A 57,671-nucleotide genomic window follows, 5' to 3' on the forward strand; every position below is an offset into this window, starting at 1 on the left:
TTTGCGTATACCGCCATCGGGTTTGTCGATCTCAACACGCCTTACTGCTGAGGGCTTATACTCACCTCGCTCTAATTGAGATTTACACTGTTGCCAGCCGCCTTGTTGCATCCAAAGCGGGAAAGCTTCGATGGTCATGCCATCGATGCCTGGTGCGCCTTTATTGGCTTTAACTTGCCGCCACGCTCGGTGTAAATTCTCAGGTTCGAGTAGTTGCTGGAATAGATCGCTGTTGAAGGCCGGTTGCAGGTCAATACGCTGCTGATAGTAATCGTCTGGCGACGTAGTGAGTATCGACAAGTTTGACAAGACTCCTCCTTCTTCTGAATGTTCAGGCCTTCACCATATCCCATCCATTACGATGGGCGTTGGGCTACTCGGCAACTGCTCCTGCGTTGCTCTACCTCCTGCATCCATGCAGTCGTATGCCGTCTGCTGAAATCTCCATGGAAGGAGTGAATGCCAATAAATGTCGGGAACATTTTAGGTCTTCTGCTTAATCACATGCCGAGTTACCCCGTCATGCGCTATCGGTTTCCATCTGATTCGCTCTTTTCAGTCGATGAAGTTGAAAAGCCAAGGCACTTATAAACCAAAGTCTTACTGGTTAGCTTGTACAAAAACTTCGCGATCGCGAGTTAAGCAGATCTCCCCACTCTTTATTGGTAGATAAGAGCATGAACTTTCTTTGCACTGCTGCATCATTTACGGTGGCCATTAGATCACGTGATTTCGTCGTCTTGTACCCTTGCTTCGCGGGGCAGACCCTGCCAACTCACCTTTAGCCTACGCCTCATATGATGTTCTTATTCATCAGCTCGCCTGTTGCCGATAAAAAAGTGCTAGCGGCTTCCTCCAGACCAATCCTCACGGATAAGCCCTTGCCATTCGCTAGTAGTTAACGTTTAATAACAGTATGTTATTCTCTTTTAGAAAGAGTAACGGTGATCTTCCTACAGAGGACTTTCACCTCATTAGTTCATGCCCATGCTGGGCGTACACAAGTCACTGCACTCGGAAATTTTACTCGCTTCGCTCCCCAAATTCCGGTGAGTGAGGCGTTAGAGGACCTTTTAAATGAAATGGATGTATTTACTTACTTTGGTTATTTCTTTGAATGCTCACGCAATTGTTATAAGGCATGACGTACCAGATCAAAAATATCAAGACGCCGCAAAAAGCGATAATTCAACTGTTACATTTTATGGGATTTATCAGGGTGAGGAAATCGTCGAAGGTACGGGTGCACTTATCGCTAGAGATTGGGTTGTTACAGCGGCGCACGTTGCTAAATACTTAAAGAAAGATGGAAAAGTACTGTTCAAAAACTCTCAACATAAAATTGAACAAGTAGTAAGCCATCCGTTGTGGGAGGATAAAAAATTCCCAAACGATATAGCTCTTGTCAAATTGACCAAGCCAATCGAGTCTGCAACGATTGCTAGTCTGTATACGTCTAGCAACGAAATTGGAAAAACAGCAACTTTTATTGGTCGTGGGGATCATGGCAATGGTCTCACTGGAGTAACTGGTGCAGACGGCAAAATCAGACTGGCAAAGAACCAAGTTGATAGTGCGGAAGATCAATGGATAAGGTTTATTTTCGAACAAGGAGATACAGCTCTGCCTTTGGAAGGAATAAGCGGCCCCGGAGACTCGGGAGGGCCTGCTTATGTGAATTTGGACGGGCAATTATACATTATTGGTGTTAGTTCATGGCAGAACGCGGAACCCACTGAGTGGAGAGAGGCCAGATATGGAGTTATCGAAAACTATTCAAGAATTTCACACTTTAAAGAGTGGATTAAAAAAACAGTGGCGGGCGGGGTCCTCTAACAAAACGCTTAACTCGCTCACTTCGTTCACTGGGACAGTAACGCAGCGGCGCTCCGCGATTATGCCGCTACGTCACTGCCCGTTAGCTTAGCGTTATATTTCTAGGAGAACATGTGCTCAATCGTGCAGCCTTAATATTAAAATATAAACAACCCGCAGTTGATTGGGTTAATAAAGCAGATCCATATAACTCCCCAGGGTTGACACTAGATTCAGCTAACGAAGATTTAAATGTTTATCTTATCTCAAACGAAGACTCTGATGATCCCGAGTCATTACAACGATGGATTAAGTTAAACTTAGATTTACTATTCATTGACGAATTAAGTGGGTGGTATACTGATGAATCTCTGTGGCCAAAAACTAGAAATATGAAACTTTTTAATAGTTGGTTCTCTGTGGAGTGTCATACAGTTCTCAATGACACAGTAGGTACACCGTTCGTTGACGACGAAATATAACAAGAATTTAAAGCGGGACTGCTAACAGTTTGCTCGGTTTCGCTTCGCTACACATTTTAGCAAACAAATTTTTAGCCCCTTAACGTGGGCGTTAATTCATCGAAATTTTAATCTGAAACTCACAGATAGAGTTAAATGTCTAACGCGTTTCTATCCAGAAATGAGTTAGCAATACTCTCCACACAAGTCCCATCCAATAAAAAGGCGACCATTTGGTCGCCTTTTTGCTGTTAACTCAATCTAGGTTAAGTGAAGCTTAACCTAACTTAACCCGTGCATTGCGGAACATACGCATCCATGGGCTGTCTTCGCCCCATTCATCTGGATGCCAAGAGTTGGCAACGGTTCTGAATACTCGTTCTGGATGCGGCATCATAATCGTCACTCGGCCATCAGTGGTAGTTAATGCGGTAATCGCATTTGGCGAACCATTGGGGTTTTGTGGGTATTGGGTTGCTATAGCGCCATTACCGTCAACGTAACGCAGTGCCACTGTGCCTGTCGCTTCAGCGGCGGCTAAGGCTTCAACTGACCTAAACTCAGCGCGGCCTTCACCGTGTGATACTGCGATTGGCATACGTGAACCTTGCATACCTTCAAAGAAGATTGATGGGCTCTTTTGTACTTCAACCAAACTCGCACGTGCTTCAAAACGCTCCGAACGGTTACGGACAAAGTGTGGCCAATGCTCACTTCCTGGAATGATTTCTTTCAGGTTAGATAACATCTGACAACCGTTACATACACCTAATGCTAGCGTGCCATCACGTTCAAAGAACTGTGAGAACTCACTGCGAGCACGGTCGTTAAATAAGATTGACTTAGCCCAACCTTCACCTGCGCCCAGTACATCACCGTAAGAGAATCCACCACAAGCCACTAGGCCTTGGAATTCTTCTAGGTTGATGCGACCCGATAAAATGTCAGACATATGCACGTCGCGGCTTTCGAAACCTGCGCGATCAAAGGCTGCTGCCATTTCAACGTGGGAGTTAACCCCTTGCTCACGGATAATCGCCATCTTAGGTGCGACACCTTTTAAGATAAATGGCGCGGCAACGTCTTCGCTTGGGTTAAAGCGTAAATCAACTGTAAGACCTGGGTCTTTGGCTTGCTGCTTAAGTTCAAACTCTTCTTTAGCACATTCAGGGTTGTCACGTAGTGACTGCATGCGATAAGTGGTTTCAGACCACATGGTGCGCAGTGCTACGCGGCTGTCACTAAATACTGGCGTCTGGCCATCAACGATAGTGATTTGATCATCTTGGGTTAGCTTGGCAATATATTGGCAAGACACGCCCACGGCAGCGAACTGAGCTTGAATGTTAGCTGAATCAGCTTTAGACACCTGAATAACCGCGCCTAACTCTTCATTAAACAAGCGCTCAAGGTCTGTGCCTTTAAGTGCTGCTAAATCAATATTAAGGCCGGTATTACCCGCAAATGCCATTTCCACTAGTGTCGTGAATAAACCGCCGTCACTGCGGTCATGATAAGCAATGACTTTTTGAGCAGCGACTAATGGCTGAATCACTTCAAAGAAGCTACGTAAGCTTGCTGCATCATCTAAGTCTGGCGCCACATCACCTAACTGGCTGTAAACTTGCGCTAAACAAGAACCGCCTAAACGGTTTTGACCATTAGCCAAATCAATCAGTAACAGTTCTGTATCGCCTTTATCAGTGCGAAGCTCTGGAGTCACAGTGTTGCGAATGTCTTTGACCACACCGAATGCAGTGATAACCAGTGACATTGGTGAAGTAACAGCTTTATCTTCACCGGCTTCGTTCCACGCAGTTTTCATCGACATTGAGTCTTTACCCACTGGGATAGTTAACTCAAGTTCAGGACAAAGCTCTTCACCCACTGCTTTTACTGCTTCATAAAGACCGGCATCTTCACCTGGGTGACCTGCTGCCGACATCCAGTTAGCTGATAATTTAATATGCTTGAATGAACCAATATCAGTACCCGCAATGTTTAAGATTGACTCGGCGACGGCCATACGAGCTGAAGCGCCAAAATCAAGTAATGCTAATGGAGTACGTTCACCAATAGACATGGCTTCACCGGCGTAGCTGTCATAACTTGCTGCAGTTACGGCACAATCAGCAACAGGAACCTGCCAAGGTCCAACCATTTGGTCACGGTTAACTAAACCTGTTACCGAGCGGTCACCAATGGTGATAAGGAAAGACTTATCGGCCACAGTTGGTAAATGCAAGATGCGCGATACCGCTTCTTTAAGGTCAATATTAGCGGTTTCGAGCGCTGAAAACTCAGCATTGGCAGTGACCACATCGCGGCTCATTTTAGGTGCTTTACCTAATAAAACCTCAAGGGGTAAATCAATTGGCTTGTTGTCAAAGTGGCTATCTTCAAGGGTGAGGTGCTGCTCTTCAGTTGCATCACCTACCACAGAAAACGGCGCACGTTCACGCTCACAAATTTTCTTGAAGGTTTCTAAATTCTCAGGTGCCACAGACAGAACATAACGTTCTTGAGATTCGTTACACCAGATCTCAAGTGGGCTCATGCCCGGCTCATCAGATGGTACGTTACGTAAATTAAACAATGCGCCTCTGTCGGCATCATTCACCAGCTCAGGGAAGGCATTTGATAAACCGCCCGCGCCCACATCGTGAATAAATTGAATTGGGTTATCGTCACCCATCTGCCAGCAACGGTCGATCACTTCCTGACAACGACGTTCCATTTCTGGGTTTTCACGTTGTACAGAAGCAAAATCTAAGTCTTCGCTTGATTGACCAGAGGCCATTGATGACGCAGCGCCGCCGCCTAAACCAATGTTCATTGCAGGGCCGCCAAGTACAATCAGCTTAGCGCCAACAGTAATTTCGCCTTTTTGAACATGATCTTCACGAATATTACCTAAACCACCAGCAAGCATGATTGGCTTGTGGTAACCGCGTACTTCAACACCGTTATGGCTGGCAACTTCTTGCTCGTAAGTACGGAAGTAACCCACAAGGGCTGGACGACCAAATTCGTTATTAAATGCTGCGCCGCCTAATGGGCCTTCAGTCATGATTTCAAGTGGCGTTACAATACGGCTAGGTTTGCCGTAGTCGCCTTCCCATGGCTGCACAAAGCCTGGGATTTTAAGGTTTGATACGCTAAAGCCTGTTAAACCTGCTTTAGGTTTTGAACCGCGACCGGTTGCGCCTTCATCACGGATCTCACCGCCTGATCCTGTGGCAGCGCCCGGATAGGGGCTAATTGCTGTTGGGTGATTGTGGGTTTCAACCTTCATCAACACGTGCATTGGCTCGGTGTGATAGTTATAAACGCCATCTTGATCAGGGAAGAATCGACCGGCAACAGAGCCTGTCATGACAGCGGCATTATCTTTATAAGCTGATAACACGTTGTCTGGGGTGACTTCGAAGGTGTTTTTAATCATTTTGAATAATGATTTAGGCTGAACTTCACCATCGATAGTCCAGTCTGCATTGAAAATCTTGTGACGACAATGCTCTGAGTTTGCTTGAGCAAACATCATTAGCTCGATGTCGTTAGGATTACGGTTTAAGCGCACAAAGTTATCAACTAAGTAGTCGATTTCATCTTCTGCTAGCGCTAAGCCTAATTGCACGTTTGCCACTTCAAGGGCGCGGCGACCTTCAGCTAAAATATTGATGCTTTTGAAGGGCAATGGCTCAGTGCGTTCAAACAATACTGATGCTGCGGCAAACTCAGGTAAAATCACTTCAACCATACGGTCGTGGATTAAGCCTTTCACTTGCTCTAACTGCTGCGCTGTTAATGATGCTCCTGCAACATAGTAGGCAATACCGCGTTCTAGGCGTTTTACTTTGCCTAAACCACAATTTTGGGCGATGTCAGTTGCTTTAGATGACCAAGGAGAAATCGTTCCAGGGCGAGGTGTTACAAATATCAATGATCCTTCTGGAGTATGAGATTCAATTGCAGGTCCGTAGGTTAGAATGGTTTCAAGTTGCTGATATTCTTTATCATCAAGCTTGTCACTTAAATCGGCTAAATGGACATACTCAGCATAGATTTGCTCAACAGGAAGCGCTGCTGTTTCACAGGCCTCCATAAGCTTTTGAACTCTAAAAGCTGAAAGTGCTGGGGCTCCGCGAATGATCTCAATCACGTCAATTCACCTTATTAATTATAATGGCAGGGTAAGAATTGGCGCTATTATAGGGAATCACACCCTATAAATCACCCACCAAGGCGCGTGAGAACAGTGTTTCCCGTTAACGAAAACAATCAATTTAAATAACACATAAAAGCGCTTAAAATTTAAGCGTTAATTCGCGATTAAAAGCCAATTGTCATTTGGTTTTCTTTAATCAATTCAAACGTATATTTTACTCAGCTTGAGCCGGTTTCTAGGTGAAATAGCAAACTACTGCTAAAATATCTAAAGCGCTGACATTTTTTAAAACGGTATTATATTTTCAGGCTCAACATTGAATAGTGCACAGTGCCTAATACCAATAGCTTACAGATGGATATGACCAAACTTTTAACGATTATTTCATTCAGCTTTTTACTGGTGGCCTGTGAGCCACCTAGGTTTGAAGTCACTGAATTTGTTGAAACCTCCCCCAAACGTACCGTCTTAAAGGTAGGGACGCTTTACGGCTCGCAAACCTACCTCAACTCAGATCTTGGCGAGAGTGGTTTTGATTATGAAATGGCGGCAAAGTTTGCAGCGTATCTTGATGTGCCATTAGAAATGGTGCCTTACACCCACAGGCAGCAGTTATTCGCCGCTCTGCGAAATGATGAAATCGATATTGTTGCCGCCGCAATTACCACTACCCAAAACCGTCGTGAACAATTTTTACTGGGGCCAGCTTTATATGAGGTCAATCAAGTATTGATTTATAAAACCGGCACTCAAAAGCCAAGAAATCTTGATAATCTGAGCGGTGATATTTATGTCATCTCTGAGTCTGCGGCGGTGGATACATTAACCAGCTTGCAGCAATCACACCCAAACCTTAAATGGCAGCAAGTGTATGACAAAGACAACGAAGAATTGTTTTCTTTGGTGGCGAAAGGCGAGTTGCTTTATACGGTGGCAGACTCTAAAAGTCTACGAATAAATCAACGCTATTTACCTGAGTTACGGGGCAGTATCGTCCTAGATGATAAAACTGACGTTGTATGGTTATTGCGCCCCAATGGCAGCGACCGCTTAATGGGCTCGTTATTGTCGTTTTGGCATCAGCAAAAACGGAATGGCACCCTTGAGCATTTAAATGAAAAGTATTTTGGCCATGTTAAGCGCTTTGACTATGTTGATACTCGCGCGTTTATTCGCGCTATTGATAATGTGCTACCTGAATACCAAGCCTTATTTGAAAAACATGCTGGCGATCTCGACTGGCGTAAAGTGGCCGCCGCCGGTTATCAAGAGTCCCATTGGAACCCTAAAGCGCGCTCACCCACTGGCGTTCGCGGCATGATGATGCTCACCCAGCCAACGGCAAGCTCTGTGGGGGTGGATAACCGCCTCGATGCAGAACAAAGCATTCGCGGTGGCGCAATTTATTTGCAAAAAATGATCGATCGTTTACCAGCATCAATCCCTGGCAGTCAGCGTATTTGGTTTGCCCTTGCCTCCTATAATGTGGGTTTAGGTCATGTGGAGGATGCCCGCAAAATAGCCCAAGGGATGGGTAAAGATCCCAGTGCATGGCGAGATGTCAAAGAGGTCTTGCCACTGCTGCAACAACGCAAATATTATCAACATACTCGTTATGGTTATGCTCGTGGTAATGAAGCGGTTCACTATGTGGAAAACATCCGCCGATATTACGACACCTTAGTGTGGGTCGATAGTCAAAATAAACAGCTTGAACTTATGCAGCAACAAGCAGAAAATGACACCACAGGCCAAGCTAAGACTTCAGCCAATGATGATAAAAATCCAGAAGATATTGTAAAATCAGCGGCGCAATAAAAACGTCACTTACTGGCTTTACACTGTCTAGGGTAACTTTTTAACCATCACCTTTATGCTAGTGAATGCAAGTAAGGGATACGAATTAGCAAATGGGGATTGTGAGCTAACCCAGTTTTAGATTTACAGCGAACCGGGCAGCGATGGTTTGTTTTCGAAAGTGATTTATGCTCGCTTTAACTAATATAAAACCTCACCAATGTAGTAAGGCTTAACATGAGAAGAAACACTAATAACAGCGCTCGTCGCCGTAATGCTATCAAGCTTAAACAACGTAAAATGCTTAACCGCCAGAAATTATTTTTCGCCTTTTTGCAGCAACAAGTCTGATTGCTGTTTCAGTAACTTTTTAAGTGCTTTTTTTTCTTCTCTGCGACGTTTAAAAAAAGCACTTAATTGCCCTGCACACTCGCTCGCTAATACCCCAGACGTCACCTCTAGCTGATGATTAAAATCAGCATGTTGAACTAAATTAACCACACTGCCAGCGGCGCCGGTTTTTAAATCATCTGCGCCAAATACCACTCGTTTTATTCGGCTATGCACCATAGCGCCAGCGCACATGGAACAAGGCTCTAGGGTGACATACAAGCTAGTGTCTAACATGCGGTAGTTTTCAAGCACCTGCCCTGCGGCGCGAATACATTCAATTTCAGCATGGGCTGTGGGGTTATGCTCGCAAATACTTAAATTAAAGCCACTAGCAAGCAACTCATCATCTTTAACCAAGACTGCGCCCACGGGCACCTCTCCTTTGGCTTCTGCTAACCTGGCTTGCGCCATTGCTACTCGCATCCACTTTTCATCAATAGCTGTTTGTTCAGCGGTCAGCTCGGTTTCAACTAATTGACCGAGTTGATTGATCTGCTTATTAACCAGTTTATTCACTGGCTCAGAGCTAGGCTCAGTTTCAGGCTTGGTTTCAAGATCGGCATCAATGATAGGATCTGCAATGTCAGTAGATGTTGGCATGGGGGCTCGATAATTCATAACGCTTTAGTTGTAAAAAATAGCTGTAAAACAGTTAGATTGAATTAGATAGTTTAAAACAAAAAAGACGCCGAAGCGCCTTTTTGTTTATTCAGCAATATCTAAATGGGTTATTCCCATTCAATGGTTGCCGGTGGCTTACCTGAAATATCGTAAACCACACGTGAAATACCATCGATTTCATTAATAATGCGGTTAGATACACGACCTAAGAAGTCATAAGGTAAATGTGCCCAGTGGGCTGTCATAAAGTCGATAGTTTCAACTGCGCGCAGCGATACTACCCAATCATATTTACGACCATCGCCCATAACGCCGACAGAACGAACAGGTAGGAATACGGTAAATGCTTGGCTGACTTTGTTGTAAAGGTCAGCTTTGTGCAGCTCTTCAATGAAGATAGCATCCGCTAAACGCAGTAAGTCACAGTACTCTTTTTTCACCTCACCTAAAACGCGCACACCCAGACCCGGTCCTGGGAACGGATGACGGTAAAGCATGTCGTATGGCAGACCAAGCTCTAAACCAATTTTACGCACTTCATCTTTAAATAACTCACGTAATGGCTCAACTAGTCCCATTTCCATATCATCTGGCAAACCGCCAACGTTATGGTGCGACTTAATCACATGGGCTTTGCCTGTGGCGCTGCCTGCAGATTCAATTACATCAGGGTAAATCGTGCCTTGTGCTAACCATTTTGCATTAACGCATTTCTTTGACTCTTCATCGAAAATCTCAACGAAAACGCGGCCAATGATTTTACGTTTAGCTTCTGGCTCTGCTTCGCCAGCCATTTGCTCTAAGAAACGGTGCTCAGCATTAACGTGAACAATATTCAGTCCGAAGTGATCGCCAAACATTTCCATGACTTGGTTGGCTTCGTTTAAACGTAGCAGACCGTTATCAACAAATACACAGGTCAGTTTGTCGCCTATTGCGCGGTGCAATAGCATGGCCACAACCGATGAATCTACACCACCTGACAAACCTAAAATTACTTCATCGTTACCGATTTGTTTTTTCAGTTTTTCAATAGCATCTTCAATAATTGATGATGGTTTCCAGTTAGCAGGACAGCCACAGATCTCTAGCGCGAAGTGCTCAAGCATGCGCTTACCTTGACGAGTGTGGGTCACTTCTGGGTGAAATTGCACCCCGTAGAAATGCTTATCTTCATTGGCCATTGCAGCGTATGGGCAAGTGTCAGTTTTAGCGACAGTAACAAAACCTTCTGGGATTTCAGATACTTTATCGCCGTGGCTCATCCATACATCCAGTAATGGCTTGCCTGTTTCACTGATGGCATCTTCAATGCTTTTGAATAAGGCTGATTCCGTTTGCAGTTCAACCTGCGCGTAACCGAACTCGCCTTCGCCAACGCCTTGGATCACTTTGCCGCCAAGCTGCTCAGACATGGTTTGCATGCCGTAACAAATACCTAAAACAGGTACGCCAGCATTGAACACATATTCTGGTGCTCGTGGTGAGTTAGCAGCGGTAACGCTTTCAGGGCCACCAGCTAAAATGATGCCGTTAGGAGCAAAACCTTTAATTTGCTCTTCAGATACATCCCAAGCCCAAAGCTCACAATAAACACCGATTTCACGAATACGGCGGGCGATTAACTGCGTGTATTGCGATCCAAAATCTAGGATCAGGATTTTATGCTCATGAATGTTGCTCATGGGTTACCTTATATCTGGTTTGATCTAGTAGGTTTGCTTCAATCTCAAATGCATAATTTCAAATGCATAATTTCAAATACATAATGAAATTGAAAAAAGGCGCTCAAATAAATGAGCGCCTTATTAATTATTAAGTGCCGCTACGATAGTTCGGCGCTTCTTTACTGATGGTGACATCGTGCACATGAGACTCGCCCATGCCTGCTGAAGTAATTTTAACGAACTCAGCTTTTTCATTTAATTCTTTAATGGTGGCACAACCGGTAAGACCCATACATGAACGTAAGCCGCCCATGTGCTGGTGAATAATCTCTTTTAATTTACCTTTGTAAGCAACGCGGCCTTCAATACCTTCTGGTACTAATTTGTCAGCAGCATTGTCACTTTGAAAATAGCGATCTGATGAACCTTGAGTTTGAGTCATCGCACCTAAAGAGCCCATACCGCGGTATGACTTATAAGCACGACCATTGTATAGCTCAGTTTCGCCCGGCGCTTCATCAGTACCAGCAAACATTGAACCTGCCATGATGCAAGATGCACCCGCTGCCAATGCTTTAGCTAAATCACCTGAAAAACGAATACCGCCATCGGCAATAACCGGAATATCAAGATGCTTAACTGCCGCTGCTGCGTCAGATACTGCAGTAATTTGCGGCACGCCAACACCGGTTACGATACGCGTAGTACAGATTGACCCTGGGCCAATACCCACTTTAACCGCATCAACGCCAGCTTCAACTAGGGCTAATGCGCCTTCAGCTGTTGCAACGTTACCGCCAACAATTTGTAAGTCAGGGAATGATGCGCGAGTATCACGAATACGTTGCAATACGCCTTCTGAGTGACCATGAGATGAGTCAATCAATAATACGTCAACACCGGCTTTAACCAATGCAGCAATACGCTCTTCGTTACCTGCACCAGCGCCAACGGCTGCACCTACACGTAAACGACCTAACTCGTCTTTACATGCATTTGGTTTACGTTCAGCTTTTTGGAAATCTTTAACTGTGATAAGGCCTTTAAGCTTGAAGTTAACGTCAACCACTAGCACTTTCTCAACGCGGTGAGAATGCATTAATGTTTGTACTTCATCTAATTTAGTGCCTTCTTGAACCGTCACAAGACGATCTTTTGGGGTCATAACTTGTTCAACAGTCATGGTCCAGTCAGTGACAAAGCGCACATCACGGCCAGTGATAATACCCACAAGTTCACTTGCGTCATTAACCACTGGGTAACCAGCAAAACCATTGCGCTCAGTTAATTGCTTAACGTCAGCTAAGGTTGTTGATGGATTAACTGTAACAGGTTGCTGAACAATACCCGCTTCGTAAATTTTAACTTTACGAACTTCTTCAGCTTGCTGCTCAATGGTCATATTTTTATGAATAAAACCTAAACCACCTTCTTGTGCCATCGCGATCGCTAAGCGAGCTTCAGTTACGGTATCCATAGCTGCAGAAACAATTGGGGTGTTTAATTCTATTTTTCTAGTCAGACGTGTTTTTAGAACAGCGGTATTTGGGAGGACGGTTGAGTGAGCAGGCACCAGTAGTACATCATCAAATGTTAGTGCGTCATTTCTTAATCTTAACATGCAACATCTCCCAGAAAGTGTAGGGTTTAGAAAGGGTAAATATTGCGGCGGGATTATACCTTGCATATTGGGGTTGGTAAATGGAAAATAGTCAAAAGTTCCGATTGGGTGGCCTAAATTGATGAAAAGCTCAAAAAATAATGTTTACTCCGTTTCGCGATTAAACGGTGAAGTCCGCCAGCTGCTTGAAGGAGAGCTTGGTAAGGTCTGGCTAGAGGCCGAAATCTCGAACTTTGTTTCCCCAAATTCAGGTCATTGGTATATGACTTTAAAGGACAGTCGCTCACAAATTCGTTGTGCGATGTTTAAAGGTCGTAATCAATCAGTCGCCTTTAGACCGGTTAATGGACAACAGGTTTTAGTTAAAGGCGCCATCAGTGTTTACGAGCCCCGCGGCGATTATCAATTACTATTAGAGTCGATGTTGCCTGCGGGTGATGGATTGCTAGCACAGCAATATGAGGCGCTTAAGCTAAAATTAGCCGCAGAAGGCTTATTTGCAACAGAAACTAAGCGACCTATTCCACAAAATATCCAACGAATAGGTGTGATTACCTCAGCTACTGGTGCAGCCATTCGCGATGTAGTGCATGTGTTATCGCGACGCGATCCGTCCATTGAAGTGGTGGTTTACCCCACTCAAGTACAAGGTGCTACTGCCAGTAAATTAATTATCGATGCCATCACTACCGCCAACAAACGTCTTGAGGTTGATGTGCTGCTACTCACCCGTGGTGGCGGTTCACTGGAAGATCTATGGTGCTTTAACGATGAAGACTTAGCCCACGCGATTTATAACAGTGCATTGCCCGTAGTGAGCGCTGTGGGCCATGAAATTGATACCACCATCAGTGACTATGTTGCTGATGTAAGAGCGCCGACGCCATCGGCAGGGGCTGAGTTGTTATCTGATGATAAAGGCAATAAAAGCCAAAAATTGACTGCGACTTTCGCGCGTTTAAGGCAAGCCTATCGTCATTACATATTGCATCAAAGCACCCAACTTGCTGAATTAAGCCACCAGCTGCAAAGACAAGATCCTAAAAGGCAACTACAACAGCTTGAACAACGTTTTGATGAAATGCAGTTAAAGCTTGAGTCGGCGTTGCAGCACAAACTGGCCCGCGCCCAAATGAGGCAACAACAATTAAAAAGCCGTTTGCAGCAGCAATCGCCAGTGCACAAACTCACCCTTGAGCAAAACAAAATGACTTATCTAAGTAATCGCTTAAATGAAGCGATGAAAAGCCGAGTTGATAACGCCAGTAAGCAACTCAGTTACAGCGCTCATAAGCTGGAAACCGTAAGCCCGTTAGCCACCTTAAGCCGTGGTTACAGTATTACTAAAGACAGTGATGGCAAGGTAGTTGAACAGGCGAACCAAGTAAGCTCAGGTGACTTACTGGTTACTCAGCTACATCATGGTGAGATTGAGTCCCTAGTTAAATAAATAGTGAAGTAACAGTGAAGTAGAAATGAATAACCACCGCGACGCTGTTAATTAATAAGAGTCACGGTGGTGAGTTAATAAGCTCATGACGTCATACTTTTTCGTCTCATTATTAGCAAACCTACAGCTAAGATTAACATGACACCTGAGGTACTACCGCCACTGACTATCACTTCAGTTTCAATGATTTCTTCTTCAATATAAACCGTATCTCTATCGCTACTTTCTAACGGCAAGGCATATAAGCTATCAGCCTCTTCACTACTGATGGTGGCAACAATATCCTCATAACCCACCTCATATAAATCAATCAGTACGTCATAGTAATCGGTTTTATACCCTTGGGCTAAGGTGGTTAGCACCTCATAACTGTCATCTTCAGCTTCGCCATAAATGGTAAAAATATCGGTGGAGTAATAATGCTGCCACGGGCCGCCATTTCGGCTTAAATACAATTCAGCATAAACATTAGCAGGCTCGCCGACACTAAAGCCGTAAACATCAGCATCAAAGGTCACGGTAAAAGTTTGATAAAAACCATCTTCATCAAAATCATCATATAAATGACTGTAGGCCTGATAAATCGTAAAATCCCTAAGCCCCGGCTGCACATACATCATAGAGGCAGTATTGGTTATGGCATTATTGGTTAAGGTATTTTTAGGCGCTACTTGTGATGTGGTTTGTTTAGATAACTGCGATAACTGCTTGATGCGCACTGAACGCTCAACGGCTAGCGCAGGCTCAAGCTGCTTGGCATTATTTACCAATGCGTTAATGCGCTGCGGGTCAACCTTCACTTGGATTGGCTTTTCTGAGGCAGTTAATTGTCGCCCTTCACTACTCACTAATACTTTTGCCTGCACTTGATTTGATAAAGCAGCCACATTTGACAAAGCAGCCGCTTCAGAGGCGACAGCAGTGTGTACAAAACCGCTCATCGATAAAAGCACTACTGCCGTCAGCGACCATTTTGAAATAGATAAAGTCATCATAATCAATCCTTGTTTTCAATGCGCTTGGTGAAACCTGCTTTCTATTTAAGTGCATTGAAAATGAATATAAGCTGAACACGTTCAGCTAGAATTCATCAAAGCCATTAGATAATGATTAAAACTACTGCTGTGAGATAGGCAGTTTTGATAGCGAAGCGCTATTTCTATATTGCAGCAGATCTTTTACACTGATGACTGATTTCAAAGATAAATATTCAATTGGACTTGGCAAATGAGCAAAGTAACAACGAAATTACGCATTCCCCTGACTATCTTAATATTGAGTTTTCTCAGTATCGGATTAGTTCAGGCTGCGCCAGTTTCAGGCAATTGGAGTCAACAAGGCATCCATCAGCGTGCCCATCAATCGCACAATCAGCATGCGCCCAATCAAAAAAAAACCAACCAGTCGAAAAAGTTAGCCGTTAATAGCTCACAGCAGGCAGCGCAACTGGCTAAAAGGCAATACTCGGCTAAAGTGCTGTCGGTGCAATCAACCTCAGTGAACGGCTCTCCTGGCTATCGGGTTAAACTACTGTCAAATAAAGGCATGGTGTTTTACGCCACCGTCAATGCACGTTCAGGTTCAGTTTCAAGAAACTAATCTTTAACCGCCATCGTTGCCAAAGCTTAATTTTTAGCAACTAAATTCAAGAGGCTAGGCATGAGAATATTATTAGTTGAAGATGATTTAGGCTTACAACACAATCTCACTGAGCACCTTCAAGGGGCAAATTACAGCGTTGATATTTCATCTGATGGCGAAGACGGATTGTTTCAAGCCTCTGAGTATCAATATGATGCAGCTATCATCGATGTGGGGTTACCTAAAATAGATGGCCTGAGCTTAATTACCCAGCTGCGTGAAAAACAAATCGATTATCCGATTTTGATTTTAACCGCTAGAGATGGCTGGCAAGACAAGGTGCTAGGGCTAGATTCTGGCGCAGATGATTACCTCACTAAACCATTTCAGCCTGAAGAGTTAGTCGCCCGTCTCAATGCATTAATCCGCCGCTCAGCTGGGCAAGCAAGTCCGGTGATCAGTAATGGCCCTTTTAGTCTTAATACCCGCACCTTAGCGTTAACGCATTTACAGCAGTCGGTTATTTTAAGTAGCTCCGAATTCAAACTGTTTGAATATTTTATGATGCATCAGGGTGAAGTGATTTCTAAACCCACCTTAATTGAACATATTTACGATCAGGATTTTGACTTGGACTCCAACGTCATTGAAGTGTTTATCCGCCGCTTACGTAAAAAGCTCGACCCTGATAACCAATATAAATTAATTGAAACTTTGCGTGGCCAAGGTTATCGCCTACGCCAGCTAAGTAAATAACCTTCTGATGAAAAAGCCATTAACTTTGCCTCGACTCGCACTCTTTAACTCCTTAAAAGTAAGGTTGATGCTCAGTGGCTTAGTGTTAATTGTGGTGTTACTGCCTCTCATTGGCGCGGCGGTTAATAATGCCTTTAAACATCAAATCGCCCAATCGATTAATAACCAGTTAAAAGCCTATGTGTATTCGGTGCTGGCAGTGGCAGAAGTCAAAGACAATAAGGTGGTGATGCCCAATTACTTATTGGAAAATCAATTTAATATTGTCGGCTCGGGTTTGTATGCACTTATCACTTCAAATTCTCCCTCTGGCGTTAATGAAGTATGGTCATCAGAATCATTTTTAGGCTTAACCCTGCCTCAATTGCCAATACCGGCCATGGGCGAAGGCAAGCTCACTCAAATCATCTTTGATGATGACATTAGTAATGAACCCAATAATCATGTGGTATATAACTTCACCGTTTCTTTTGAAACAGATAAAAAACCGCTACAAATAACGGTTCATATCATTAAAGATGACGCAGATTTTCAAAGGCAAATTAGTGAGTTTAGCAACACTCTATGGACATGGTTAGCAGTGTTAATGGTGGTACTAGCCTTGATACAGGCCATATGGTTGCTGTGGACATTAAAACCGTTAAACCGTTTTACTCAAGAGCTCACGTTAGTCGAGCAAGGTGAGCAAACTCGCATTGAGCAAAACTACCCTATAGAGCTCAACGCGGTGGCAAAACAGCTCAATGTGCTATTAAAAACCGAGCAACAGCAAAGGCAGCGTTATAAAAATGCCTTAGCCGATCTAGCCCATAGTTTAAAAACCCCCTTAGCTGTGCTGCAAAGCCAAAAAGACTTAAGTGCCGACTCCAAAGAGCAAGCCAGCAATATCAATAACATCATTAGCTATCAGCTCAATAAAGCCAAAACTAGCGGTAATAAGCCTTGGCATTTAGGGGTTAAAGTGGATGATGTCGCCAGCAAGTTAATCAGAACCTTAAGTAAAATATACCAACAGCAACACCTTGATATCGATTACCAAGCCCAAGCCAACATACTATTTAAAGGTGAAGAAGCTGACTTAAGTGAAATGCTTGGCAACCTGTTAGACAACGCCTGTAAAGCCGCTAAGGCCCAAGTTTGCCTTAGCGTAGTTCAAACCGATAACCAATTACACTTTATCATTGAAGATGACGGCAAAGGCCTAAGCCCTGAGCAGCAGCAAGGGATTTTTGAACGTGGCATCAGAGCCGATACCTACCAACAAGGTCACGGTATTGGCTTAGCCATAGTGCGTGATATTGTCGAAAGTTATCAGGGGCAATTAAGCGTCGGTGCATCTGACACTTATGGCGGCGCTAAATTCACCATCACATTTAATGACTAGCTTTTACCATTAGCCGCTTAATTCACTCAAAATAAATTCCCTGCTTTCATCTTGTGTTCATTTTCACTTCGTTATCCTATATCTAACATTCAAAAACTGCCTTTATCAAAAAGGAGTTGGAGACGATATGATATTAATGAATACGACTTTTAATCGCATCAGAACAAGCCTAGTTGCCATGTGCATTATGCTTTCTCCTGCGGTATTAGCGGCCACAGACAACGGCGCACAAACACTGGCGAGCGATCAAGCCTACAGTCAAGATACTGAACAGCAGCTGTCTGAAGCGCAGCTGGCACAAATGCTTGCTCCTATTGCCTTATATCCAGATAGTTTGTTAACCCATATTCTGATTGCGTCTACCTACCCTCTAGAGGTAGTACAAGCGCATCGCTGGCAGCAAGAAAATAGTCAGCTTGATAGCGAACAAAAAATGCAGCAAGCCGAGCAACAGGATTGGGACCCTAGCGTCATGGCATTAGTGGCCTTTCCCACTGTGCTTGAAAAGCTTAATGAAGATCTTGATTGGACTCAGGAGTTAGGTGAAGCATTTCTGCAAGATGAAAAAACGGTATTAGCCAGCATTCAAACATTGCGCCATCAAGCCGATGAAGCCAATAGTTTTGATGATATGGAAAACATGACCATCACCCGTGAAGAAAAGCAGATCATTATTGAGCCTGCCCGTACGGAAGTGGTTTATGTTCCCTATTACGACCCAAGAATTGTTTACGGTAGCTGGCGCTGGAATGCATACCCACCAGTATATTGGCGTTATCCATCTTATGTGCATTACCGCCCGAACCGCCCGATTTATTGGGGGCCAAGTGTTTACATTAACTTTAACTACTTCTTTGGCGCGGTGCATTGGTCAAGTAGACGCGTGGTGGTGATTAATCATCATAAGACTCGTTACTATCGTAAGCCCCATAAGATTGCCTATAGCCAAGGCTCACACCGCTGGAAGCACAAACCTGCTCATCGCCGCGGGGTTGCATATAAAGCGCCGAGAGTAAGCCATAAGTATGATCGTGCCCGTTACAATAAAAGCCACAAGGTGGCTCATTCTCAAAAACCTGGTCATAAAGGTAAGCCTGCACAGCTGCATAACTCTAAGCCAAGCCATATAGCAAAGCAGCAACGTGTTAATAAAGCATTAAAAAATAATCATAATGCTAAGCCGAGCTATAGCTCAAGACCCAGCACTAAGCCCAGTACTAGACCGAGCACTAGACCGAGCACTAAGCCAAGTAATACGAATAAAATGCATAATGGCCAGCAGGATAAAGCGCTGAGAACGGCAAATAAATCACAGCCAAACCGTTCAAATAAGGCTCATCAAAGCCAAAAAGCGACCAAGCAACCGAGCAGCAGACAAGCGACAAACAGGCAGGTTACTAATAGACAAGCGACCAGCAGACCGACTGTTAATAAACAGCAAAGTAGCAAGCACTATAACCAAACTGCGCGAGTGAATAACAACCGTAGCGCCCAAAACCACAGCATCAAGCCGCAGCAAAGAGCGAGTAATGCATCCCACAACAACCGTGGTGGTAGTCGCTCAAGCAGTCATCACTCGTCGTCTAAACAGCGAGTGAAATAAGTAACGAGTGAAATAAACTGCGCTTTGTCTGAGTCAGAAGTTAAGTCATAAGCTGGGCCAGAAGCTGAGTTAGAAGCTGGGTCTGAAATAAATAAAAAGCCTGAATCACATTCACTGTGACTCAGGCTTTTTTATCCCAAGATTAAATAAGTTAGTTTAATTGGGTAACACAATGTTGACCTTTAGCCCTTGAGGCTTAGCTTGATGAAAACTCATATCACCTTGATGCAACATAATGATGAGCTGACAAATGGATAACCCTAGCCCTGCACCTTGGGATACATTTTCATCAACCCGATAAAAACGGTTCTTGGCTAAATCAATTTCGCTTGCAGACATCCCTATTCCCTGATCAATGATATTAATGACGCATTGGTTAGCATCTTGCTCAGCGCGAATGCTAATAACCGATTCTTTAGGGCTGTATTTACAGGCATTTTCGATAATATTTTTTAATACTAATTCAAGATAAAAGCTATCAGCTTTAACGGTAAGTCCCTTAGGAATATCAAGCTGCCACTGATAATCGGCCACAATATGCACTAACTGATTAATCACATTATCAATTAGGCTTTGTAAGTTGCATTCAGCCTTATTAATCGCTTCAATGGCATCAACCCTTGAGAGTAATAACAGTTGCTCAACAGTATGACTCATACGCTTAATGCCCTGCCCCATGGCTTGAGTATAAGGCATTGCTTGTTGCTTTAAGCTTTCATCGGTTGATGAATTAATCACGCTTTCTAAACCATCACCATGAAGTTTAATGATGGCTAAGGGGGTCTTTAATTCATGGGCGGCATCAGCACTAAAGCGTCGTTCGCGGATCATCATATCGGCGATACGGGCTAAATAACTATTAAGCGACTGCTGAATTGTAATAAGTTCTGACGGTAAGCGGATATTAATTGGCGCTAGATCTTGAGCACTGCGATAAGCTAAGTGACGTTCAAGTAGTTTGATGGGTTTAAATAAGTAGTAAGTCACCAATAGCATGATAAGCAACATGATAGGCGCAATAATCAAAGGCGAGCGCCAGCTATTGGCGTTAATCTTATCCACCAACTCTTGGCGCACGTCATCACGCTGTGCAGTCACAATCCACACCTGTTGCGCCGTTGAAAACAAGCTGTACACATGCCAGGTGTGCTCACCGACTGCCTGATAGGCATAGCCGTGGTTAAAATCCGTTAGCGGTTTTACACCAGTATTATCTGAGTATGCAAGTAACTCACCTGCTGCGGTAAATAATTGAAATGACAGCTTTCGCTCGTAAGAGAGGGTTTCTACCGTAGACTGCTCGGCAAAGGTTTCTATTTCAGACTCTGACACATGAAAGCGAATAGGTTGCTCAATTAAGCTTGCTACTTTGGCGGCAGTAAGCCTTTTGACATAAAACAAATCCAGCACTTTGGCGGTTTGCACCATTTCTGCATCAAATAGCTCTTCTATCTCGTACATGGCATCGCGGCTACTCAGCACACTGGCAACCGATACGGTCAGTAAGATGCCGACTAACATCAATAAACTAAGGGAGAAACGTAACGAAAACATAATATCCTTTTATGATCTACTGACCATTAATGCTTATTGAATTTCAGCTAAAATATAGCCAATGCCTCTAACAGTTTTAATCAGTTCTGGGGCCATTTTTTTACGTAAATGATGAATATGCACTTCAATGGAATTACTGCCGACTTCATCCCAACCATAGGTTAATTGCTCAAGCTGGCTGCGGGTTAGTACTCGCCCTGCTGATTGGGCAAACTCCAATAACAATTGATATTCCCGCCGTGGCAGATTGATTAATTGCTCTCGAAAATGCACTTCACAACAACTGAAATCGATGGTCAATGCGCCGAAACTAAATTGATTGTTATCTAAGCCGTGTTGGCGGCGAACAATCGCTCGCAGTCTGGCAACTAATTCCCGCACATCAAACGGTTTACTGAGATAATCATCTGCGCCAATGTCTAAACAGTTTAAGCGAGTATCAAAATCCGTATTGGCTGTAAGCACAATAATCGGCAAAGATACTCCCGCTTTACGCCAGTGCTTTAATAAATCTTCGCCATTGCCATCAGGCAAACCTAAATCAAGAATAATGGCGCTAAAATCTTCATTATCCAGCGCCGCTAATGCTTGGTTATAAGAACATAAGTGATCCACTTGGATCCCTTCTTTAGCCAAACTCAAAACCACGCCTTGTGCTAATAACTGATTGTCTTCTACTAACAATACCCGCATCGGTTATTCCCTTATTACTTTTATAATAACTAAAGCGCGATTTAAGCTTATCTAAACACTTTAAAGTCAACACCTTGCTCACTCAAAAAGGCTTCAGCAGCAGCGCCTTTTAACATTGCCATGGTCGATAACATTCCCGCGGTTACGCTATTTGGCCCTAATACCGTCACTGAAAGCGGCGCTTGCTCCACAGGATATCCTGTTCGAGGATTAATAATGTGGCCATAGCGTTTACTGTCCACTTCAATGTAGCGCCGAGTGGTGCCGCTAGTGGCTAATGCGCCTTGGCGTATGGTTAACAGCGCCGCGGCATTATCCAATTGCTGCGGGTTTTCAATCCCCACTTGCCAGCCATTGGGGTTAAGGATGGGACAGGCAATATCGCCACCAAAATTAACTAACACAGAGATATCAGGCCAACGCTTGCTGAGTAATTGCGCTGTACTATCCACCGCATACTCTTTGCCTATGCCACCAAAATCTAAACTCATTGCTGCAGGCATAGTCAATTGGCTGTCAGTAAAATCAATGGCGCTAAAATCCACTAGCTTTAATGCCGATTTAATCGCACTAGCTGGTGGCACTTGATGACTACCATCAAAGCGCCACAACTTCATTAAAGGACCTGCGCTGATATCAAAAGCGCCGTCACTTAATTGATAACATTGCTGGGCAAATTGCAGTAAATGCGCCGTTTCAGCATCAATGTTAACCGCCTGCCCTTGGGCATTGTTGAGTTGCCAAACAATATTACCTTGTAAAAAACGGCTATATTTACGCTCTATTCGTTTGGCTTCAGCCACAGCGATATTTAACATCTGCTGGGCAATGCGCTCATCATCTAGTCGCATTAACATTTCACATGGACTTGCCATGGCGCTAAATGAACCTAAAAAGCCCCAAGGGCGACGTGTAAGCGTCGCGACCTGTGGGGCCTTAGATGTAGCGGCTTGTGATGTAACAGCGGCTTTATTTAACAATTTCAATAACTCTGATGTTTTGCGTTTATTTATCTTAAGACTATTTATTTAAAACGAATAGCTTATTTGAGCTACGATTGCTTTCACCGATGGAAATAAATCCTGATTATTTAACTCACCAGGGATATCTGTGCCGTTGTTTTCAGGGTTTTGCTGATAATACTCAATACGATAGCTAAGTTCATGGCCGCCAGATAAGCGATGGCCAAACTTAAGCCCTACGGTATAAGCTGACATGTCACCAATGCGATAATCCGCACTGGCATACTCAGGTAATGCAGCTTCTGTGCGCAAAAATGGCTGATAAAACTCAGCAGCTTGCTGCTGGTAATAACGCAAATGCAGCTGGCCATATAAGCTTGGGGTAAAGTAATAGCGATAATGGGTTTCTAAAGTGTGCGCTTGAATATCCCAGTCATCAGTATTGTAGCGATAAGAGAAATCAATCACCCCTGAGTCCAATGCGCCTTTTGCTAACAAGAAAACACTGTGCTTAGTGCGCGAGTCTGGGCGGTTTTCATAGCGATAACCATGGGACTCACCGTTACCATCGACCATACTGAGAATTTTATAGGGATCGGTCATATAGCCCGACACACTTGAAAAACCGTAGTTAGCTTGCATTAACCAATTGCGATTCAAGATTTGGGTCACACCTAGCATGACATCAGCGGTTTGCTTGGTATCATCACCGTCTAATCGAGTGGCGTCAAATGCAGCTTGAAAGGCATCATCGCCATCATAATCACCGCGAAATACCATTTCTGATAATGCCACAGGACGACCGCCAACAGGATCAACAGTATCATTAGTATAGGCACCCGATAAGGCAAGAGTGGTGTTGTTTTTGTTAAAACTGCGCTCCACACCCGCATTTAAGCCTAATGATAAATAATCGTATTCTTTAGAGCCATAAACACCCAAGTTAACCGTCCAGTCAGGATTTAAAATCTCCTGCCAATTGGCACTTAACTGCACTCGAGTATCTTGGAACGTATCATCAAGGGGCGTTTCACCTGGGGCGACCGTATACTCTCCCTTACCTGAAGGTCGTGTAAAGGTTTGGCTGATGGATTGTGCTACAGCGCCAGAAGCTGAAGCGCCGGTTAAGCTGTCGACAACGATTTTCATATCGAGCAGCGAATCTTCACCAAAGGCTTTTTGCACATTACCAATAGCTTCAACGGCTTGTACACGGTCTTGCTCACCGTAATACATAATGGCGGCATCGACTTTCCAATCATCGTTTGCCGGTACCGGCTCTTGTGCGCTAGCTTGTTGTGACAACAAACTGCAGCTAGCCATGGCCAATGCACTAGCGATGCTTTGTTTCGGCGTTAGTTTCGAAGTTAGTTGCATCCACAACCTCCACCAGCTAATGAGCGTCCGCCACTGGTGCCTTCTTTACTGAAGTAAATATGGTCATCCAATGCTAAATCTAACTTTTCATTATTAAGTGCCATATCAGCGCGGGCAAATTGATCCTTCTCCCACGGCTCTACCCCTAAACTCGAACAGCCTGCTAAACTGCTGATAATAGACAAGGCCAATAACAGCTTAATGTATTGCTTAAAACTCGATTTTTTCATTGGCTTATTCCTTTAATAACAGTTGAATTTCATGTTCGTAAGCAGGCTTGTTCTTGTCAAAAAAACCAACATGACGCTGAACTAATTCGCCTTGGCGGTTAAATAAATAGCTACTTGGCATACCAGGTAAATCAAACTCCCTTGCCACATCCCCTTCTGGATTAAAGCGTAAATTAAAATTAGCGGGGATTTTAGTGAGAAACTCATGGGCTAACTCAGTATCAACATCCAGATTGATAGCAACCACTTCAAAGCCTTGCTGCTGGTATTTGGCCTGCATCTGGTTCATCCAAGGAAAAGACTTTCGACATGGACCGCACCAAGAGGCCCAAAAATCTACATACACCACTTTGCCAGCAAACTCTTGCAAGCTGGTTTCAGTGCCCTCTTTCGTGAGTACAGTATGATCAAGTGAGGGCGCGGCAAATAATGGGCTGCTAAAGGCCAATGTGAGTAACAAACTCGCTAGTAATGATCGCTTCATGGAGTCTCGCTTTGTTAATATTATTTTTTCAGGAGTCATGAATGACTAATTTTTAATGATTCAATATCACCTAAGTTAAATCTTCAATCTTAAGGTTTTATTAAGCATTGTGACGAGTTAGTTTAACAGAGTGTTAAGTTGGAGAGTTAAATAGGTAAAGATTAACCCGTTAACAAGGTCTGACGAGTATAGGATAGCGAACAAGAGTTGGTTAATGAGGACTAATAATCACCGCGCTAGCACTAACGCCATGACGCGGTCTTGAAGCAATAGCTAGAACAACCGCTGATACGCTGCTCAATAGGCTTAGTTCAACACAACTGGTGACTGTGTTTACCCGCCGATGATTCTCGAGACTAAGCCCTTATCGTGGGTAAATTCGGCCAGTATTATTCCGGCCAAATGCAAACTGATAAACGGAATAAAATACCACAAGGCAAGTTTATGCACGGTTTCAGCTTGGTGTTCAATTGACTCTGGCCCAAATTCAATCAACAAGCCTGTGGAGACCGATAACGCAATACCCAGATAAAATAGCCAATATACCCACGCTTGAAATTTTTCACGGCCGCTAGCCTGTTTACTGAATGCGCTAGGGTATTGTAAACCGCATTTTGCCATATAGATAAAGCGCAGCGACACAAAAACAGCCACCGCATAACCAAAATATAGGTGCCACTGGAACATCACATTACGGATACTTTTAGCAATGATGACGGCTTGTTTATCGCTGATGAGTAAATCAAGCGGCAATAGCCCTTGTTGGATCATCTCTGCCATATGATTTTTCTCCATCCAGCCTAAACGCAGTAAGATGGTTAACAGCATCACCAACATCGACAACGCAAGCCCCCAATGCAGAAGACGATGGATAGCAGGGAAATGGCTGTGAGTACTCATAAAAACCTCAGCGATTGAAAGTGAATGATTATTATAAGAGGTAAAACTTAACATTTGCTTATGCTAGATCATTGAGCGTTTCACCTTACCAAGCCAATAACATTCAATAACCTCGGTTCAAACACCTCGGTTCAAACACCTCAGTTCAAACACCTCAGTTCAAACAACAGTAAATCAGAGACATAAAAAAACCTGAATCACTTTGCAGTCATTCAGGTTTTGGTTAACACGCAGAAAATAACTTATTTTTTGCGGCTATTAATGTGGCTCATTGCGCGTTTACGGCGACGCTCTTGACTAATGGTTAGCTTTTCATGGCGGCCTTCAAATGGATTAGCTCCCTCTTGAAAGCGCATTTGAATTGGCGTACCCACAACTTTCAATGAACGACGGAAGTAGTTCATCATGTAGCGCTTGTATGAATCAGGTAACTTACTTACCTGATTACCATGCACCACAACGATTGGTGGGTTATAACCACCAGCATGGGCATACTTAAGCTTCACACGGCGACCATGTACTAATGGTGGCTGATGATCGTCTTGTGACATTTGCATAATGCGGGTCAGCATTGAAGTGCTTACGCGGCGCGTCGCACTGTCATAGGCTTCTTCAATCGACTCATATAAATGACCAACACCTGTGCCATGCAGCGCTGAAATAAAGTGAATGCGGGCAAAGTCGATAAAGCCTAAGCGGCGATCTAACTCACTTTTAACGCTTTCTTTAAATGCTTGGTCAAGACCATCCCATTTATTCACAGCAAGTACAATTGCACGACCAGCATTAAGCGCAAAACCAAGCAAACCAAGATCTTGCTCTGTAATACCGTCTTGAGCGTCGATCACTAACAAGACAACGTTAGAATCTTCAACTGCTTTCAGGGTTTTAATCACTGAAAACTTCTCAATAACTTCATGTACTTTCGCGCGGCGACGCACACCAGCAGTATCAATTAATACGTATTGACGACCTTCACGTTCCATTGGAATGTAAATACTGTCACGAGTCGTACCTGGTGCATCATAAACAACCACACGCTCTTCACCTAAAATACGGTTAGTTAGCGTTGATTTACCTACGTTAGGCTTACCAATAATAGCAAGCTTAATCGGTAAGTTTTGCAGGCGCTCTTGTTCAGCTTCGGCTTCTTCTTCAGTGTACTCACGTACATCTTCAACTTCTTCACCGTCTTCTTGGCGAGTAATACCCATAGCTTCAGCATAAGGCGCTAAAGAGTATTCAATCATATTGGTAACACCGCGACCTTGCGCAGCTGCCATTTGATAAACTTCACCTAAACCTAATGACCAAAACTCAGCACAGGCTGAATCAGCATCAATACCATCAACTTTGTTAGCAACAACAAAGGTAGTTTTATCACGGCTACGTAAATGCTCAGCAATCGCTAAATCAGCTGCTGTTAAGCCTGCACGAGCATCAGTTAAAAATAGCACCACATCTGCTTCTTCAATCGCCGCTAGCGATTGTTCAGCCATCTTAGTTTCAATCCCTTCTTCAGTGCCATCGATACCACCAGTATCAACCACAATGAATTCATAACCAGCTAAAAACGCACGTCCATATTTACGGTCACGAGTTAAACCAGGAAAATCGGCGACAAGCGCATCTCTTGTGCGAGTAAGGCGATTAAATAAAGTTGACTTACCAACATTAGGTCGCCCCACAAGGGCCACTACAGGGATCATGATTTTGCCTCTAAAAACTTTAAAATAAAAAGCCCCCGGAACACACTTCCAGGGGCTCTAATAAGGTTTGCTATTCAATTTATGGCAGTACAATCGTCGCGATTTTGCCGCTACGACCTTGCACATAAATTTTATCTCCAACCACTACTGGTTGTGAGAATAAACCATCACTATCAACCTCAACACGTCCAGCGACTTCGCCAGAGTTGCGGTCAATAAAATGTAAGTAACCTTCAAAGTCACCTACAACAATATAAGAGCCTATAACGGCAGGTGAAGTTAAACTACGATTCATTAACGTAGAGTTACTCCATAATTCAAGACCGTTACGTCTATCTACTGAATAAATTCGGCTGTGGTCATCGACTAAGTATAGTCCAACCCCTGCTGTCGCTAATTCATTGAAGCTTGAATACTTACGCGTCCATACAACACGACCCGTTCTTAGCTCCATAGACACTAAGTTACCATTGTAACTTACCGCGTATAAATTATCGCCCAAAATTAACGGTGTCATGTCCACATCGGCCATACGAGTAAACTCGTTACCACCGGTTGGGTTAAATACCGCCTGCTCCCAAGCCACTTGTCCATTGTTTTTGACAATAACCGCTATTTTACCATCAGCAGTGCCAAGGAAGAAACCACCTGAATCATAAGCTGCTGAGCTAGTGCCGCGTAGCGTTAGATTTGGCAGTTGCATCTCATGGGTCCACAGTTTAGCACCGTCATCAATATCAAATGCTTCAAAGTTACCATCACTGGTATGCACGCCAACTGAATCTTCAGACACAGTTGGAGCCGATAACAGTTCACCGCTTGCAACTGCTGACCATACGGTCTCACCGGTTTGAGCATCTAATGCCACCAATAAACCAGACTCGCCGCCAATAAAGACTTTATTACGGCCAGCGGTAACGCCTGCGGCAATGCGTGCCTCTTTCGTTTTCGCCAGCTCAGTATGTTTAAATTCTGAAGCTAAGTCTTTACGCCAAGCCACTTTGCCTGTTGCTTCTTCAAAGGCGACGACCTCACCGTTGCGATCGGCCACATATACATGGTCATATCGAATAGCCGGTTTAAGTTGAGAATAAAAGTCACCGACTCCGCCCCCAACCTTGGCATGCCAGTTTACTTCTGGAAAAACAGTTGCTTGAATTTCAGTTAGTTCAGTAACAACTTCTTCTTCATTATCATTTGAAGAACAAGCAGATAGCAATGCGACGCTTAAGCCCGCTGCTAGCAAAGTTTTGCATAAAGACTTCATTCGGCTAATTCCTTATGCCTTGTTTAAATTGTCTAGCTTCATTTGTAATGCAGGACTGGTTAACGAACCGCCGTTATCAACAGCAGCTTGGTAAGCTGAACGTGCACTATCCATGTCACCTTGACGCACAAGTAAATCGCCTTTTAACTCATCACGTTGAGCATTAAATGCTTCATCGGTAATTTGCTCTAATGTCGCAATTGCAGTGCCGATGTTACCTTGCTCTGCTTGCACGCGAGATAGACGTAACGTCGCTAAAGACTCTAAAGCAGCACCCGGTTTTGCAGCAATGATTTTAGTAAAAGCCGCTTCTGCTTTATCTAACTCGCCTGCATCGACAGCAGCTTTAGCTGACATGAGTTCAAGCAAGGCTTGGTAACCTTTTTGATCGTGCTGTGCACCAAACTCAGCGATAGCTGCTTGTACTGCACTGCTGTCGCTGTTAGCAGTAATGCGTTGAAATGCTTCTGATGCAGCTTCCGATTTTTCAATTTTTACGTCAGAGTAATAATTCCAACCGTACAATCCACCTAGACCTACGACTGCACCCACAATGATTGAGCTGCCGTAATCTTTCCAGAACTGCTTAATAGCATCTACTTGTTGTTCTTCTGTGCTATAAATTTCCACGCGCACTTCCCCTTTCTATTCAGTTCTGTTTTTTATTAGCTAAGGGCTAATATTAAAATAATGATTTTATCGTAGTCGCCAACTCTTCTCGGGCAACTAAAAGTTGTTCGTTCTTATTTCTCAGTGGCTTAATTGCAACTTGGTTATTGGCAATTTCGTTTTCACCAATGATCAGGGCGTACTGCGCACCGCTTTTATCAGCACGTTTCATCTGCTTTTTAAAGTTACCGCCGCCACAATGACTCATGACTTTAAGCGCTGGCAGGCTTTGACGCAACTCTTGGGCAATTTTAATTGCTTCAACTAAGCAGTTTTCGCCCATTGCCGTGACATAAACATCGACAACTGGCGCGACATCTTTATCAAGCTCAAGGGTTTGCAGTAGTAATACAATACGCTCAAGTCCCATTGCAAAACCTACTGCAGGGGTATCTTTACCACCCAATTGACCAACCAGACCATCATAACGACCACCAGCAAGTACCGTTCCTTGAGAGCCTAAGCTATCCGTTACCCACTCAAAAACGGTGCGGTTATAGTAATCTAAACCACGCACAAGACGAGGATTAATTGTGTATTGGATGCCGACAGCGTCTAAGAGTTCACATAAGGTTGAAAAATGTGTTTTTGATTCTTCACCTAAATAATCCATTAACTCTGGCGCATCAGCTAGCAAGGCTTGAACCTGTGGCGATTTAGAATCCAATACTCGTAGCGGGTTTGAATACATACGGCGCTGTGAGTCTTCATCTAATTGCTCTTTGTGCTGCTCTAAAAATGCAATTAATGCATCACGGTAAGTAGCACGTTCAGCAGGATCACCTAAGGTATTAAGTTCCAGTTTAACGTGGTCTTTAATGCCAAATGAATCCCATAATCTTGCAGATAACATCAATACTTCCGCATCAATGTCCGCACTTGCAATGCCGTACACTTCAACACCAAATTGGTGGAATTGACGGTAACGACCTTTTTGAGGACGTTCATGACGGAACATCGGTCCCATGTACCACAAGCGTTGCTCTTGATTATACAGTAAACCGTGTTCGTTACCTGCACGCACAGTTGAAGCGGTACCTTCAGGACGTAAGGTTAAACTGTCTTCATTACGGTCCGCAAAGGTATACATTTCTTTTTCAACGATATCGGTAACTTCACCAATAGAGCGTTTAAAAAGATCAGTACTTTCAACAATAGGAGTACGGATTTCACTGTAACCATAGGCACTAACAGTAGAGCGAATAACCGCTTCGACTTGTTGCCATAAAGGGCTTTGAGTTGGCAGAATGTCGTTCATTCCACGGATTGCTTGGATCTGTTTTGCCACGTTTAATTCGCCTAATTTTTAGCTAATTAATTAATCATATGCCTTACACAAAAAAACACCTACCACTGCTGGTAAGTGTGTTTTTATCTAAAACTAACTTATTCTGTTGCGTCTTTGATATCGATTCGGTTTTGCATTATCGCTGCTTTTGCGCGAATTTTTGCTTCCAGTGAATCCACTATATTGTTGTTATCAAAGCGCTCTTTTTGACGTTTACCGTCATCATAATAACCACTTTTTCCGTGGCTACCGGTTAAACCAATATCTGAAACTAACGCTTCACCTGGGCCATTGACCACACAGCCGATAATCGACACATCCATTGGGGTGGTGATATCTTCAAGGCGCATTTCTAACGCATTGACAGTGTTAATCACATCAAACTCTTGGCGTGAACAAGACGGACAGGCAATAAAGTTAATGCCGCGGCTGCGAATACGTAATGATTTTAAGATATCAAAACCGACTTTAATTTCTTCGACTGGATCTGCCGCTAATGAGATACGTAAAGTATCACCAATACCTTCAGCCAGTAACATGCCTAAGCCCACTGCTGATTTAACCGAACCCGCACGAGCGCCGCCTGCTTCAGTAATGCCTAAATGCAATGGCTGCTTAATTTGCTTGGCGAGTAAACGGTATGATTCAACCGCTAAAAATACGTCTGAAGCTTTTACACTGACTTTAAACTGGTCGAAGTTTAGACGGTCTAAAATATCCACATGACGCATGGCTGATTCAAGCAATGCTTCTGGTGTTGGCTCATGATACTTGTCCATCAGATCTTTTTCTAATGAACCGCCATTAACACCAATGCGAATTGGAATATTTTTATCACGCGCACATTCAACTACATTGCGAATACGTTCTTCATTACCAATGTTGCCGGGGTTAATCCGCAAACAATCAACACCGTATTCAGCCACTTTAAGTGCGATACGGTAATCATAATGAATATCGGCAACTAAAGGTACACTAACGCGCTGCTTGATAAGCTTAAACGCTTCAGCGGCATCCATTGTTGGTACTGAGACTCGCACTATGTCTGCACCGACTTTTTCAAGGGCCAAAATTTGTGCAACTGTGGCGTCGACATCAGTGGTTTTAGTATTTGTCATCGATTGCACCGCAATTGGTGCACCATCGCCGATCGGAACATCCCCTACATAAATGCGGCTAGAAGGACGGCGGATGATTGGAGATTCGTTATACATAATCTGTTGCTCTACTACTTACCAAAATTGAGTTAACACTAAGCTTTAAAGACTAGGCTTTAGGCAGGGTTAACTTGGCCACACGGTCAGAAAACTCAGCAAGGCTGACATTTTCATTATTAAAGCTCATGGTGACAACTTGCGGCGCACCCAATATCACTTTAAAAGGTGCCTTGCCGGTGACTTCAACGACTCTAGCTGAGCCCTTAACGCCATCAACCAATGTTTTACCATCGGCATCGATAATGTTAACCCAGCAATCATCACTAAAGCTAAGCGATATAGTATCAGTTTCAATCACATCAGCAGTGGTTACTGCAGTATCAACTGCAGCTGTTATTGCTGGTGACACAGCAACAGAGTCAAGTGTGTCAGTCGCCGTTGCTGGCTTAATAACACGGTTACTCTCCTGAACATTACTGCTCACTTGAACTGCGTCATCGTTTTGACTTTGTGCTGAGATTACCTCGCTGGCAACGGGTTCCCGATAAGCCAGTTTAGGATCGATTTCTGGCTCTAATAAGTCTTGTGTTTGCTGCGCCACATTAGCAGCTGCGACTTCTTCTGCTGTCGGCTTTGATAAATCAACTCCCGTTAGCATTGAGTCTTTTTGTACCCACCACAACAATAATAGCGCAAGTAATATCGCTACGATGAGATAAGTAACTAAGGTGAGACGGCTGTCACGGGCTTCGCGGGTAGTTTTGCGAGAAAAGCTTTGCATAGCAGCAGTTTCATCAGGAAGTTGCTGGGCTAAACATTGTTGAACGGCATTAACATCTGCTTCAACGTACTTGGCAAAGTTTTTAGCGTAGCCGCGGGCATAGGTTGCTGAAGCAATATTATCAAAAATATCATTTTCAATATCTTCAATAACACTGGGACGCAAATGCAGCTGTAATGCCACAGCATCTATCGAGACACCCTTTTTTTCGCGGGCGGTGCGTAGCAGCATACCCGCTGTTGAAACAGTTTCGAGTAATTCAGCTTGCTCGAGATTATTATCTGTTTCTATCTCTGTAATTTTATTTGTCATTAATGCAAATTAGCCCTGTATTCTTTCGCTTGTTCTGAAGCAGGATATTTGGCAATTAAAGTAATTCCGTAGCGTTTTACCGCTTCATCATCCGCTAACTCACGGGAAATTTTAATACCTAATGCTAAGCTTTCTGGTGTTTGTTGTGCCACACGGTGAAGACGCGTTAAATTCGCTTTAGCGGCTTGATAATCATTTTCTACTATCGCAAGCTCAATCAATTCTTTCAAGGTTGATTGTCGTCTTGGATCATATCGCAGCGCATCTTCAAAATAGCCCTTGGCTTTTTCGGTGTCACCTGCAGACATACTACACACGCCTAAGTTTTCGTAGCTTGAAGCGGTGCGAGTGTATTGTTTGGTTTCAATCGCGGCTAATAGCATTTTTTCAGCTTGTGCGAATTTATCTTGCTGGCAAAGAAACACGCCAAAGTTATTTTTCGCATCACCACCTGCATCTGGCGCGGCAATGGCTTTACGGTAAGCCGCCTCTGTACGTACAGTATCACCTACCGTTTGGTAATAATACGCCATCGCGATATGCACTGAACTTAACTGCGGTGCATATTCAACCGCACGATTTAAATTAAATTTAGCTTGTTCAATATTGCCTCGATTTAAATAAGTCAGTCCCAGCTGCATTCGCTCAATAGCTGCGGCTTGCTTATCTAAGGTTCTTTCGGCAACAGGAATATCAGTACCGCTATAAGTTCGCTCAGTGACACAACCCGTTAGAGGTAATGCCATCGCGACTACAATCAAAAACTTTGGCAATCCATGCATATTCCAACGCCTATTAATCTATACAAACAATGAGTTAATCCATTGTGACCGAAATCTGATTTTGTTGCATTTGTTTTTTTGCTAAACGTTTAGTGCGATCACGAATATCACCGGCTAATTGTCCACAAGCCGCATCAATATCATCACCACGGGTTTTACGCACAATAACCGTTAAGCCGTATTCCATTAATACTTTAGAAAAACGGTCAATTCTAGAATTAGAAGAGCGACCATATGGCGAACCAGGATAAGGATTAAACGGAATTAAGTTAATCTTACACGGCGTGTCTTTCATTAGCTTGGCTAATTCATGGGCTTGATCTGTACTGTCATTGATATGATCAAGCATCACGTATTCGACTGTAACACGTCCGCGGTTAGCATTGGACTTTTCTAGGTAACGACGAATCCCAGCTAAAAATTCTTCTAGCGGGTATTTCTTGTTTACCGGCACCAATACATCACGCAGCTCATCATTTGGCGCATGAATACTCACCGCTAAAGCCACATCGATCACGTCACCTAATTTGTCTAACGCAGGCACGACACCTGAAGTCGATAAGGTCACACGACGCTTAGACAGACTAAAACCAAAGTCATCTAACATGATGTCCATTGCAGGGATCACATTGGCTAAGTTTAATAGTGGCTCACCCATTCCCATCATAACAACGTTAGTGATTGGACGATCGCCAGTGTCTTTATGGAAACCTAAAAATTCTGATACACGCCATACTTGACCGATGATTTCAGCCACTGAGAGGTTACGGTTGAAGCCTTGCTGCCCTGTTGAGCAGAAAGTACATTCCAATGCACAGCCCACTTGTGATGATACACACAGGGTTGCACGGTCTTCTTCAGGGATGTAAACAGTCTCGACTTCTTGGCCTTGACCAACATTGATCGCAAACTTAATGGTCCCATCAGATGACTTTTGAAAGCTAGCAATCTCAGGGGCAACGATTTCACACTTTCGAGCTAACTTAGCGCGCAGTGCCTTGTTAATATTGTTCATTTCTTCGAAGTCGCTAACACCAAAGTGATAAAGCCATTTCATCAATTGATCGGCTCGGAACGGTTTTTCGCCCATTTCTGCGAATAGCGCTCTCATCGATTTTCGATCAAGATCCAATAAATTGATCTTTTTTTCACTCATGTTGTGTAACCTCAAAAAACCTAAAACTTGCTTGCGGGCGGCGAATTATACAGATCCTAACAAAATTTGGCTATAGAAGTAGCAACAAAGCTTAGAGACTATGCTAGAATTTCCTCGGACTAATATTGGTCTGCCATTTGGAGGTGTAATTCCACCTTTATGATAACCCTTATCATTATAGTATTTATCGCCATTGCAATCTCTTTTCTTTGTAGTGTATTTGAGGCGGTACTACTGTCTGTTACGCCTAGTTATATTGCCACTTTGGCTAAAACGAATCGTAAAGCTGCCGATCGGCTTAATAAACAGAAAGAAAACGTGGAATCACCACTGGTTTCTATCCTGACTCTCAACACCATTTCCCATACCGTAGGCGCAGCTGTTGCTGGTGCTCAAGCGGCAAAGGTCTTTGGCGATGAAATGCTAGGGGTATTTTCCGGGGTACTGACCTTTCTCATCTTATTTTTCTCAGAAATCATTCCTAAAACCTTAGGTGCAAACTATTGGCGTTCATTAGCGCCATCAGTGTCGCTAGTTTTAGTGTGGTTAGAGCGTATTACCAAACCACTAATCTGGATGTCTTCAAAAGTCACCAAATTAATGGGTAAAGGCGACGAAGGGCAGTATATTCGTCAAGAAATGAGTGCGATGGCCGAAATTGGGCGACAATCAGGTGAACTTGATAAACAAGAGTCTGCCATTTTAACGCAAATGTTATCGGTTAAAGAAATGCCCGTTTCAGCGATTATGACACCGCGAACCGTGATGTTTAAATTACCGGTGACTCTGACCCAAGGGCAATTTGTGCAGCAGTTTTTAGCTAAACCCTTTACCCGTATTCCTGTATATGAAGACGACCCTGATAATATTATTGGTTATGTTAACCGTAATAATATCATTCAAGCAGAACGTTACACCCAGAAAGAATCCATTGGTGTATTGAAGAAAAACCTGCTGGTTATTCCTGAAACCGCCAAGATTTTACCGATATTTGAATTGATGATTAAGCGAAATACTAAAATCGCTATGATTGTCGATGAGTATGGTTCTGGTGAAGGTATTGTCACCTTAGAAGATATTGTTGAGTCTTTACTGGGACTAGAAATTGTCGATTCAAACGATCCTGTCACCGATATGCAGCAATTAGCGCGTAAATTGTGGAGTAGCCGCATGAAGCATAAAGGCATTGTATTATCTGATGACGGTGAGTTTACCAAGCAATCTCAAACCCCACCGCAATAATACTCTAGCTTTATAGCTATAGATTTAAGGGAGCTTAAGCTCCCTTTTTAATTTAGTTAATATAACCACAGCCTTGGTTTAACGGCTATGCATTAGCAGCAACTAAAGTAAACAACGACTAAAGTAAACAGCTACAAAAATCAGTCACCCATTAAGTTCATTAAACGCCGGATCAGGAACAGCCTCCTTTTTCTGTATTAGAGTAAAAGATGCCCAATAACTATCGCCTTAGCCTTGCTCATATTAACGATACTCATTCTAATTTTGAGCCTAGCAGTGTTCAATTTTCCTTATCGGTCGAGCAACAGCATTATCACGTCAACACGAAAACAGGTGGCTACGCCCGTTTAGGCCATCAAATTGAATCAGCAAGGCAACAAGCTGCTCAACATAACCATGAGTTTTTGTTTTTGCATGGCGGCGATAGCTTTCAAGGCACCTTATATTTTAGAGAATTTCAAGGCGCGGCTAACGCGCACCTACTCAATATGCTCAAACCCGATGCTATGGTGTTAGGTAATCATGAAATAGATGCAGGTAATAGCCCAGTACTGGCTTTTTTAAATCGTATCGAATTTCCGGTGTTAGCTGGCAATATGGATCTCAGCCAAGAGTTAACCGATAAAGAAGGCCGCCTAAGTGGTCACCCTATGCTTTATGATTACGACAATCAGACCCAATGTGCCAAGGTGCTAGTTAAGCCGTTTTATGATACTCACATCGCCATTGTCGGGATTACGCTGGATCAGATGCCGCTGATTGCTCGCCCCGATCCTGATACCCATTTTATCAATGCCATTGACACGACGGCTAATACCATTGCCAGTCTGCAGCAGCAAGGCATACAGCATATTATTGTCCTCAGCCATTTAGGGCTAGATCAAGACCGAGAGTTAGCAGAAAAAGTATCTGGGATCAGCGTCATAGTTGGTGGGCACTCACATACCTTACAAGGTCAATTCGATGAACTAGGTCTTAGCCACACTCCCTATGCTGAGCGGGTAAATAACACCCCTATCATCCATGCCAGTAAATACGCTGAAGTCTTAGGCTTAGCTAATATCACTTTTGATCGCTCTGGCGCCTGTATTGCCATAAATGGTAATAACTACTTTATGATTGATGATGAATTAGAAGTGCTGTTTAATCCTAAGCAAGATAATCAGCTTACTAACCTCAATACTTTGCCCACAGAGCAGCAAATAAATAGCGTAAAAACCAAGCTTATCAGCCACCCTGCTATCCGTGGTGATCAGGCCTGTGAAAGCATTCATAACACTATAATGGAGCAATACCGCCCAGCGCTAAATGCGCTAGAAGAGCAAGTGCTTGCTTACATACCCCATGATTTCATTCATACCCGTTTACCCAGTAAGCACTTTCCCCATGGCAGTGAAATTGCCCCTTGGGTTTGTAGAAGTATGTTTAAAGCCACTAAGCATTCAGGTGAAAAACTCGATTTTGCCTTACATAATGCCGGTGGCGTTCGGCAGTCATTAAATAAAGGCAGCTTATCAATGGCGGATGTATTAGGGCGGATTTTGCCTTTTGAGTTGCCATTAGTGAAATATCAAATTCAAGGCAAATACCTTTATGAAGTGCTGGAGTCGGCCATTAATGCCGCCACCAATAATGGGGTAACTGGCACTGGCGCTGGTAGCTTCCCCTACACTTATGGTATCCGCTATTTCTATGATGGCACCTTAGCGATGCATCAACGTATTACCTCCGTTGAGTTATATCAAGACGGTTTATGGTCGGCAATTGATCCTGAAAAGCTCTATATTGGGGTGTCTTCGGCCTATACCGCCTTAGGTAAAGAAGGTTATGACGCATTACTAAAAGCCCATTGGCAACAAGACTTAGATACCATGACGTTACCTGAAGCCTTTGTTGATTTTGTTACCCAGCATGGAAACTTAATCGAAAACCCATTACAGCCTAATGTTTACTATATTAGCCACAGGTAATATTGAGTTTAAATTTTGCCTTGTGTAGTAATTTAGTATTCACAAATCTGCCGCGGATCACAGACCCTGTGTGCGCTTCATGATTTAATAAACTATCTTTATGTAGATTCATGACCTGAATCATTGCAAAATTTAGCCTAATCAAATAGGGAACGTATTCATGAAAGCAAAACTGATCAAATTAGCTGCAGCAGCAACATTAGCATTAGGCGTATCATCAGCATGGGCTGCTGGTATTATGCACCAAGGTGAAGTAGTAGAAACGATGAACAGCGGTGGTTATACCTATGTTCAAGTTAAAGCAGAAGATAAAACTTTTTGGGCTGCTGGCCCACAAGTTGCGATCACTAAAGGTGACACTGTGATCATGAATGAGCAAATGTGGATGCAAGATTTCACCAGCAGCACATTAAACAAAACCTTTGATAAATTATTATTTGTTGGCAAAATCGAGAAAAAATAACTCGCTTTAGCAATAAATACCCCATAATCGGCTAATTCTCATTAGCCGATTTTTTATCTGATATCAAGCAGCCATGACTCAAACAGCGCAATATTCAATTATCACCTTCAGGCCTGCTTTTGCTCAGCAAGTCAGTGAGCTAGTTCATCAAAGTGTTCGACAAATCTCACACCGACGATACTCTCAAGCCCAGTTAGCCGCATGGTCAACTAAACCGCGCTCAGCAAAACATTGGCAATTACGGCTGACGCGATCGCAATCTTGGTTAATGCTGGCAACAAACAAAGCCGATACTTTAGCAAGTCAGCAGCCAAAGGTTATTGGGGTTATCAATGTCGAAACCCATTTTAAAAGCCGCGGTTATATTGATAGTTTGTATATCGCCCCCGCCTATCAGCAACAAGGGCTAGCATGTCAGCTTTATGAAACCTTAGAAAAGTGGGCTCTCAGCCAAGGCTACGCAGAATTGAATGTTGATGCGTCATACTTATCAAAAGCATTTTTCATCAAGCAAGGGTTTACACTGATCCAGCCAAGCTACCAAATCAGTCAACAGCAGGTGATTAATAGTTTCTATTTAAGCAAGCCGCTCACTTAAATCTTAATCCTCAGCAGCACAAGGCAAGATATCAACTGATAAAGACAAGTCTTACAAACACGTTAACCAGTGGATTTACTTTGTTAATAACGGCTGCAGCATCTGCTCTAAACCATTAAGTTTTACTTCATACATCAATGCCAATTGCTCGCCTAACTTCCCCTCAGGAAAACCTTTACTATGAAACCACACCAGGTATGGCTCGGGTAATTCCAGTAACTTTCGTCCAGCATATTTACCAAATGGCATGGTTTGGTTAATGGCTTCTAATAATAATTTCTCATTCATAGTGTCAAAGTCTTTTTGTTCAGGAGATTTAGTTAACAATAGCAATATAACATTTTGGAATAGCGATAAATACAAAAGCAAAGTTTAGTTATAGATAAGAGTCATTTACATTTAGCGGTTGGCAACACTAGCCACTTTTCTGGTCATTGATTTATTAAATAATCAACTTAAGCAATTCAATTTATTGATAAATTCTAGTGAATAGCTCATAAGGTTAACACAGTCAAAAAATCGCCATTAGCCGCTATTTTGTCAAAAAACAAACGCCTGTCAAAGCCACTAAAACCGTCAATTTATAGCACATTGACGACCAAGTCATAGCAACATAAAGTTAATAACAAGTACAACATAAAGCGTCAACGAAAAATCAACCTTTTATAACCAAGCGAATCAATAATGATTGACAATCCAATGGCGTTATACCACATCAGGAGATGTTTTGATGATTATCTTAGTCGGTGGTGAAAAAGGCGGTAGTGGTAAAAGCTGCTTAGCCCAAAATATCGCAGTATTTCTCGCTAAAGAAGCCACAGCCAGTATTATCATGGTCGATTGCGACCCGCAAAGAACCACATCAGATTGGATCCAAGCGCGCAATAACAACCCTGAATTACCAGCAATAAATTGCGTCCAATTGTACGGAAAAATCCGTAACGACTTACTCAGTCTTGAGAAACATTATGATTATGTACTCGTTGACTGCGGCGGCCAAGACAATTTAGCCCTGCGCGCTACATTATCAGTGGCCTCTCACGCCTTAATGCCCCTAAGACCCAAGCGTAGAGACCTAAAAACGGTCAGTCACATGGATGATATTGTCGCTACCTGCAAAATGATTAATCCCACCATGAAAGCCTCTTTTGTGGTAACTCAGTGTCCAAGTTTGCCTAACCAAGCAGGTCGAATACTCGAAGCTAAAGAGGTATGTAAAACTTACGATATTAACGTGCTTGATGCGATTACTTACAGCCGAAATATTTATGACGACAGTGAAGAGTCTGGCTTGTCAGTCATTGAAATAGACCCCAATGGAAAAGCCGCGGTTGAAATCCGTAATATTGCTTGTGAATTGCTAGAAGTAAGCGATGCCAAACAGCTAATCAGGCAGCGAAATAATAACGATAATGTAACGCAATTAGGGGGAAGTTATGGGCCTGGCCGATCTGAAGAAAACCGTTACGCCATGTAGTACGCCTTTTTTGCCGCAAATGTCAGTTGATGACTTTATTGAGGCAGCAAATCTTTACGCTATGGGCAAACCACAGCAGTCGAGCGCCTGTAAAAATGCAGATTCAAACCAACAGGCGATGCAGCAACTATGGGAATTAACCACCCAAGCTGAAGCGAATGAACCCATAAATGAAAAACCTAAACCATTTAGACGGGCAACATTTACCTTAAGTGAAGCGGCAATTGAGCAATTAAACTGCTTAAGTCAAAGCAGCCAATCGGCAAAGTCAAAGTTAATTAGAATATTGATTAAACAGCATTTTTCATTATCACTTGAAGAACAACAGCAAATAGAGCAACGACTGCAAATACGTTAAATCAACTATAAAAATAAACTCCCTCCCCTTCTTTCTGGCAGCAACCTTGGTTGTTTGCCAGTTTTTTTTGTCTCAATAAAAATCAGCCACTTGAATTTGGCGCAAATTCACCCAATAACATAATGACAAGCTAATATAATCTGGGAGAGCTGAATGTTTGCAGTGTTTTTACTTGTCACCGTTGCGGTAACTGCCATCGCGTTGATTATGACTAAGTCTCAACGCACTGAAAAGCGCAGGCAACAGCTTATGACAAGGCCTTTCCCTAAAGCATGGCGGCAAATCCTTAAGCGTCGCTTACCCTATTTTCATGCATTGCCCACAGATCTGCAGCTACAACTAAAAAAGTTAATCCAGATTTTTATTGATGAAAAACAATTTGTCGGCTGTGATGGCTTCAACATTACCGACGAAGTAAGAGTGACCATTGCCGCGCAAGCCTGCTTGTTATTACTCAATCGAAAAACCAATTTTTACCCCAAGTTAAAACAAATTTTAGTGTATCCCTATGCGTTTATTGTTGAGAAAAATAACACCGACTTTGCCGGCGTATCCTCTAATGAACGTAATGTGTTACTGGGAGAGTCCTGGGGTAATGGCAAGATCATCTTGTCGTGGAAAAGTACTTTGGACGGCGCTGCAGCGCCATTTGATGGTCAAAATGTGGTTATTCATGAGTTTGCTCATCAGCTAGATCAGGAAAACGGCAATGCCAATGGCGCACCGCCATTAAAAGAGTTCACCGATTATGCCACTTGGTCAGCAACACTCGGTCGTGAGTTTAAAGCGCTGCAATATTGTGCCCAGCATCAATTACCCTCGCTGTTTAACTACTATGGTGCGACCAATCCTGCTGAGTTTTTTGCCGTCATTAGTGAAACCTTTTTCGAGAAACCGTTAGCGTTTTACCAACAGCATCAATTGCTTTATAAAGAACTGAGTCAGTTTTATCAGCTAGACCCAATCAATTGGCATTAAGATCAGCATTGAGTCATTGATTTTCGCGGCTATCATTACCAGCCAGCATTTAGCAGACAAGGAATTTTCATGCACAAAGCCATCTTAAGATTATTATTAACCACTAGTTTATGTTTAATGTCTTCTTTACCCCTAGCAGCTCAAGAGGCACTCTCTGACGAGTCAAAGCAACAAGCTAATAGCATTCTCGACCAACTACACCAAAATGCCAGCCAGGCGAACTGGGACAGTTACTTTTCGCTATATCACCAGCAAGCGGTGTTTTTAGGCACTGATGCCACAGAGCGCTGGGATATGCAACAATTTGCCGGTTATGCCAGACCTACAGATGGTTGGCATTATGAAGTCAGCTCACGCCAGCTACTGCAGTTTGATAACACCATTGTTTTTGATGAATTACTTGAAAGCGCCAGTTATGGTCTATGTCGCGGTACAGGTGCGTTGCAATTAACTGATGATGGCTGGAAAATTATTCAATATCATTTAAGTATTGCAGTACCTAACGACAATGCCAAAGCCGTGGCGCAGTTGATAGGCGCAAAGAAACAAGCTAAATAACCTCTATCGATAAGTTAATATTGATTAAAAACCTAAGCCAGCAACTTAGCTACGCTGGCTTTGCTTACTTGAGCGCTTAAGCCAAACAATCGATTAGTTTCTCAAGATATGAGTTTAACGAGCTATCAGTCAAAAAAGTCCATAAGCAAAAGAATACAGCAACAAAACTCCCCCCTATTAGTGTCTATGTTATTTACTCTAGCATTAGGTGCCTTCGATAATGACTCACTAATCCTTTAGCCGCTTTGGATTGATATTAATCAATAACATAACTAGAAGGTTTAACTGAATCAGCTGTGATTTCGCTATAAATTTTAAGCAAAAAAAAACGGCTCATAAGAGCCGCAACACAAGCAAATGGTTGAAAACTTACTGGGTAGGAAGTAAAAATCCTCGCATTAAGAACGACAACTAGCTTGCGCTAAAATTCCAAATACTGGATAAAACCCGATGTAGCCTGTAGGTGAACTACATCGGGGGACATCAGCTGCATGGCAGCTAAACTGTTACAGAAGTGGTATTAAAACAGCTCTTCTTCGGTAAAGCCGGTCAATGCCCTCACTGAAGATTAACCGCCTTGAATACAGCTTGTCACTTGGTCAAAGTAACCTGTGCCCACTTCTTGTTGATGCGACACGAATCTATAACCTTTCTCAGCCGTTATAAATTAAACTTTTGTAATACGTCTACTGAATTTAAGCTGTTAATAACTCATAACCCGGTAGTGTTAAGAAATCGACCAACTCATCAGAGGTGGTAATTTCCTCAAACAGACTGGCCGCTTTAGTAAACTGACCACTGGTAAACCTTTGCTGCCCTAGCTCTTGCTCGACATTAATTAGCTCTTCAGCCAGCATGGTTTTGAATAAGTCTTTAGTGACTAACTTGCCATTAGAAAGTGACTTTTCATGTTGGATCCACTGCCAGATCGAGGTGCGTGAGATTTCTGCTGTAGCGGCATCTTCCATCAATCCGTAGATAGGAACGCAACCATTACCTTGGATCCACGCTTCGATATATTGCACTGCGATACGAATGTTTAAACGCATGCCCGCTTCGGTACGTTCACCATCACAAGGTGTCAGCAGCTCTTCGGCTAATATCGGTGCATCGACATCACGGGTAATGTGCAACTGGTTAGTTCCGGCGCCAATATAATCATTGAAAATCGCCATGGCGGTATCGGCTAAACCAGGGTGTGCCACCCAAGTACCGTCATGTCCATTACGCGCTTCAAGCTCTTTATCACCTTTTACTTTTTGCAAAATAATTTCATTTTCTTCGGCTGTTTTAGCCGGAATTAATGCTGCCATGCCGCCCATAGCTAATGCGCCACGCTTGTGACAGGTTTTAATCAGTAGACGTGAATAAGCACTTAAAAAAGGCGTATCCATAGTGACTGCTTGGCGATCTGGTAAAACACGGTCAGCATGTTTGTTCAAGGTTTTGATATAGCTGAAAATGTAATCCCAGCGGCCACAATTTAATGCCACAATATTTGAACGTAGTTCATATAAAATCTCGTCCATTTCGAATACTGCCGGCAGCGTTTCAATTAGGCAGGTACATTTTATTGTGCCTGGCTTTAAACAAAAACGTTCTTCAACGAATGCGAACACTTTTGCCCACCAGCGCGCTTCAACATGACTTTCAAGCTTAGGAAGATAAAAGTAAGGGCCGCTGCCATTAGCTAATAATTGATGGTAGTTGTGATAAAAATACATCGCGAAGTCGAACAGACCACCTGGAATAGACTCGCCCTTGAACTCAACGTGCTTTTCTTTAAGGTGTAATCCACGTACTCGACAGATAAGTACTGCAGGATCTTCATCTAAACTGTAATGTTTGCCTGTTGCCTCAGCAGTAAAGCTAATATCGCCTCGCACTGCATCACGTAAGTTAATTTGACCTTGAACGACTTTTTCCCAGCTTGGTGCTAGTGAGTCTTCAAAATCTGCCATGAATACTTTTACGTTGGCATTCAGCGCATTAATAATCATTTTGCGATCTACGGGGCCAGTAATTTCAACTCTACGGTCAGTAAGATCTTCAGGTATCCCTCTAATCGCCCACTCACCATCTCGAATAGCGCGGGTTTCAGGTAAGAAGCCAGGTAATTGACCATCATCAATGCGTTGCTGCTTTAATTTTCGCTGTGATAGCAACTCAGGAACTTCAGCAGCAAAAGCACCACATAAACTAGCCAATAATGACAGTGAGCCATCATTGAAGATAACCTCTTGGCCAGGGACTTCTGGGCCAATCAAAGCAAGCTCTGAGCTTGTTGGTAAATCAGTTTCAGCACTTGGCTGTGATTTAGCATATTTAGCCATTAGTTGTTCTGCTGTCATATTTAGCCCCTTGAGCAATAATTCGTTTTTAAAAGTTAAATGGTGGTCAGTAAGCGTATTTATCTGTACACCTCTATCAGTGTTTATAAACAGACAACTTACTTCCACATATCTAAAAACAAACCCTGCTACTTTTTAACCATCAAATGTTTGTTTCGTACTAAAACCTAACCAGAAACGTTTGCATTTGCAACAACCAAATAACATCCTCTACAAGCCAAACAGCAACCTAATAATTGGTAACACCAACAGCAAAAACACAACAAGACACTGATTTAAAACAGATAAAAATTAAAACAACATTTAATTGGTTTTAGTTGGTAACTTGTCCAACCAATTTACCAACAGCACAAAAAGGTAATTACACAAGTACTTTAATTACATGTCGCAAATAATTGTGTACAGCCTTAAGGCAGTTTTCTACTAAAGTAGAAATAGCATTTTGTTTTGAACATACCCTGAGGTAAAGCCATTAAAATAATTAAAATCATTGAGTTATAATATGCTTAATCACAACCAAATTTAAACAACTGTTTTAATTTGACGTTTACGTAAACAAAATAGGCTGTATAGAATATATACTCTAGACTGGTGGAGTTGTAACCGGATCAACATCATAAAAGTTATTGGTTTAGTCGAAAAAAATGCATCTTTTTTTATAAAAAGTTAAAAACAGTCACAATTTAAAGCATTTTTGCACTAAGGAAGGTCAAAGCTTGCAAATACAGAAGCCATATTGGTGCAGATAAAAACGCCCAAAGCAGGTAGCTATGATAAATAAACCACTTTATTTCGACCTTCAGATTTTGCTTTATATAAGGCTGTATCTGCACGGTTAATGATGAGATCAAGGCTTAGATCATCTGCCGTTATTTGGCTAACCCCAAAACTTGCGGTAATTGTAAATTGATGACCAGAAAAACGAGTATCAATCGACTCAATATCAAATCGTATTTTTTTCGCTAACTCAACTGCTAATTCAATTGTGGTAAAAGGCATAAAAATAGCAAACTCTTCACCACCCATTCTACTGACGATATCTGTACTACGGGTATTCGCCGTTATCACCTCAGCAACCTTTTTCAGTGCCCAATCCCCAGTGCCGTGGCCAAAGGTGTCGTTAATCTGTTTAAAAAAGTCTAAATCAATCACTATAACGCTATATTGTCCGCCACGGGCAAGCACTTGGACAAATTCATCTTCGGCTTTTTCTTCGCCAGTACCACGATTTAACAAGCCGGTGAGTAAATCAATTTGAGCTTGTTTACGAAATTGATTTCTTTGCATCCATGCGGTGGCAAGCAACAAACTCAAAAATGCTACCGTGCCCGTCAAGACGGTAGAAAACATAAACGAAGCGCTTTTTTCGTTATTCATAATGCTGCGCTCTTTCGCTAGCATTTCTTGATCTTGTGCCAGTTTATTTAACTGCCGAGTCTTTTCTGCATTATCGAATTTTGCAACTTGGTATGCCGTTTCTTTGACCTTTTTATCATTAATTAACAGCATCCCTATGGCATGGGCTTGCACATGATATTGATAAGCAACTTTAAATTGACCACGTTTACTGGCCACCATTGAAAGCACATTATAAGCACGCTGCTTAGCCTTATAATTATTAGGCTCGTTAGTCAGTTTATCGACCAATTCGGCATACTCAACCGCCTGTTGAAATTGTTGTAACTGAAAATAAACTTCACTTAAATAAGCGTAAATATTATTAATTTCTAACTCAAAATTAAACGGTTGATAAGCTGCTAACGCTTTAAGAAATAACACTTCTGCGGTTTGATAATGATGGTGTTCAAACTCAACTATAGCCTTGCCTTTAATGGCCATAGCTGCAATTAACGGGAAATTATTTTGCTGACAATAATCTTGGGTATCTGCAAATAATTGTAATTGTTCTAGATAAGGGATTTGGTTCAATGATAATTGCGCTGTAGATGTCAGTACCATGGCATAGCAATGGGATTTGCTATCTTGGCCTTTATTTAACATAAAAACAATCTTCGAAAGCCTAAGTACCTCGTCATATTTATCTAAATCTAGATAGGTATTCATTAGCCTGACATAGGAACTGATTTTAATCGAGTTATCTTGAAAGCTGTCAATGCGTGCTAGGCTTTTCTCCAGTAGGCTAAAAGCATCTTCATAGCGCTTTAAAGGAATACTAGCAGAAATTTTATAAGCATAAATATTCGTTAATTGCTCATCGTTCGGGTTGAGTAATAGAGCCTTATCTAAAGTCTGTAAGGCACTTTCATATTTTCCGGCAAGAATAAGCCGTACCGACTCAAAAATATAAAGCCTTATTTTTTGCGCTCGACTTAGACTATCAAACAAACCAAACAGTTCATTAATGCTGGCGCTAGAGGTATCAATATCTTTAAGTATTGATACATCTAGCAGATCTAATTTTTGGTCAATATCGTCAGCGCTGACGTCATCGGCACTCACTGCTGCGCAGAAAATGAATAACGTGGAGCAAAGTAACCGATTAAGCGCTTTTAGCATGAGGCTAAGATTACGATAAGTGATGGACGAGTAAAATTGATTTCAGTTCAACATCACCCACCAAGGATTTAACTTGCGCCATATCCCCTGACATCACAGCGTCAATGTCTTTATCTGATAAACCATTGGCCTGCATAACGCCGCGAGGATCTTTCTTATAAGCCTCTAACAACTTGGCATCTGAGCTTAATTGAGTAAAAAACTCGGTTAAATTTGACATGTTATTTCCTTATTTGTCTTCAAGGTTGTTATCACTATTGATTAGTACAGCTATCAAGCGCGGTTATTGTCCACAATAACCCGTATTCTGTTAACCAATATCATTGGCATTAATCCCTAATTTTTTCATCATCAGCTGATTTAACTTCAGCGGCATTGAAGGTGGGATTAATAAAGTACTGATCATACTTAATGGCGCAAACGGCAAATCCTTTAAAGGAATTTGGTCAATTCTTGGAGATTGAATTGGCAAGTTTGCCGCTTCATATATAATAACTTGGTGATCAAGTGGGTACCATTGGCTTAAGTGATCAACCAAAATCTCCAAGCGGTGTTGATCAGTACTAAACTCGGTCAAAGTATGCTCACCAGCCAAAGCGATTTGCCATAATAGCAAGTAAGTCGCAGGATCTGGATGATGCTGGTAAAGCATAAATTGTGTTGCTTCAAAGCTTTGATGACCATTAGAGCCGGGGTCAATGCCTAAATCTGCCCACAAACATGCTTCAGCGGAAATACCCGGCAGCATATTCGCCTCATAGCCTTCGTTAACCGCTTGCTTAATAGCTAAATGAGATACACAAGAAAATACCCCAGGGTGACCATATAAGGCTACCACCACCAGCTTATCCTGACGAACTTGCTGCAAAATCGCCTCAACCATCTCAGCATAGCTGTCGCGGCGATTCTTCACTTCACCCTCTTGAGCATAATGGCACTGCAATGAGATATGATTGCCATTTAAGCTTTCAAGCCAACGGTTAGCAAAACCATCGGGCACAATAGAAAATACAATATCTGCATTCTCAATATAACTTTGACTTAATTTACTGATATGGCCGGCAAGTTGCAGTCCCGTCCCTACAAAAACTAAACGTCCAGTCTCACCCGGTTCAACTCTTGTTAATGACATTGTGCTCAATTTTTTCAAAAAAAGGTTAAGAGTTTTCTGCACTAAATGCCCTAGCATTACCATGGCGGCACACGGCATTTAAAAATAACTCCAGTTACTATCAAACTTATATAAATAGCAGCGCTATTACCACCTCTTTTAAACATTTGCACAACATATTTAGCGCCAATAAAATCATCATTGGTCAAATTTGGGGAACTAACTGAGTCACTAATGAGTCATAACCGTCATTGAAGTAGTAATGAAGTATCAATAGCCACTTGTCAGCATAGGGAAGCCTTGGGTATGATGGCGTCAGATTTTTAGGAAATAGCGCAGACAATGATAAATAAAAAACAAAGTCTTACCCTTTTAGGCGCCGTTGCGCTTTCTGTATCACTAAGTGCATGTAGCGTTTTTGACTACTTAATTTACAAGCCAGATATACCGCAAGGTAACTACATGGAGTTACAGCAAGTTGAAAAACTGCGTATCGACATGACTAAAGAGCAGGCTGAATACATCTTAGGTCGCCCAGTGTTGCGTGATAGTTTCGCAGACAATATTTGGTATTACGTTTATCACTTTAAAAGTGGCCGTAACGCTAAAGTGACTCATAAAGAACTTATTTTATACTTTGATGGCGACTTACTCACCAAAGTTGAAGGCGACTATAAGCTTAGTGATGACTTTAATACGCCTTTAAACGAAGGGGCATTGCCAACAGTGTCAGCCCCAGTTGTTGCACCATTACTACCTGAGCAAGAACCTAAAGCGATGAGGGGCGATATTCACCCACTTGTTGAAGAAGAGCGCTTAGAAACTGAAAATGATGTACCGCAGCAAGATGAGCAGTAATGAAAAACAGATTTAAGCAATAAAAATAAAAACGGAGAGAATGTTTCATTCTCTCCGTTTTTATTTATGTAATAGCAGTAATACATGACCGCTTTTAGTTCAAATCAGTTAACTTTTGCACCCGTTATCTTATTGCTGCGGCCTTCTTCTTTGGCTTTTTCAGCACGCTTGCGACGCACATCTTTAGGATCTGCAATTAATGGCCGATATATTTCTATTCGTTGACCGGACACCAATACTTCATCATGCTTGACCTGACGGCTAAACACCCCTAGCTTCACCTTGGCTAAATCAATTTCTGGAAAAAAGCTGACAATATTGCTTTGCTTTACCGCCTCAATAAATGTGGTGCCAGGCAGCACATTCACGCTAATAATTTTTTGCTGAGTCGGTAGCGCATAAATCACATCCACCGCAAATGTTTCAACATCATTTGTCATTGTAAATCACCTTGGCTCTTTCAGTGAATGCCGTCACCATTGAATTCATCAGATCTTTAAACACTTTGCCAAAGGCCAAATCAGCTAATGGATTTGAAAAATCGAAATTTAAATCAAATTCAACTTTACAGGCATCGTCCGTTAACTCGGTAAAGCGCCATAAACCGTCTAAATGTTTAAAAGGGCCATTCTCAAGCCTTAACTCAATCGTTTTACCTGGCACCACTTGGTTACGAGTGGTGAAGGTTTTACGGATCCCAGCTTTAGAGACATCAACCGACGCCACCATAGTTTGTCCATCAAACTCCAGCACTTTCCCACCCACACAGCCGGGTAAAAATGCATGATATGACTCCACATCATTAACCAGATCATACATCTGCATTGCACTAAATCGAACCAGTACACTTTTTGAAATTTTTGGCATGAAAAACAACACTCATATTAACAATGAGTCGATTTTAACATGCTCCCAAGAAAACGCATCCATTACAGCTTGATGAATGTACTCGCATCTTTAAGCCGTTTGGGTATAATCCACAGATTAGTTTTCTCTCTCCCCCATCTCTGCCACACGTCAACGAGTAAGCAGAGTTTTTAAATGGGATAACAGCGGGTATCACACGCGATTATGGTAAAAAAGAATTCAAAAAAATCAAAGAATCCGCCCGCTACGATTACACGTAATAAGCGCGCCACCTTTGAATTTAAAATCGAAGAAAAAGTCGAAGCCGGTTTAGAGCTTCAAGGCTGGGAAGTAAAATCTTTGCGTATGGGTAAAGTGACCCTCGCAGATTGCTACGTTTTTATTAAAAACGGTGAAGCCTTTATGCATGGCTGTACCATTCAGCCACTTAACACTGCAACCACCCATGTAGTTTGCGACCCAGTGCGTACTAAAAAGCTGTTATTAAAGCGCAGTGAAATTGATAAACTTGAAGGCTTAATTGAGCGTCAAGGCTACACCTTAGTGCCATTGTCACTTTACTGGCGCAAAAGCGCTTGGGTAAAGGTGGAAATAGGACTCGGTAAAGGTAAAAAAGATCACGATAAACGCCAAGACACTAAAGAACGTGAGTGGAAAGTTGAACAATCTCGAGTAATGAAGAAGTCGAGACTGGACGGATAATGAACAAACGATTGTAACTGTGGTCAAATACATTAGGTATTTTAGTATTTACCCGATACAATCAACAAACTTTGGGGGCGATTCTGGATTCGACAGGATTCACGAAACCCTGGGAGCATGTCGAGGGGCGGTTGGCCTCGTAAAAAGCCGCACTGTTATAGTTGCTAACGACTCTAACTACTCTCTAGCAGCTTAGGCTAGCTAGCCATCTTACCCACGTCTCTCAAATGGGCAGGGATTCAAGATGGTCATATTACATTTGATAGCGAGGGAACTCCGTCCGAGGGTGAACCGCGAAATAGTATCGGACTCGCCAATTGCAATCCTGTCTTTCGGAGTGTACTTGGTTAACCAAAAGAGAGACTAAACATGTAGCGCCTTGGATGTAGGCTTTCTGGACGCGGGTTCAAATCCCGCCGCCTCCACCAAATTCTAAAAGGGCTTAACCGCAAGGTTAAGCCCTTTTTCTTTGGCTAGTTCAAACAACTTTTATCAATCCCAATCAATAACTTTCTCGATTCCAATGAGGCGGTGGCAACTGAACTGCCGGCCATAAAAAAACCTGCACTTGGCAGGTTTTTATCAAACTCAATTAAAAAGCGATTTAGTTTTGCTTTCTAACAAACTTTGATTTGAGCATCATTTGGCCGTGACCATCAACTTTACAGTCAATATCATGGTCAGCATCAACAAAACGTTTGATAACCGCTTTAGTACCAACTTTAAGCACTAATGAAGAACCTTTTACTTTAAGGTCTTTAATCAGCGTCACTTTGTCTTCTTCTGCAAGTAGGTTACCTACTGCATCTTTTAGGATGATTGCATCTGGATCAACGATTTCTTCGTTTGGGTTCCATTCATGAGCACATTCTGGACAAACTAGTTGTGAGCCATCTTCGTATACGTAGGCTGATTCACATTTTGGACATGGTGGGATATTGCTCATGGTGAGTTCTCTTTAAATGAATGATTGTCTGCCTTTAAGTGGCTTAAATAGCACTTTTATTGCAGAAACAGATAGCGGTTATTATACGCAAAATAAGCTATATCTGCTAGACAGCTTATTTGCTGAGCTTCACAAATTAGCACCTTGATGTGAGACTGAACTGGCCAAGGTGTTATTTTTCATACAAGTGTGTTAAACATGTTACATCAGTTATTTTAAGCCCAAACTCTGGCCTCATAAGGGCTTGCGATCATTGGTGATTTTTCCGAACACTGTTTAAGGCATTTTTTATACTGCTATTTGTTGACCTCTGTGAAATTGCAGCTCATATTGCTTACCAAAGGCTAAGTAATATAGTCATCTGTAGTTACTTTTTTAAGATACAAGGTCGTGTCTGTGAGTATAGTTGCTCATTATTTACATAAATGGAAAATGAGGCTGGGCATTTTGGTTGCACTAGTCTGTTTGTGGCCGATTCAAACTTGGCTAATTAATGCAATGACTACAGATGCGTTAAGCCCTTATCGCATCACGCTAACCTTGCCGCTCTCTGACGCCCTCAATCAAGATTATGGTCTTAGCCCTGATGCTAAAGTGAATAAGGTTTTTGTCAGTGGCAGTTTTTCTGACTGGTATAGTGACGACCCTTATTATCAAATGCAGCAAGTCTCTGCTAACCAGTGGCAATATGATCTTTCCATTCATCCCGGTGACATTGAATATAAACTGGTGCTGCATCTCGATGGACAGCCGACACCGATTTGGATTTTAGACCCGAATACCCCTAACACAGCCAGTAACCCTTGGGGTGATACCAACTCTGTGTTACACGTGTTTGACTGGCCCAAGATTGCCACCACAGTGCAGCTATTTACTCTATCGATTGTGGGGGCATTTTTACTATTTTGTGTATTAGAGCCTTTTTTATATTGGTTACTGCATTTAAAAATGCCCTTTCACCGTAAACTGATGATCAGCAACATGTTGATCCTTATTTGTGTACAAGTGGTGTTTTTTGGCTATCAACTGCATCAAAGCCGCCAATTGATAAAGCTTTCGGTTAGTGACACCTTGCATAACATGCACTTACTGCTAGCCAGTGAACAAATTGATTTTGACAACATAGCAAGCCAGCAACAACAAATCTCAGCGACCATTGAGCGTTTTTTTTCTCAAGCGACGACCCGCATCGATAAAAAACAAAACAGCTTATTTCAAATTACCTTGTCTGATTTTGCGGTGCTGGATAAAAACGGCCAATTAGTCAGTTTGCATCACCGCCGTCAGAATGAAACCATCCAACAAGATAGAGCCTCAAAACTTGGCTTTGCTAGCTCTGAAGATTACTTTATGAAGGGCTTATGGGCGCAATTAATTCCCAAGGCACAACAACAAGCGCTTACTGGGCAATTACAGGTAAAAAAACGCCCACGTAATATGCGTAAAATAGAAACCGCCCGTACCCAACAAGCTGAATGGGTACTAGGTTTTAGCCAGTTGATGCAGCCTATTGTCTACCGAGGTCAATTAAAAGGCTTTTATGGTGCGTCGATTCAAGTAAAGCTTTATGGCACTGAACTATTAAATATACTGTTTTTTCAGTTGTTGCTTTTGCTGGGGCTGATTGCTGTCGCTAGCTGGTTGTTTATGCGCGTCGGTAAAATTGTCACCAAAGACATTCTAATACTGACCAGTTGGACCCAAAGAATCGTTAAGGGTAATTTAAACCAAAAACTTTACATAAATAGCCAAGATGAAATTCAACAACTGGCCGAAGACTTCGAATTAATGCGTCAGTCCTTGGTCACCAGTTTTAATAAAATTGAGCAGCAAAATACTAATCTGTATACCGAGGCTTATTTTAATAATCTTACAGGCTTGCCTAACCGCAAAAAGCTTTACGCAGATTTAGCAGGCAAAACTGCGCACTCTTTAATTGCCTTTAACATTAATCAGTTTGGCCAAATAAATGATTTTTACGGGGTAAAAACTGGCGATGCGACTATCAAAGTTATTGCCAAGCGGATCGTCGCTGCCGCTAGTCAGCACACGGTTTACAAAACCGGCGCTAACGAGTTTGTCGTCACCCTTAGCAATCAAGTTGAAGATCTGCACTTACAACAACTAGCAGAAGCCATTATTGATGATGTCACTCAACATGCCATCACCATAGATGGCAACGAGGTATATGTTAACCTCAGCGCCGGTGGAGCCCACTGTATTGATAGTAATTACTCACAACTGCATCAACATGCTGATTTAGCCAGAAGAATTGCCCTTAAACAGTTTCAGCGTTATCAGCTGTTTTCTTTATCAATGGTCAACCCACAAGCTTTTGAACACAACATGCAGCAAAGCCGTATGTTGGCGCTGGCAATACAAAATGATGCCGTAGTGCCCTTTGTACAATTAATCCAGCCACTGGATGGCAATAGCGCCCCGAAATTTGAATGTTTAATGCGAATAAAACAAGCTGATGGCGATTATTTAACGCCTGCAATGTTTATGAAAACCGCCGTGCAATCGCGTATTTACCCACTATTGATGCAGAGTATGCTAACAAAATCTTTTGCATTATTTCATCTACAGCCCTACGAGTTTTCAGTCAATATCTCTATCGATGATATTGCCCTACCTGAACAAGTGAATCAGCTGCTTAATTTACTGAAGCAATACTCTGGGGTGGCGCAAAGATTAACCTTTGAATTACTTGAAAGTGATGAGATCACCAACTACCAATTAGTAAAAGACTTCATTGCAAAAGTAAAACCTTTTGGCTGTAAAATTGCCATTGATGACTTTGGAGCTGGTTATTCTAACTTTAGTCATTTACTCAGCTTAGATGTGGATATCATTAAGATTGATGGCTCGCTTATCCGTCACCTAGATCATGATAAAAAAGCCCAACATTTAGTTGAAACCGTATCTGAGTTTGCTCGCAAAATGCATATTCAAACCGTGGCTGAATTTGTGGATTCTGACAAGGTGCTAAATATGGTCAAGCACTACCAAATTGATTACGCCCAAGGCTATTTACTGGGTAAACCCCAGCCAACAATTGAGGCAGCATTAGGCTTACCGCGCCCAGTAAAAAAACAGCTGACAAATAGCGTTATTGAGCCAGTATTTAGTTAACCCTCAGCACTATCTGCAAGCACTAATCACTAAGGAGTTAGAAGTAAGTGCTAATCACTAACAAAAAATACCGCTACTCAGTTGCGGTATGTTGTCACTCACCAAGCCGGCTCAATCAGCGATGAGCTGTGTTTTTATGAGTCTGGTTGCAATTAAACTCGCTCAGACAACATGGCATCAGATTAGTGTGAAACACAAAACCGTGGCCATTAAATAAAACTAGGGCGACTAAATATAGTCGCCCTAGTTTTATTTAATGATGTTAGTTGCTGTTTGATTATAAAAAATTAGTTAGTTACCAATCATTTTTTGTTGAGAATAAACTCGCTCGCCCAAGGTGTTAAGCACTGTGCACTCACCATCAAGCACGGCAATAATCGACTTACCCTCTCGAAACTCATCGGGCAATATTACCCTTCCAGCAGCACTGACATGTAACCCTTTCAGTACAGTGTTATTCATAGATAGACCTGCCGGAGCATCATAAAATAATACCGTTACTGTCGCTTTATTATCTTTATCAACTGTGGCTAACGGCTGCGTTACTTCTGTCATAAGTTCACTCTCATCCTTATAAAGCGGCTAACATGACTATTACTTCCCTTATGATAAGTCTAGTCATGAATTATTGATTTATCGAGAAACTGAACAACATATTACTTACAAAGGTATTGTTAATTTGACCTAGCTCACTGCTTAATGATGATTTTGTTCAAAAATTAGGGGGAATTTTAATATCTACAGCGGTCATTTTTGTGTAGCTGGCAAGAAAATGAGCAAAAACCAATAAAATTAACATTGAAACAGATACAGCCCCTAAACAGTTGCGATAATTTTTGCTAGAATCATCGACAATTTTTCGATATAAGACTGAGATTAAGATGGGAAGAGCATACCAAAACCGCAAAGAATCTATGGCTAAAACCGCTGGCCAAAAAACGCGTTTATACTCGCGCTACGGTAAAGAGATATATGTTTCAGCTAAAAATGGTGGTGTTGATCCTGACGGTAACTTAGCATTACGCAGCTTAATTGCACGTGCGAAAAAAGACCAAGTACCGACTCATGTTATCGAACGTGCTATTGAAAAAGCCAAAGGCGGTGGCGGTGAAGATTATGATACCGCGCGTTATGAAGGTTTTGGCCCTGGTGGATGTTCAGTCATCGTAGATTGCTTAACTGACAATGTGAAACGTACTTTCACTGAAGTGCGTCAAGCTTTCGTTAAAAATGATGCTAAGTTAGGTGGACCTGGTACTGTTGCTCACAGTTTTGACCACCAAGCCGTATTTGTATTTCCTGGTGATGACGATGAAGCAGTTTTAGAATTGCTGATGATGGCTGATGTGGACGTGACTGATGTTGAGTTAGAAGATGGCATGATCAGCGTTTTCTCACCAATCACTGAATACAATAAAGTCCGTGTGGCATTAACTGAAGATAATGCAGACATCGAATTTGAAGTTGAACATATCACATTTGTACCTCAGGCCATGACCGAAGTGACCGGTGAAGATGTTGAAACCTTCGATAAATTTATTGCTGCTTTAGAAGACTGTGATGACGTACAAAACGTTTATCACAATGCTGAGATTAACGACTAACAGCAACAGCTCTTACGCCAGCCCTAAAGCGGATGAGCCCAATAAAAACGCAGTCAATAGACTGCGTTTTTTTATGGCTTACCTTTGTAGCTAAAATAAGGGCAAGTCGCTTATTTTAATTCCATTTCTTGAACTTTTTCATAAGCTATTTCAGGTGCTGTAACCTCGGGCTTCTGATGTAAATCTGCTTTTAATTGTCCTTTTCGATGCTTGAGTGCGGCATCAAGTTTTTTACCTGCTTGGGTAAGTGCTGGGTACATAACGGGATCTGACGCTTTGGCAGCGATTCGGCTACCTTCATAGTTCGTGGTAATTTCTACTTCAAACTCGCCGTGCTCTTTTGAAATAATAATATCGAGTGATATTAGCGTTGGGAAATGACTGGCTATTTTAGTGAATTTTTGATTGACGTGTTCTTTTACAGTATCAGTAACATCGACATGGTGACCCGAAAGATTTATTTTCATAGATAAATATCCTTTAATAATATAGCGACGCTATATACTTCACTTTCTTTAAGCAATTTTATTCTTACACCAGTATATTTGAGGACTTGTGTCCTAGAACTCAAGGGAAGTTGGATAAATTTTTGTTAACATTACAAAAATTTCTCACTACCACCTCATACTAGTGTTAATTATTTTGTTTGCAGCGATTCATTTGTCTTACAACTTCAGTATAGACATAAAATTAAAACAAAATCTGCAACTTTTGTCGTGTTTGCACTTTATTTGTGCATTTAGCTGTTTTTTAAGAAAATTAACCTTCAAAATAGTTTAAAAATCAGCCAAAAAAGCTAAATTAAGGCACAGTTCAAGCGTCCATGGCCTCAAGTTAATCTATGACTAAAAGTGATAATTCACGCTTTACACTCACTTTTAAGCACTGGAGTGGATTTCATAAAAAACCCAGCATAAGCTGGGTTTTGTTATATCGGTCATTTGAGATAAGTTTATCGTTAAAGTCAGTTAACTTTGGTTACCGACAAGGTGGGAGAGCTCGCACTGGGGCCAGTTACCGTAAATCGATATGTGCCAGCATCTGCAGCATTAAAATTCATATTAGCCCCTTTGGATGCCAATGACTGCATTTCACCTTCTAACACCGTTTCTTCGCCAGCAATAGCACCAAAATCAACAGTAGACCAATCTGCAGTAGCAATCTTAAATTCATGATTGCCCGCCTCTAAAGCGATATCAACATGGTAAACCGAAGAACCTTGGTAAGTTAGTGCATCAACTTCACCCCAGCCATTCATTCCGCCACGAATATACACAGTATTAGTGCCAAACATTTCT

Annotated in this window: 51 protein-coding genes, 1 other RNA gene and 1 pseudogene (1 of these 53 running past the window's edge); 21 read left to right on the top strand and 32 right to left on the bottom strand. The window is 42.4% G+C overall.

Annotation, left to right across the window (positions count from 1 at the left end; genetic code table 11):
- Nucleotides 1–309: pseudogene (locus tag Q4557_RS13785) on the bottom strand (group II intron reverse transcriptase/maturase); the annotation flags it as partial.
- Between the two features lie 768 nt (nt 310–1,077).
- Here Q4557_RS13785 and Q4557_RS13790 point away from each other — a divergent pair.
- Together Q4557_RS13790 and Q4557_RS13795 are read left to right on the top strand one after the other, a co-directional pair.
- Entirely contained in the window at nt 1,078–1,836 is a 759-nt protein-coding gene (locus tag Q4557_RS13790; protein ID WP_303413412.1) for a trypsin-like serine protease, read from the top strand.
- A 113-nt stretch (nt 1,837–1,949) separates the two neighbouring features.
- Nucleotides 1,950–2,297, top strand: a complete 348-nt coding sequence (locus tag Q4557_RS13795) for a hypothetical protein (RefSeq protein WP_303413415.1) — start codon at nt 1,950–1,952, stop codon at nt 2,295–2,297.
- Between the two features lie 256 nt (nt 2,298–2,553).
- Here Q4557_RS13795 and purL read toward each other — a convergent pair whose 3' ends face one another.
- Nucleotides 2,554–6,435 (bottom strand): phosphoribosylformylglycinamidine synthase, encoded by a 3,882-nt coding sequence (purL, locus tag Q4557_RS13800; protein ID WP_303413481.1) that lies wholly within the window; start codon nt 6,433–6,435, stop codon nt 2,554–2,556.
- Nucleotides 6,436–6,804: 369 nt separating this feature from the next.
- On the opposite strand from purL, the gene mltF reads away from it, so the two are divergent.
- Nucleotides 6,805–8,262: a membrane-bound lytic murein transglycosylase MltF gene (mltF, locus tag Q4557_RS13805; protein ID WP_303413417.1), complete on the top strand. Its 1,458-nt coding sequence runs from the start codon at nt 6,805–6,807 to the stop codon at nt 8,260–8,262.
- Nucleotides 8,263–8,559: 297 nt separating this feature from the next.
- Here the strand turns inward: mltF and tadA are convergent, their stop codons facing one another.
- From tadA to guaB, 3 genes are all read right to left on the bottom strand, one after another.
- Entirely contained in the window at nt 8,560–9,234 is a 675-nt protein-coding gene (gene tadA / locus Q4557_RS13810) for a tRNA adenosine(34) deaminase TadA (protein WP_102440607.1), read from the bottom strand.
- A gap of 128 nt (nt 9,235–9,362) precedes the next feature.
- A complete protein-coding gene (gene guaA, locus Q4557_RS13815) occupies nt 9,363–10,940 on the bottom strand; it encodes a glutamine-hydrolyzing GMP synthase (protein ID WP_076542725.1) in 1,578 nt (525 codons plus the stop codon).
- 130 nt (nt 10,941–11,070) lie between these two features.
- Entirely contained in the window at nt 11,071–12,543 is a 1,473-nt protein-coding gene (gene guaB, locus Q4557_RS13820; RefSeq protein WP_303413421.1) for an IMP dehydrogenase, read from the bottom strand.
- 121 nt (nt 12,544–12,664) lie between these two features.
- On the opposite strand from guaB, the gene xseA reads away from it, so the two are divergent.
- Entirely contained in the window at nt 12,665–13,993 is a 1,329-nt protein-coding gene (gene xseA / locus Q4557_RS13825) for an exodeoxyribonuclease VII large subunit (protein ID WP_102440579.1), read from the top strand.
- A gap of 83 nt (nt 13,994–14,076) precedes the next feature.
- Here xseA and Q4557_RS13830 read toward each other — a convergent pair whose 3' ends face one another.
- Nucleotides 14,077–14,988: a choice-of-anchor H family protein gene (locus Q4557_RS13830; RefSeq protein WP_303413424.1), complete on the bottom strand. Its 912-nt coding sequence runs from the start codon at nt 14,986–14,988 to the stop codon at nt 14,077–14,079.
- A 232-nt stretch (nt 14,989–15,220) separates the two neighbouring features.
- On the opposite strand from Q4557_RS13830, the gene Q4557_RS13835 reads away from it, so the two are divergent.
- The 4 genes from Q4557_RS13835 (at nt 15,221) to Q4557_RS13850 (ending at nt 19,317) form a co-directional block, all read left to right on the top strand.
- Entirely contained in the window at nt 15,221–15,592 is a 372-nt protein-coding gene (locus Q4557_RS13835) for a PepSY domain-containing protein (RefSeq protein ID WP_303413426.1), read from the top strand.
- A 60-nt stretch (nt 15,593–15,652) separates the two neighbouring features.
- Nucleotides 15,653–16,330 carry a response regulator transcription factor gene (locus Q4557_RS13840; RefSeq protein WP_102477216.1) on the top strand — a complete coding sequence of 226 codons (678 nt, stop codon included), beginning with the start codon at nt 15,653–15,655 and terminating at the stop codon, nt 16,328–16,330.
- 7 nt (nt 16,331–16,337) lie between these two features.
- Nucleotides 16,338–17,714 carry an ATP-binding protein gene (locus Q4557_RS13845; RefSeq protein WP_102477215.1) on the top strand — a complete coding sequence of 459 codons (1,377 nt, stop codon included), beginning with the start codon at nt 16,338–16,340 and terminating at the stop codon, nt 17,712–17,714.
- A 127-nt stretch (nt 17,715–17,841) separates the two neighbouring features.
- The gene (locus Q4557_RS13850) at nt 17,842–19,317 is read left to right on the top strand and encodes a DUF3300 domain-containing protein (RefSeq protein ID WP_303413430.1); all 1,476 of its coding nucleotides are present in this window, start codon (nt 17,842–17,844) and stop codon (nt 19,315–19,317) included.
- A 156-nt stretch (nt 19,318–19,473) separates the two neighbouring features.
- Here the strand turns inward: Q4557_RS13850 and Q4557_RS13855 are convergent, their stop codons facing one another.
- The 15 genes from Q4557_RS13855 to Q4557_RS13925 form a co-directional block, all read right to left on the bottom strand.
- Entirely contained in the window at nt 19,474–20,871 is a 1,398-nt protein-coding gene (locus Q4557_RS13855; RefSeq protein ID WP_303413432.1) for an ATP-binding protein, read from the bottom strand.
- A gap of 33 nt (nt 20,872–20,904) precedes the next feature.
- The gene (locus Q4557_RS13860; protein WP_102440584.1) at nt 20,905–21,564 is read right to left on the bottom strand and encodes a response regulator transcription factor; all 660 of its coding nucleotides are present in this window, start codon (nt 21,562–21,564) and stop codon (nt 20,905–20,907) included.
- 47 nt (nt 21,565–21,611) lie between these two features.
- Nucleotides 21,612–22,439 carry an FAD:protein FMN transferase gene (locus Q4557_RS13865; RefSeq protein WP_303413483.1) on the bottom strand — a complete coding sequence of 276 codons (828 nt, stop codon included), beginning with the start codon at nt 22,437–22,439 and terminating at the stop codon, nt 21,612–21,614.
- A 153-nt stretch (nt 22,440–22,592) separates the two neighbouring features.
- Nucleotides 22,593–23,903 (bottom strand): DUF3570 domain-containing protein, encoded by a 1,311-nt coding sequence (locus tag Q4557_RS13870; protein WP_102440586.1) that lies wholly within the window; start codon nt 23,901–23,903, stop codon nt 22,593–22,595.
- Nucleotides 23,894–24,133, bottom strand: coding sequence for a DUF4266 domain-containing protein (locus tag Q4557_RS13875; protein ID WP_102440587.1), 240 nt, complete (start codon nt 24,131–24,133; stop codon nt 23,894–23,896). The genes Q4557_RS13870 and Q4557_RS13875 overlap by 10 nt, the downstream gene beginning before the upstream one ends.
- Nucleotides 24,134–24,137: 4 nt before the next feature.
- Nucleotides 24,138–24,617 carry a TlpA disulfide reductase family protein gene (locus tag Q4557_RS13880; RefSeq protein WP_303413437.1) on the bottom strand — a complete coding sequence of 160 codons (480 nt, stop codon included), beginning with the start codon at nt 24,615–24,617 and terminating at the stop codon, nt 24,138–24,140.
- Nucleotides 24,618–24,950: 333 nt separating this feature from the next.
- Entirely contained in the window at nt 24,951–25,517 is a 567-nt protein-coding gene (locus tag Q4557_RS13885; protein ID WP_157936137.1) for a cytochrome b/b6 domain-containing protein, read from the bottom strand.
- A gap of 242 nt (nt 25,518–25,759) precedes the next feature.
- Nucleotides 25,760–27,226 carry a ribosome biogenesis GTPase Der gene (gene der, locus Q4557_RS13890; RefSeq protein ID WP_102477211.1) on the bottom strand — a complete coding sequence of 489 codons (1,467 nt, stop codon included), beginning with the start codon at nt 27,224–27,226 and terminating at the stop codon, nt 25,760–25,762.
- 79 nt (nt 27,227–27,305) lie between these two features.
- Complete coding sequence (gene bamB / locus Q4557_RS13895; protein WP_076542699.1) at nt 27,306–28,493, bottom strand: outer membrane protein assembly factor BamB; 1,188 nt, start codon at nt 28,491–28,493, stop codon at nt 27,306–27,308.
- 12 nt (nt 28,494–28,505) lie between these two features.
- Nucleotides 28,506–29,123, bottom strand: coding sequence for a tetratricopeptide repeat protein (locus tag Q4557_RS13900; RefSeq protein WP_076542697.1), 618 nt, complete (start codon nt 29,121–29,123; stop codon nt 28,506–28,508).
- 52 nt (nt 29,124–29,175) lie between these two features.
- A complete protein-coding gene (hisS, locus tag Q4557_RS13905) occupies nt 29,176–30,450 on the bottom strand; it encodes a histidine--tRNA ligase (RefSeq protein WP_102440590.1) in 1,275 nt (424 codons plus the stop codon).
- Between the two features lie 98 nt (nt 30,451–30,548).
- Entirely contained in the window at nt 30,549–31,664 is a 1,116-nt protein-coding gene (ispG, locus tag Q4557_RS13910) for a flavodoxin-dependent (E)-4-hydroxy-3-methylbut-2-enyl-diphosphate synthase (RefSeq protein WP_303413443.1), read from the bottom strand.
- 52 nt (nt 31,665–31,716) lie between these two features.
- Complete coding sequence (locus Q4557_RS13915) at nt 31,717–32,700, bottom strand: RodZ domain-containing protein (RefSeq protein WP_102440591.1); 984 nt, start codon at nt 32,698–32,700, stop codon at nt 31,717–31,719.
- Nucleotides 32,700–33,482: a type IV pilus biogenesis/stability protein PilW gene (gene pilW / locus Q4557_RS13920; RefSeq protein WP_303413445.1), complete on the bottom strand. Its 783-nt coding sequence runs from the start codon at nt 33,480–33,482 to the stop codon at nt 32,700–32,702. Before pilW ends, Q4557_RS13915 begins: the two co-directional genes overlap by 1 nt.
- Before the next feature lie 34 nt (nt 33,483–33,516).
- Nucleotides 33,517–34,638 carry a bifunctional tRNA (adenosine(37)-C2)-methyltransferase TrmG/ribosomal RNA large subunit methyltransferase RlmN gene (locus tag Q4557_RS13925; protein ID WP_076542685.1) on the bottom strand — a complete coding sequence of 374 codons (1,122 nt, stop codon included), beginning with the start codon at nt 34,636–34,638 and terminating at the stop codon, nt 33,517–33,519.
- A 159-nt stretch (nt 34,639–34,797) separates the two neighbouring features.
- Here Q4557_RS13925 and Q4557_RS13930 point away from each other — a divergent pair, with 159 nt between their 5' ends.
- The 4 genes from Q4557_RS13930 (at nt 34,798) to Q4557_RS13945 (ending at nt 38,911) form a co-directional block, all read left to right on the top strand.
- Nucleotides 34,798–35,880 carry a CNNM domain-containing protein gene (locus Q4557_RS13930; RefSeq protein WP_102440593.1) on the top strand — a complete coding sequence of 361 codons (1,083 nt, stop codon included), beginning with the start codon at nt 34,798–34,800 and terminating at the stop codon, nt 35,878–35,880.
- A gap of 209 nt (nt 35,881–36,089) precedes the next feature.
- Nucleotides 36,090–37,850, top strand: a complete 1,761-nt coding sequence (locus tag Q4557_RS13935; RefSeq protein WP_102440594.1) for a bifunctional UDP-sugar hydrolase/5'-nucleotidase — start codon at nt 36,090–36,092, stop codon at nt 37,848–37,850.
- Nucleotides 37,851–38,010: 160 nt separating this feature from the next.
- Entirely contained in the window at nt 38,011–38,313 is a 303-nt protein-coding gene (locus Q4557_RS13940; protein WP_102440595.1) for an NrfJ, read from the top strand.
- A gap of 73 nt (nt 38,314–38,386) precedes the next feature.
- Nucleotides 38,387–38,911 carry a GNAT family N-acetyltransferase gene (locus Q4557_RS13945; protein ID WP_102440596.1) on the top strand — a complete coding sequence of 175 codons (525 nt, stop codon included), beginning with the start codon at nt 38,387–38,389 and terminating at the stop codon, nt 38,909–38,911.
- Nucleotides 38,912–38,986: 75 nt separating this feature from the next.
- On the opposite strand, the gene Q4557_RS13950 is transcribed toward Q4557_RS13945, so the two are convergent.
- Nucleotides 38,987–39,199, bottom strand: coding sequence for a DUF3820 family protein (locus Q4557_RS13950; protein WP_102440597.1), 213 nt, complete (start codon nt 39,197–39,199; stop codon nt 38,987–38,989).
- A gap of 442 nt (nt 39,200–39,641) precedes the next feature.
- Between Q4557_RS13950 and Q4557_RS13955 the strand changes: the two genes are divergently transcribed.
- The 4 genes from Q4557_RS13955 (at nt 39,642) to Q4557_RS13970 (ending at nt 42,282) form a co-directional block, all read left to right on the top strand.
- The gene (locus tag Q4557_RS13955; protein ID WP_076542673.1) at nt 39,642–40,388 is read left to right on the top strand and encodes an AAA family ATPase; all 747 of its coding nucleotides are present in this window, start codon (nt 39,642–39,644) and stop codon (nt 40,386–40,388) included.
- Nucleotides 40,348–40,746, top strand: a complete 399-nt coding sequence (locus Q4557_RS13960) for a CopG family transcriptional regulator (protein ID WP_133126441.1) — start codon at nt 40,348–40,350, stop codon at nt 40,744–40,746. Before Q4557_RS13955 ends, Q4557_RS13960 begins: the two co-directional genes overlap by 41 nt.
- A 153-nt stretch (nt 40,747–40,899) precedes the next feature.
- On the top strand, nt 40,900–41,724 hold the full coding sequence (locus Q4557_RS13965) for a zinc-dependent peptidase (RefSeq protein WP_102477205.1): 825 nt from the start codon (nt 40,900–40,902) through the stop codon (nt 41,722–41,724).
- A gap of 69 nt (nt 41,725–41,793) precedes the next feature.
- Nucleotides 41,794–42,282, top strand: a complete 489-nt coding sequence (locus Q4557_RS13970) for a nuclear transport factor 2 family protein (RefSeq protein ID WP_102440600.1) — start codon at nt 41,794–41,796, stop codon at nt 42,280–42,282.
- 695 nt (nt 42,283–42,977) lie between these two features.
- Here Q4557_RS13970 and aceB read toward each other — a convergent pair.
- The 4 genes from aceB to Q4557_RS13990 form a co-directional block, all read right to left on the bottom strand.
- Entirely contained in the window at nt 42,978–44,615 is a 1,638-nt protein-coding gene (gene aceB, locus Q4557_RS13975; protein ID WP_102440609.1) for a malate synthase A, read from the bottom strand.
- Between the two features lie 786 nt (nt 44,616–45,401).
- Nucleotides 45,402–47,150, bottom strand: coding sequence for a GGDEF domain-containing protein (locus Q4557_RS13980; protein WP_303413453.1), 1,749 nt, complete (start codon nt 47,148–47,150; stop codon nt 45,402–45,404).
- Nucleotides 47,151–47,160: 10 nt separating this feature from the next.
- A complete protein-coding gene (locus tag Q4557_RS13985) occupies nt 47,161–47,370 on the bottom strand; it encodes a hypothetical protein (RefSeq protein WP_102477204.1) in 210 nt (69 codons plus the stop codon).
- Nucleotides 47,371–47,460: 90 nt separating this feature from the next.
- Nucleotides 47,461–48,282: an SAM-dependent methyltransferase gene (locus tag Q4557_RS13990; protein WP_102520548.1), complete on the bottom strand. Its 822-nt coding sequence runs from the start codon at nt 48,280–48,282 to the stop codon at nt 47,461–47,463.
- A 321-nt stretch (nt 48,283–48,603) separates the two neighbouring features.
- Between Q4557_RS13990 and Q4557_RS13995 the strand changes: the two genes are divergently transcribed.
- Nucleotides 48,604–49,119, top strand: a complete 516-nt coding sequence (locus tag Q4557_RS13995; RefSeq protein ID WP_102520534.1) for an outer membrane protein assembly factor BamE — start codon at nt 48,604–48,606, stop codon at nt 49,117–49,119.
- A gap of 104 nt (nt 49,120–49,223) precedes the next feature.
- Here the strand turns inward: Q4557_RS13995 and Q4557_RS14000 are convergent, their stop codons facing one another.
- Both Q4557_RS14000 and Q4557_RS14005 read right to left on the bottom strand, forming a co-directional pair.
- Entirely contained in the window at nt 49,224–49,559 is a 336-nt protein-coding gene (locus tag Q4557_RS14000; RefSeq protein ID WP_102440492.1) for an RnfH family protein, read from the bottom strand.
- Nucleotides 49,549–49,986 (bottom strand): type II toxin-antitoxin system RatA family toxin, encoded by a 438-nt coding sequence (locus tag Q4557_RS14005; protein WP_102440491.1) that lies wholly within the window; start codon nt 49,984–49,986, stop codon nt 49,549–49,551. Before Q4557_RS14005 ends, Q4557_RS14000 begins: the two co-directional genes overlap by 11 nt.
- A gap of 204 nt (nt 49,987–50,190) precedes the next feature.
- Between Q4557_RS14005 and smpB the strand changes: the two genes are divergently transcribed.
- Nucleotides 50,191–50,688 (top strand): SsrA-binding protein SmpB, encoded by a 498-nt coding sequence (smpB, locus tag Q4557_RS14010; protein WP_076542647.1) that lies wholly within the window; start codon nt 50,191–50,193, stop codon nt 50,686–50,688.
- Nucleotides 50,689–50,761: 73 nt separating this feature from the next.
- Nucleotides 50,762–51,116: a transfer-messenger RNA gene (gene ssrA / locus Q4557_RS14015) on the top strand.
- Nucleotides 51,117–51,292: 176 nt separating this feature from the next.
- Here ssrA and Q4557_RS14020 read toward each other — a convergent pair.
- Nucleotides 51,293–51,634 carry a zinc ribbon domain-containing protein YjdM gene (locus Q4557_RS14020; RefSeq protein WP_076542642.1) on the bottom strand — a complete coding sequence of 114 codons (342 nt, stop codon included), beginning with the start codon at nt 51,632–51,634 and terminating at the stop codon, nt 51,293–51,295.
- A 498-nt stretch (nt 51,635–52,132) separates the two neighbouring features.
- Between Q4557_RS14020 and Q4557_RS14025 the strand changes: the two genes are divergently transcribed.
- Nucleotides 52,133–54,769, top strand: coding sequence for an EAL domain-containing protein (locus Q4557_RS14025; RefSeq protein WP_303413456.1), 2,637 nt, complete (start codon nt 52,133–52,135; stop codon nt 54,767–54,769).
- A 291-nt stretch (nt 54,770–55,060) separates the two neighbouring features.
- On the opposite strand, the gene Q4557_RS14030 is transcribed toward Q4557_RS14025, so the two are convergent.
- Nucleotides 55,061–55,324 (bottom strand): TIGR02922 family protein, encoded by a 264-nt coding sequence (locus Q4557_RS14030; protein WP_102438134.1) that lies wholly within the window; start codon nt 55,322–55,324, stop codon nt 55,061–55,063.
- A 326-nt stretch (nt 55,325–55,650) separates the two neighbouring features.
- On the opposite strand from Q4557_RS14030, the gene Q4557_RS14035 reads away from it, so the two are divergent.
- Nucleotides 55,651–56,373, top strand: coding sequence for a YebC/PmpR family DNA-binding transcriptional regulator (locus Q4557_RS14035; RefSeq protein WP_102438132.1), 723 nt, complete (start codon nt 55,651–55,653; stop codon nt 56,371–56,373).
- Nucleotides 56,374–56,483: 110 nt separating this feature from the next.
- Here the strand turns inward: Q4557_RS14035 and raiA are convergent, their stop codons facing one another.
- Nucleotides 56,484–56,840: a ribosome-associated translation inhibitor RaiA gene (raiA, locus tag Q4557_RS14040; RefSeq protein ID WP_102477203.1), complete on the bottom strand. Its 357-nt coding sequence runs from the start codon at nt 56,838–56,840 to the stop codon at nt 56,484–56,486.
- A 497-nt stretch (nt 56,841–57,337) separates the two neighbouring features.
- Nucleotides 57,338–57,671 carry the 3' end of a pullulanase-type alpha-1,6-glucosidase gene (gene pulA, locus Q4557_RS14045; RefSeq protein WP_303413459.1) on the bottom strand. 3,995 nt of this gene lie beyond the right edge of the window, so the window shows 334 of its 4,329 coding nt (coding positions 3,996–4,329); the start codon falls outside the window, past its right edge — the gene reads right to left on this strand; its stop codon occupies nt 57,338–57,340.

It is taken from the genome of Shewanella sp. 5_MG-2023 (assembly GCF_030547465.1).
Taxonomy (GTDB): domain Bacteria; phylum Pseudomonadota; class Gammaproteobacteria; order Enterobacterales; family Shewanellaceae; genus Shewanella.

Coding starts and splice junctions, on each gene's coding strand:
- Q4557_RS13790 (WP_303413412.1), top strand. CDS start 1,078: ATGAAATGGATGTATTTACTTACTTTGGTTATTTCTTTGAATGCTCAC.
- mltF (WP_303413417.1), top strand. CDS start 6,805: ATGACCAAACTTTTAACGATTATTTCATTCAGCTTTTTACTGGTGGCC.
- tadA (WP_102440607.1), bottom strand. CDS start 9,234: ATGCCAACATCTACTGACATTGCAGATCCTATCATTGATGCCGATCTT.
- guaA (WP_076542725.1), bottom strand. CDS start 10,940: ATGAGCAACATTCATGAGCATAAAATCCTGATCCTAGATTTTGGATCG.
- guaB (WP_303413421.1), bottom strand. CDS start 12,543: ATGTTAAGATTAAGAAATGACGCACTAACATTTGATGATGTACTACTG.
- xseA (WP_102440579.1), top strand. CDS start 12,665: ATGAAAAGCTCAAAAAATAATGTTTACTCCGTTTCGCGATTAAACGGT.
- Q4557_RS13830 (WP_303413424.1), bottom strand. CDS start 14,988: ATGATGACTTTATCTATTTCAAAATGGTCGCTGACGGCAGTAGTGCTT.
- Q4557_RS13835 (WP_303413426.1), top strand. CDS start 15,221: ATGAGCAAAGTAACAACGAAATTACGCATTCCCCTGACTATCTTAATA.
- Q4557_RS13840 (WP_102477216.1), top strand. CDS start 15,653: ATGAGAATATTATTAGTTGAAGATGATTTAGGCTTACAACACAATCTC.
- Q4557_RS13845 (WP_102477215.1), top strand. CDS start 16,338: ATGAAAAAGCCATTAACTTTGCCTCGACTCGCACTCTTTAACTCCTTA.
- Q4557_RS13850 (WP_303413430.1), top strand. CDS start 17,842: ATGATATTAATGAATACGACTTTTAATCGCATCAGAACAAGCCTAGTT.
- Q4557_RS13855 (WP_303413432.1), bottom strand. CDS start 20,871: ATGTTTTCGTTACGTTTCTCCCTTAGTTTATTGATGTTAGTCGGCATC.
- Q4557_RS13860 (WP_102440584.1), bottom strand. CDS start 21,564: ATGCGGGTATTGTTAGTAGAAGACAATCAGTTATTAGCACAAGGCGTG.
- Q4557_RS13865 (WP_303413483.1), bottom strand. CDS start 22,439: ATGGCAAGTCCATGTGAAATGTTAATGCGACTAGATGATGAGCGCATT.
- Q4557_RS13870 (WP_102440586.1), bottom strand. CDS start 23,903: ATGCAACTAACTTCGAAACTAACGCCGAAACAAAGCATCGCTAGTGCA.
- Q4557_RS13875 (WP_102440587.1), bottom strand. CDS start 24,133: ATGAAAAAATCGAGTTTTAAGCAATACATTAAGCTGTTATTGGCCTTG.
- Q4557_RS13880 (WP_303413437.1), bottom strand. CDS start 24,617: ATGAAGCGATCATTACTAGCGAGTTTGTTACTCACATTGGCCTTTAGC.
- Q4557_RS13885 (WP_157936137.1), bottom strand. CDS start 25,517: ATGAGTACTCACAGCCATTTCCCTGCTATCCATCGTCTTCTGCATTGG.
- der (WP_102477211.1), bottom strand. CDS start 27,226: ATGATCCCTGTAGTGGCCCTTGTGGGGCGACCTAATGTTGGTAAGTCA.
- bamB (WP_076542699.1), bottom strand. CDS start 28,493: ATGAAGTCTTTATGCAAAACTTTGCTAGCAGCGGGCTTAAGCGTCGCA.
- ispG (WP_303413443.1), bottom strand. CDS start 31,664: ATGTATAACGAATCTCCAATCATCCGCCGTCCTTCTAGCCGCATTTAT.
- Q4557_RS13915 (WP_102440591.1), bottom strand. CDS start 32,700: ATGACAAATAAAATTACAGAGATAGAAACAGATAATAATCTCGAGCAA.
- pilW (WP_303413445.1), bottom strand. CDS start 33,482: ATGCATGGATTGCCAAAGTTTTTGATTGTAGTCGCGATGGCATTACCT.
- Q4557_RS13925 (WP_076542685.1), bottom strand. CDS start 34,638: ATGAGTGAAAAAAAGATCAATTTATTGGATCTTGATCGAAAATCGATG.
- Q4557_RS13930 (WP_102440593.1), top strand. CDS start 34,798: ATGATAACCCTTATCATTATAGTATTTATCGCCATTGCAATCTCTTTT.
- Q4557_RS13935 (WP_102440594.1), top strand. CDS start 36,090: ATGCCCAATAACTATCGCCTTAGCCTTGCTCATATTAACGATACTCAT.
- Q4557_RS13940 (WP_102440595.1), top strand. CDS start 38,011: ATGAAAGCAAAACTGATCAAATTAGCTGCAGCAGCAACATTAGCATTA.
- Q4557_RS13945 (WP_102440596.1), top strand. CDS start 38,387: ATGACTCAAACAGCGCAATATTCAATTATCACCTTCAGGCCTGCTTTT.
- Q4557_RS13950 (WP_102440597.1), bottom strand. CDS start 39,199: ATGAATGAGAAATTATTATTAGAAGCCATTAACCAAACCATGCCATTT.
- Q4557_RS13955 (WP_076542673.1), top strand. CDS start 39,642: ATGATTATCTTAGTCGGTGGTGAAAAAGGCGGTAGTGGTAAAAGCTGC.
- Q4557_RS13960 (WP_133126441.1), top strand. CDS start 40,348: ATGGGCCTGGCCGATCTGAAGAAAACCGTTACGCCATGTAGTACGCCT.
- Q4557_RS13965 (WP_102477205.1), top strand. CDS start 40,900: ATGTTTGCAGTGTTTTTACTTGTCACCGTTGCGGTAACTGCCATCGCG.
- Q4557_RS13970 (WP_102440600.1), top strand. CDS start 41,794: ATGCACAAAGCCATCTTAAGATTATTATTAACCACTAGTTTATGTTTA.
- aceB (WP_102440609.1), bottom strand. CDS start 44,615: ATGGCTAAATATGCTAAATCACAGCCAAGTGCTGAAACTGATTTACCA.
- Q4557_RS13980 (WP_303413453.1), bottom strand. CDS start 47,150: ATGCTAAAAGCGCTTAATCGGTTACTTTGCTCCACGTTATTCATTTTC.
- Q4557_RS13985 (WP_102477204.1), bottom strand. CDS start 47,370: ATGTCAAATTTAACCGAGTTTTTTACTCAATTAAGCTCAGATGCCAAG.
- Q4557_RS13990 (WP_102520548.1), bottom strand. CDS start 48,282: ATGTCATTAACAAGAGTTGAACCGGGTGAGACTGGACGTTTAGTTTTT.
- Q4557_RS13995 (WP_102520534.1), top strand. CDS start 48,604: ATGATAAATAAAAAACAAAGTCTTACCCTTTTAGGCGCCGTTGCGCTT.
- Q4557_RS14000 (WP_102440492.1), bottom strand. CDS start 49,559: ATGACAAATGATGTTGAAACATTTGCGGTGGATGTGATTTATGCGCTA.
- Q4557_RS14005 (WP_102440491.1), bottom strand. CDS start 49,986: ATGCCAAAAATTTCAAAAAGTGTACTGGTTCGATTTAGTGCAATGCAG.
- smpB (WP_076542647.1), top strand. CDS start 50,191: ATGGTAAAAAAGAATTCAAAAAAATCAAAGAATCCGCCCGCTACGATT.
- Q4557_RS14020 (WP_076542642.1), bottom strand. CDS start 51,634: ATGAGCAATATCCCACCATGTCCAAAATGTGAATCAGCCTACGTATAC.
- Q4557_RS14025 (WP_303413456.1), top strand. CDS start 52,133: ATGACTACAGATGCGTTAAGCCCTTATCGCATCACGCTAACCTTGCCG.
- Q4557_RS14030 (WP_102438134.1), bottom strand. CDS start 55,324: ATGACAGAAGTAACGCAGCCGTTAGCCACAGTTGATAAAGATAATAAA.
- Q4557_RS14035 (WP_102438132.1), top strand. CDS start 55,651: ATGGGAAGAGCATACCAAAACCGCAAAGAATCTATGGCTAAAACCGCT.
- raiA (WP_102477203.1), bottom strand. CDS start 56,840: ATGAAAATAAATCTTTCGGGTCACCATGTCGATGTTACTGATACTGTA.